Source organism: Plantactinospora sp. A48, assembly GCF_055793945.1.
On sequence record NZ_JBTIXF010000028.1, the window covers coordinates 1 to 57,060 of the forward strand.

Annotated in this window: 51 protein-coding genes and 1 pseudogene (1 of these 52 only partly in view); 25 read left to right on the forward strand and 27 right to left on the reverse strand. The window is 72.6% G+C overall.

Features of this window, described 5'->3' with window-relative positions:
* Positions 1-77: 77 nt before the first annotated feature.
* Entirely contained in the window at positions 78-455 is a 378-nt protein-coding gene (locus tag ACXN5W_RS16225) for a hypothetical protein (RefSeq protein WP_473159127.1), read from the reverse strand.
* An 18-nt stretch (positions 456-473) separates the two neighbouring features.
* Between ACXN5W_RS16225 and ACXN5W_RS16230 the strand changes: the two genes are divergently transcribed.
* The 3 genes from ACXN5W_RS16230 to ACXN5W_RS16240 all read left to right on the forward strand — a co-directional run bounded on the left by ACXN5W_RS16230 (position 474) and on the right by ACXN5W_RS16240 (position 3,310).
* Positions 474-1,880: a MalY/PatB family protein gene (locus ACXN5W_RS16230; RefSeq protein ID WP_473159128.1), complete on the forward strand. Its 1,407-nt coding sequence runs from the start codon at positions 474-476 to the stop codon at positions 1,878-1,880.
* Positions 1,881-2,045: 165 nt separating this feature from the next.
* Positions 2,046-2,795 (forward strand): hypothetical protein, encoded by a 750-nt coding sequence (locus tag ACXN5W_RS16235; protein ID WP_473159129.1) that lies wholly within the window; start codon positions 2,046-2,048, stop codon positions 2,793-2,795.
* A 125-nt stretch (positions 2,796-2,920) separates the two neighbouring features.
* On the forward strand, positions 2,921-3,310 hold the full coding sequence (locus ACXN5W_RS16240) for a hypothetical protein (protein WP_473159130.1): 390 nt from the start codon (positions 2,921-2,923) through the stop codon (positions 3,308-3,310).
* A 108-nt stretch (positions 3,311-3,418) separates the two neighbouring features.
* On the opposite strand, the gene ACXN5W_RS16245 is transcribed toward ACXN5W_RS16240, so the two are convergent.
* Both ACXN5W_RS16245 and ACXN5W_RS16250 read right to left on the reverse strand, forming a co-directional pair.
* Positions 3,419-3,907, reverse strand: a complete 489-nt coding sequence (locus ACXN5W_RS16245; protein ID WP_473159131.1) for a hypothetical protein — start codon at positions 3,905-3,907, stop codon at positions 3,419-3,421.
* 126 nt (positions 3,908-4,033) lie between these two features.
* A complete protein-coding gene (locus ACXN5W_RS16250) occupies positions 4,034-5,104 on the reverse strand; it encodes a trypsin-like serine peptidase (protein WP_473159132.1) in 1,071 nt (356 codons plus the stop codon).
* Between the two features lie 737 nt (positions 5,105-5,841).
* On the opposite strand from ACXN5W_RS16250, the gene ACXN5W_RS16255 reads away from it, so the two are divergent.
* Complete coding sequence (locus ACXN5W_RS16255) at positions 5,842-6,552, forward strand: hypothetical protein (RefSeq protein WP_473159133.1); 711 nt, start codon at positions 5,842-5,844, stop codon at positions 6,550-6,552.
* Here ACXN5W_RS16255 and ACXN5W_RS16260 read toward each other — a convergent pair.
* Positions 6,539-7,111, reverse strand: a complete 573-nt coding sequence (locus ACXN5W_RS16260) for a GNAT family N-acetyltransferase (RefSeq protein WP_473159134.1) — start codon at positions 7,109-7,111, stop codon at positions 6,539-6,541. The genes ACXN5W_RS16255 and ACXN5W_RS16260 overlap by 14 nt on opposite strands.
* A 66-nt stretch (positions 7,112-7,177) precedes the next feature.
* On the opposite strand from ACXN5W_RS16260, the pseudogene pulA reads away from it, so the two are divergent.
* Positions 7,178-10,474, forward strand: a pseudogene (gene pulA / locus ACXN5W_RS16265) (pullulanase-type alpha-1,6-glucosidase); the annotation flags it as partial.
* A 145-nt stretch (positions 10,475-10,619) separates the two neighbouring features.
* A complete protein-coding gene (locus ACXN5W_RS16270) occupies positions 10,620-11,465 on the forward strand; it encodes a PhzF family phenazine biosynthesis protein (RefSeq protein WP_473159135.1) in 846 nt (281 codons plus the stop codon).
* A gap of 300 nt (positions 11,466-11,765) precedes the next feature.
* On the opposite strand, the gene ACXN5W_RS16275 is transcribed toward ACXN5W_RS16270, so the two are convergent.
* From ACXN5W_RS16275 to ACXN5W_RS16285, 3 genes are all read right to left on the reverse strand, one after another.
* Positions 11,766-13,625, reverse strand: coding sequence for an ICP22 family protein (locus ACXN5W_RS16275; protein ID WP_473159136.1), 1,860 nt, complete (start codon positions 13,623-13,625; stop codon positions 11,766-11,768).
* Positions 13,626-13,831: 206 nt separating this feature from the next.
* Positions 13,832-14,314, reverse strand: coding sequence for a hypothetical protein (locus tag ACXN5W_RS16280; RefSeq protein WP_473159137.1), 483 nt, complete (start codon positions 14,312-14,314; stop codon positions 13,832-13,834).
* A gap of 17 nt (positions 14,315-14,331) precedes the next feature.
* Positions 14,332-16,092, reverse strand: coding sequence for an NAD-binding protein (locus tag ACXN5W_RS16285; RefSeq protein ID WP_473159138.1), 1,761 nt, complete (start codon positions 16,090-16,092; stop codon positions 14,332-14,334).
* 202 nt (positions 16,093-16,294) lie between these two features.
* Between ACXN5W_RS16285 and ACXN5W_RS16290 the strand changes: the two genes are divergently transcribed.
* The 8 genes from ACXN5W_RS16290 (at position 16,295) to ACXN5W_RS16325 (ending at position 27,259) form a co-directional block, all read left to right on the forward strand.
* The gene (locus ACXN5W_RS16290) at positions 16,295-17,602 is read left to right on the forward strand and encodes a low temperature requirement protein A (RefSeq protein WP_473159139.1); all 1,308 of its coding nucleotides are present in this window, start codon (positions 16,295-16,297) and stop codon (positions 17,600-17,602) included.
* A gap of 208 nt (positions 17,603-17,810) precedes the next feature.
* The gene (locus ACXN5W_RS16295) at positions 17,811-19,109 is read left to right on the forward strand and encodes a hypothetical protein (RefSeq protein WP_473159140.1); all 1,299 of its coding nucleotides are present in this window, start codon (positions 17,811-17,813) and stop codon (positions 19,107-19,109) included.
* Complete coding sequence (locus ACXN5W_RS16300; protein WP_473159141.1) at positions 19,106-20,089, forward strand: glutamate ABC transporter substrate-binding protein; 984 nt, start codon at positions 19,106-19,108, stop codon at positions 20,087-20,089. Before ACXN5W_RS16295 ends, ACXN5W_RS16300 begins: the two co-directional genes overlap by 4 nt.
* A 5-nt stretch (positions 20,090-20,094) precedes the next feature.
* A complete protein-coding gene (locus tag ACXN5W_RS16305) occupies positions 20,095-21,327 on the forward strand; it encodes a hypothetical protein (RefSeq protein ID WP_473159142.1) in 1,233 nt (410 codons plus the stop codon).
* Positions 21,328-21,483: 156 nt separating this feature from the next.
* Positions 21,484-23,829 (forward strand): serine/threonine-protein kinase, encoded by a 2,346-nt coding sequence (locus tag ACXN5W_RS16310; RefSeq protein ID WP_473159143.1) that lies wholly within the window; start codon positions 21,484-21,486, stop codon positions 23,827-23,829.
* Positions 23,826-25,004, forward strand: a complete 1,179-nt coding sequence (locus tag ACXN5W_RS16315) for a PP2C family protein-serine/threonine phosphatase (protein ID WP_473159144.1) — start codon at positions 23,826-23,828, stop codon at positions 25,002-25,004. The genes ACXN5W_RS16310 and ACXN5W_RS16315 overlap by 4 nt, the downstream gene beginning before the upstream one ends.
* Positions 25,001-26,287, forward strand: a complete 1,287-nt coding sequence (locus tag ACXN5W_RS16320) for a VWA domain-containing protein (protein ID WP_473159145.1) — start codon at positions 25,001-25,003, stop codon at positions 26,285-26,287. Before ACXN5W_RS16315 ends, ACXN5W_RS16320 begins: the two co-directional genes overlap by 4 nt.
* Before the next feature lie 12 nt (positions 26,288-26,299).
* Positions 26,300-27,259 carry an FHA domain-containing protein gene (locus ACXN5W_RS16325; RefSeq protein ID WP_473159146.1) on the forward strand — a complete coding sequence of 320 codons (960 nt, stop codon included), beginning with the start codon at positions 26,300-26,302 and terminating at the stop codon, positions 27,257-27,259.
* Positions 27,260-27,809: 550 nt separating this feature from the next.
* Here the strand turns inward: ACXN5W_RS16325 and ACXN5W_RS16330 are convergent.
* On the reverse strand, positions 27,810-28,823 hold the full coding sequence (locus ACXN5W_RS16330) for a methyltransferase (protein ID WP_473159147.1): 1,014 nt from the start codon (positions 28,821-28,823) through the stop codon (positions 27,810-27,812).
* 181 nt (positions 28,824-29,004) lie between these two features.
* Here ACXN5W_RS16330 and ACXN5W_RS16335 point away from each other — a divergent pair, with 181 nt between their 5' ends.
* Positions 29,005-29,643, forward strand: coding sequence for a helix-turn-helix transcriptional regulator (locus ACXN5W_RS16335; protein ID WP_473159148.1), 639 nt, complete (start codon positions 29,005-29,007; stop codon positions 29,641-29,643).
* 14 nt (positions 29,644-29,657) lie between these two features.
* Positions 29,658-30,128 (forward strand): DUF3291 domain-containing protein, encoded by a 471-nt coding sequence (locus tag ACXN5W_RS16340; protein WP_473159149.1) that lies wholly within the window; start codon positions 29,658-29,660, stop codon positions 30,126-30,128.
* A 112-nt stretch (positions 30,129-30,240) separates the two neighbouring features.
* On the opposite strand, the gene ACXN5W_RS16345 is transcribed toward ACXN5W_RS16340, so the two are convergent.
* On the reverse strand, positions 30,241-31,728 hold the full coding sequence (locus tag ACXN5W_RS16345) for an aminopeptidase P family protein (RefSeq protein WP_473159150.1): 1,488 nt from the start codon (positions 31,726-31,728) through the stop codon (positions 30,241-30,243).
* 114 nt (positions 31,729-31,842) lie between these two features.
* Between ACXN5W_RS16345 and asnB the strand changes: the two genes are divergently transcribed.
* A complete protein-coding gene (asnB, locus tag ACXN5W_RS16350) occupies positions 31,843-33,798 on the forward strand; it encodes an asparagine synthase (glutamine-hydrolyzing) (protein WP_473159151.1) in 1,956 nt (651 codons plus the stop codon).
* Positions 33,799-33,895: 97 nt separating this feature from the next.
* Here the strand turns inward: asnB and ACXN5W_RS16355 are convergent, their stop codons facing one another.
* The 7 genes from ACXN5W_RS16355 to ACXN5W_RS16385 all read right to left on the reverse strand — a co-directional run bounded on the left by ACXN5W_RS16355 (position 33,896) and on the right by ACXN5W_RS16385 (position 39,339).
* Positions 33,896-35,038: a lytic polysaccharide monooxygenase gene (locus ACXN5W_RS16355; protein ID WP_473159152.1), complete on the reverse strand. Its 1,143-nt coding sequence runs from the start codon at positions 35,036-35,038 to the stop codon at positions 33,896-33,898.
* A 470-nt stretch (positions 35,039-35,508) separates the two neighbouring features.
* Entirely contained in the window at positions 35,509-36,339 is an 831-nt protein-coding gene (locus ACXN5W_RS16360; protein WP_473159153.1) for an MBL fold metallo-hydrolase, read from the reverse strand.
* Positions 36,336-36,743 carry a thioesterase family protein gene (locus ACXN5W_RS16365; RefSeq protein WP_473159154.1) on the reverse strand — a complete coding sequence of 136 codons (408 nt, stop codon included), beginning with the start codon at positions 36,741-36,743 and terminating at the stop codon, positions 36,336-36,338. The genes ACXN5W_RS16360 and ACXN5W_RS16365 overlap by 4 nt, the downstream gene beginning before the upstream one ends.
* Before the next feature lie 10 nt (positions 36,744-36,753).
* The gene (locus ACXN5W_RS16370; RefSeq protein ID WP_473159155.1) at positions 36,754-38,439 is read right to left on the reverse strand and encodes a PH domain-containing protein; all 1,686 of its coding nucleotides are present in this window, start codon (positions 38,437-38,439) and stop codon (positions 36,754-36,756) included.
* Positions 38,436-38,588, reverse strand: coding sequence for a hypothetical protein (locus ACXN5W_RS16375; RefSeq protein ID WP_473159156.1), 153 nt, complete (start codon positions 38,586-38,588; stop codon positions 38,436-38,438). The genes ACXN5W_RS16370 and ACXN5W_RS16375 overlap by 4 nt, the downstream gene beginning before the upstream one ends.
* Entirely contained in the window at positions 38,585-39,100 is a 516-nt protein-coding gene (locus ACXN5W_RS16380; protein ID WP_473159157.1) for a PH domain-containing protein, read from the reverse strand. Before ACXN5W_RS16380 ends, ACXN5W_RS16375 begins: the two co-directional genes overlap by 4 nt.
* A complete protein-coding gene (locus ACXN5W_RS16385) occupies positions 39,097-39,339 on the reverse strand; it encodes a hypothetical protein (RefSeq protein ID WP_473159158.1) in 243 nt (80 codons plus the stop codon). The genes ACXN5W_RS16380 and ACXN5W_RS16385 overlap by 4 nt, the downstream gene beginning before the upstream one ends.
* Positions 39,340-39,713: 374 nt before the next feature.
* On the opposite strand from ACXN5W_RS16385, the gene ACXN5W_RS16390 reads away from it, so the two are divergent.
* The 3 genes from ACXN5W_RS16390 to ACXN5W_RS16400 all read left to right on the forward strand — a co-directional run bounded on the left by ACXN5W_RS16390 (position 39,714) and on the right by ACXN5W_RS16400 (position 43,023).
* Complete coding sequence (locus ACXN5W_RS16390) at positions 39,714-40,802, forward strand: AAA family ATPase (RefSeq protein WP_473159201.1); 1,089 nt, start codon at positions 39,714-39,716, stop codon at positions 40,800-40,802.
* 161 nt (positions 40,803-40,963) lie between these two features.
* Complete coding sequence (locus ACXN5W_RS16395; protein WP_473159202.1) at positions 40,964-42,076, forward strand: DUF58 domain-containing protein; 1,113 nt, start codon at positions 40,964-40,966, stop codon at positions 42,074-42,076.
* Positions 42,073-43,023 (forward strand): VWA domain-containing protein, encoded by a 951-nt coding sequence (locus tag ACXN5W_RS16400; RefSeq protein ID WP_473159159.1) that lies wholly within the window; start codon positions 42,073-42,075, stop codon positions 43,021-43,023. Before ACXN5W_RS16395 ends, ACXN5W_RS16400 begins: the two co-directional genes overlap by 4 nt.
* A gap of 597 nt (positions 43,024-43,620) precedes the next feature.
* On the opposite strand, the gene ACXN5W_RS16405 is transcribed toward ACXN5W_RS16400, so the two are convergent.
* The 4 genes from ACXN5W_RS16405 to ACXN5W_RS16420 form a co-directional block, all read right to left on the reverse strand.
* Positions 43,621-44,754 (reverse strand): acyltransferase family protein, encoded by a 1,134-nt coding sequence (locus tag ACXN5W_RS16405; RefSeq protein ID WP_473159203.1) that lies wholly within the window; start codon positions 44,752-44,754, stop codon positions 43,621-43,623.
* A complete protein-coding gene (locus ACXN5W_RS16410; RefSeq protein ID WP_473159160.1) occupies positions 44,751-45,644 on the reverse strand; it encodes an alpha/beta hydrolase in 894 nt (297 codons plus the stop codon). The genes ACXN5W_RS16405 and ACXN5W_RS16410 overlap by 4 nt, the downstream gene beginning before the upstream one ends.
* A gap of 94 nt (positions 45,645-45,738) precedes the next feature.
* Positions 45,739-46,398 (reverse strand): response regulator, encoded by a 660-nt coding sequence (locus ACXN5W_RS16415; protein ID WP_473159161.1) that lies wholly within the window; start codon positions 46,396-46,398, stop codon positions 45,739-45,741.
* Positions 46,395-47,684: a sensor histidine kinase gene (locus tag ACXN5W_RS16420; RefSeq protein WP_473159162.1), complete on the reverse strand. Its 1,290-nt coding sequence runs from the start codon at positions 47,682-47,684 to the stop codon at positions 46,395-46,397. The genes ACXN5W_RS16415 and ACXN5W_RS16420 overlap by 4 nt, the downstream gene beginning before the upstream one ends.
* A 155-nt stretch (positions 47,685-47,839) precedes the next feature.
* Between ACXN5W_RS16420 and fabG the strand changes: the two genes are divergently transcribed.
* From fabG to ACXN5W_RS16440, 4 genes are all read left to right on the forward strand, one after another.
* Positions 47,840-48,595 carry a 3-oxoacyl-ACP reductase FabG gene (gene fabG, locus ACXN5W_RS16425; RefSeq protein WP_473159163.1) on the forward strand — a complete coding sequence of 252 codons (756 nt, stop codon included), beginning with the start codon at positions 47,840-47,842 and terminating at the stop codon, positions 48,593-48,595.
* 114 nt (positions 48,596-48,709) lie between these two features.
* On the forward strand, positions 48,710-49,486 hold the full coding sequence (gene fabI, locus ACXN5W_RS16430; RefSeq protein WP_473159164.1) for an enoyl-ACP reductase FabI: 777 nt from the start codon (positions 48,710-48,712) through the stop codon (positions 49,484-49,486).
* A 186-nt stretch (positions 49,487-49,672) separates the two neighbouring features.
* On the forward strand, positions 49,673-50,707 hold the full coding sequence (locus tag ACXN5W_RS16435; RefSeq protein ID WP_473159165.1) for a ferrochelatase: 1,035 nt from the start codon (positions 49,673-49,675) through the stop codon (positions 50,705-50,707).
* Between the two features lie 87 nt (positions 50,708-50,794).
* On the forward strand, positions 50,795-51,574 hold the full coding sequence (locus ACXN5W_RS16440) for an HAD-IIA family hydrolase (protein WP_473159166.1): 780 nt from the start codon (positions 50,795-50,797) through the stop codon (positions 51,572-51,574).
* Here the strand turns inward: ACXN5W_RS16440 and ACXN5W_RS16445 are convergent.
* From ACXN5W_RS16445 to ACXN5W_RS16460, 4 genes are all read right to left on the reverse strand, one after another.
* Complete coding sequence (locus ACXN5W_RS16445; RefSeq protein ID WP_473159167.1) at positions 51,489-52,028, reverse strand: NUDIX domain-containing protein; 540 nt, start codon at positions 52,026-52,028, stop codon at positions 51,489-51,491. The genes ACXN5W_RS16440 and ACXN5W_RS16445 overlap by 86 nt on opposite strands.
* A 139-nt stretch (positions 52,029-52,167) precedes the next feature.
* A complete protein-coding gene (locus ACXN5W_RS16450) occupies positions 52,168-53,106 on the reverse strand; it encodes a MerR family transcriptional regulator (protein ID WP_473159168.1) in 939 nt (312 codons plus the stop codon).
* A 92-nt stretch (positions 53,107-53,198) separates the two neighbouring features.
* Positions 53,199-53,987: an SDR family NAD(P)-dependent oxidoreductase gene (locus ACXN5W_RS16455; protein ID WP_473159169.1), complete on the reverse strand. Its 789-nt coding sequence runs from the start codon at positions 53,985-53,987 to the stop codon at positions 53,199-53,201.
* Positions 53,988-54,130: 143 nt separating this feature from the next.
* Positions 54,131-54,541 carry a winged helix-turn-helix transcriptional regulator gene (locus tag ACXN5W_RS16460; protein ID WP_473159170.1) on the reverse strand — a complete coding sequence of 137 codons (411 nt, stop codon included), beginning with the start codon at positions 54,539-54,541 and terminating at the stop codon, positions 54,131-54,133.
* Positions 54,542-54,634: 93 nt separating this feature from the next.
* Between ACXN5W_RS16460 and ACXN5W_RS16465 the strand changes: the two genes are divergently transcribed.
* Positions 54,635-55,300, forward strand: coding sequence for an NADPH-dependent F420 reductase (locus ACXN5W_RS16465; protein WP_473159171.1), 666 nt, complete (start codon positions 54,635-54,637; stop codon positions 55,298-55,300).
* 74 nt (positions 55,301-55,374) lie between these two features.
* On the opposite strand, the gene ACXN5W_RS16470 is transcribed toward ACXN5W_RS16465, so the two are convergent.
* From ACXN5W_RS16470 to ACXN5W_RS16480, 3 genes are all read right to left on the reverse strand, one after another.
* Positions 55,375-55,938: a GNAT family N-acetyltransferase gene (locus ACXN5W_RS16470; protein WP_473159172.1), complete on the reverse strand. Its 564-nt coding sequence runs from the start codon at positions 55,936-55,938 to the stop codon at positions 55,375-55,377.
* 136 nt (positions 55,939-56,074) lie between these two features.
* Positions 56,075-56,929: a PHP domain-containing protein gene (locus tag ACXN5W_RS16475; protein ID WP_473159173.1), complete on the reverse strand. Its 855-nt coding sequence runs from the start codon at positions 56,927-56,929 to the stop codon at positions 56,075-56,077.
* A 29-nt stretch (positions 56,930-56,958) separates the two neighbouring features.
* Positions 56,959-57,060 carry the 3' end of a hypothetical protein gene (locus ACXN5W_RS16480; protein ID WP_473159174.1) on the reverse strand. It continues 690 nt past the right edge of the window, so the window shows 102 of its 792 coding nt (coding positions 691-792); the start codon falls outside the window, past its right edge — the gene reads right to left on this strand; its stop codon occupies positions 56,959-56,961.

A 57,060-nucleotide genomic window follows, 5' to 3' on the forward strand; every position in this document is an offset into this window, starting at 1 on the left:
TGGTGGGATTGTGGGTTTCTGTTTCCCCCCGGGGGACACAAAAACCCCACGATCCACAAGAAGGCCGTATCCGGCCGTCAGCCGGTAGCGCCCGACTCGGTGGGACCGGTGGGATCGGCCGTGCCGGTGCGACCGGGGGTTGCGCTGGTCGGGTCGGCGGGGTCGGTCGTATCGGTGTGACCGGGGGGTGCGCTGGTGGGGTCGGCCGTATCGGTGTGACCGGGGGGTGCGCTGGTGGGATCGGCCGCGCCGGTGTGATCGGGGGCCGTGCCGGTAGGGAGGGCCGTGCCGGCGAGATTGGTCGTGCTGGTGGCTTCGGCGTGCCGCTCGCGTAACCGGCCCCGGATCTCCTCCGGGGTGTAGGCCCGGCGCTTGCGTTCGGCGCGGGCCACCACCACGCCGGTGGCCGCGACGCCAGCGAGACCGGCCAGACCGAGGATCTTCCACCACCGCATCGGCATAGGCTAGCCGGCATGGTCGACGAAAGCATCGCGGCGGGCTCCGGCATGCCGGGCAGCCGCCGGGACCAGGATCAGGACCGCAGCCGGCCGCCGGCCCAGAGCCAGCTACCGGCCCAGAGCCAGCTACCGGCCCAGAGCCAGCTACCGACCCAGCGCCGAGCGCCGGACCAGTACCAGCTCCGGAGCCGAGCCCAGCCCCACGGGCCGGACCAGGACCAAGGGTCGGACCAGGACCAAGGGTCGGACCAGGACCAGGCGTCGCGGTCCGGCAACCCGTTGCGGGCGCTCAGCCTGGACCGGTTGCGCCAGCGGACGAGTATGAAATGGCGGCAGTTCCCGCCGGACGTACTCCCGCTCTGGGTCGCGGAGATGGACGTGCCGCTGGCCGAGCCGATCGCGCGGGCCCTGACCGACGCCATCGCCCTGGGTGACACGGGTTATCCGTACGGCCTCCGGTACGCCGAGGCGCTTGCCGGCTTCGCGGCCCGGCGGTGGGGTTGGACGATCGATCCTCGGCGTACGGCGATCGTGCCGGACGTCATGCTCGGCGTGGTCGAGATGTTGAAGCTGGCCACCGGCGACGGGGATGCCGTGGTGGTCAATCCGCCGGTGTATCCGCCGTTCTACCAGTTTGTCGCGCACTCGGGCCGGCGGGTGCTGGAGGCGCCGCTGGACCCGTCGGGCCGGCTTGACCTGGACGCTCTCGCCGTGGCGTTCCGGGCGGCGACCGCCGGGGGCCGGCGCGCGGCCTACCTGCTGTGCAGCCCGCACAACCCGACCGGCGCGGTACACACCCGGGACGAACTGTCCGCGGTGGCCGAACTGGCCGGACGGTACGGGGTACGGGTGATCGCCGACGAGATCCACGCGCCGCTGGTGCTGCCCGGGGCGGAGTTCGTGCCGTACCTGACGGTGCCCGGCGGTGCGGACGGGTTCGCGTTGCTGTCCGCGTCCAAGGCGTGGAATCTGGCCGGGCTCAAGGCGGCGCTGGCGGTGGCCGGTCCGGAGTCGGCGGCGGACCTGGCCCGGTTGCCCGAGGAGGTGAGCCACGGTCCCAGCCATCTCGGGATCGTCGCGCACAGCGCGGCCCTCACCGAGGGCGGCGCCTGGCTGGATGCCCTGCTGTCCGGATTGGACGGGAACCGGCGGCTGCTTGTCGACCTGCTCGCCGAGCGGCTGCCGGCGGTGCGGTACCGGCCGGGGGAGGGGACGTACCTGGCCTGGTTGGACTGCCGGGAGCTGGGTCTGGGCGACGATCCGGCCGCCGTGTTCCTGGACCGTGGCCGGGTGGCGGTCAACTCGGGGCTGGAGTTCGGTGCCGGCGGCGCGGGACATGTCCGGCTCAACCTGGCCACCGCGCCGGAGATCCTCGCCGAGGCCGTGGATCGGATGGCCGCCGCGGCAGCTCGTCGGAGCTGAGGCGAGCGCGGTCGGCACGGCGTCAGCGCGGTCGGCGCGGCGTCAGCGCGGTCGGCGCGGCGTCAGCGCGGTTGGCGCGGCGTTAAGCGGGGGCCCTTCCTATACCGGAAACGATAAGAAGGGGCCCTTCCTTGCCCCGCGGGCGGGGGCTTCTAGGGTGGGCGGGTGGCCGAGACGAGCATCAGCCTGGACGAGGCGGTCGAGCTGACCCGCACCGGGGACGTGTGGGTGTTCCGCGGGCGGAGCATGCCGGACCGGGCCATCCAGTTCACCACCAACAGTCCCGTCAACCATGTGGGCATGTCGGTGGTGCTGGAGGACCTGCCACCGTTGATGTGGCACGCCGAGCTGGGCCGGTCGCTGCCCGACCTGTGGTCCGGTACGCGGCAGCGCGGGGTGCAGCTGCACGACCTGCGGGACGCGGTCTGCGTCTGGGCCACCCGGTACGGCCAGCGGGCCTGGCTGCGCCAGCTGGAACCGTCGGCGAGCCGGGAGATGGAGGACGCGGTGTTGCGCACCGTCGCCCGGTTGGACGGCACGCCGTTCCCGTCCACCGCCCGGCTGGCCTGGCGCTGGTTGCACGGCCGGGCACCGGTGGTACGGCTGCCGAGGCCGGGCGGGCACCCGGGTGGCGGGGATCCCGGTGACCGCCGCCGGCCAGCCCGGGTCGGGGGCGGCGACACTCCGGTCGAGGCGCCGGGGGTACGCGGGCCGGCGTCGGTCCGGGACAGCGCGCTGGAGACGGCGTACTGCGCCGAGGTCGTCGCGGTGACGTACGAGGAGATGGGCCTGCTGCCGGGCGGACGGCGGCCGAACTGGTACGACCCCGGGCGGTTCTGGAGCGGCGACGACCTCGCGCTCACCGGTGGCGCGCGACTGGGCGCCGAGATCGCGGTCCGGATCCCGCCGCGCTGATCCGGCTCGGGACGGGCGCTGGCCCGGCTCCGGGTGGGCGCTGGCCCGGCTGCGGTGGCGCGGACCATAAAAAGGCCAGCGTCGATCCGGTTTGCCGCGCGCCCGGCGCGGATACTGCTACCTGCGTGAATACTTCGACCGACCTCGAGACGCTCACCGAGTTCTTCGATCGGTACGGCGCCGCGCTGGTGGCGGCCGACGTACCCGGCATCGCGGGCTGTTATGCCCTGCCGGGCATGGTGGTCGCGGACACCTACAGCTTCTCGTTCGCCACGCCGGCCGCGGTGGCGCTGTCCTTCGTCGGCGCCGCACCGGACTACCAGGACCGGGAGCTGGTGGCGGCGAACGCGCAGATCCGGGACGTACGGTCGGTCTCGGCGCTGCTCACCACGGTGGCTGTCGAGTGGGAGTACCTGGACAGCCGGGGCGGCGCGGTGCCGGGGGAGCGGTTCGAATACCTGCTGCGGATGACCGACGGCGGCCCGGCGATCTGCACGGTCATCCGCGCCGGTTGACCACGTCACCCGGCCGTCGACGCGACGGGCACCGTGCGGCACCGTCCGGCCGTGGACGCGACGGGCACCGTGCGGCACCGTCCGGCCGTGTAGGCGACGCCGGGCGGATCAGTTCCGCGAGCCGTCCCGGATGCTCCGGTGGCCCAGTGGCGCCTTCAGGCTGACCGTGGTCACCATGGGCGCCGCGAGCTGCGCCACCGCGCCGTCGCAGTCGGCGCCGGGCAGCCGGCCGACGAGCAGGGTGATCGTGACGGCGTCGGCGGCCTCGGCGATGTCCACCCGGCCCAGCGCCGCGCACTCCGGACGCCCGGTGGTGGTGAAGTGGACCCGTACCTGGTTGCCGGTCGCCGGGGCGATCCGGTCCCAGACGGCGGGCCGGAGATCGACGGCCCGGCTGTCCGGACGGGTCTCGTTCGGGCCCGGCTCCCGGGGCGCGCCGGAGACTGACGGGCCGGGCTGTGGTGGCGGCAGGGCGGTGGAGGTCACCTCTCGCCCCGGGTCACTGCCGCTTCCGGCCGGACTGCCGCCGGCCACCTGGGCGCAGGCCCCGGTGGCCAGCAGCATGGTCAGCGCCGTGCCGAGTCGAAGTGTTCGCATCATGTCTCCTTGGACCGGCAACGTGACGGCCTGGTTCCGCTCCGTACGATAGTGAACGTGCCGGGTGCCGGACCCGCGAACGCGGATCCGGCACCCGTTCCCATGCTGTCCGGTTGGCTGCTCCGGTCAGGCCGAGATGTACCGCACCTGGTTGTAGAGGCTGGAGACCTGGTTGCCGTAGTACGGCGAGTACATGTACTGGGGCTGGTTGTTGTACTTGAAGTCGTTGTGACCGTTGATGTTGCCCCAGTTGCCGTCGAAGTTGATCAGCCAGGGGCCACCGGACGATCCGCCGGTCATGTCGTTGACCATGTAGATGATGTTGGTGCCACCGCTGTAGGTGGTCCCCGTCGCCTCGGTGAGGCAGCATCCGTTGTAGGGGGACGCCTGCGGGTAGCCGAAGGCGTAGGCGTACTGGCCGACGGCGTAGTTCCAGGCGATCCCCTGCGCGCCGAGGTAGTCGGCGATGCGGTAGCCGGCGCTGTTGCGGTACATGATGGCGGCGCCGACGTCGTTGGCGAAGTCGTTGTTGTTACCGAACCAGGCGCTCGTGGTCCAGAGCGCGGACGCGGACCAGTTGCCGTAGGGGGCGGAGCCGCTGGCGTAGTTGGGCACGAAGACCCAGTTGTAGTTCCACTGGCCGCCGCTGGAGACGCAGTGGCCGGCGGTCCACACCGTGGACTTGCCCTCGGTGTTGACGATGGCTCCCGAACACACGTAGTTCAGGCCGGCGCTGGTGAAGAAGACCTTGCCGTTGGTCCTGGCGGCCGGGGAGCCGACCGGGAGGTTGGGGTAGAACGAGTCGGTGGACACGCCCGGTGCCGCGGCCTTCGGCTCGGCCACCGGTGGCGCCGCCGGGATCGAACCGGCGGGGCCCTGCGGGCGGGTCGCCTCGGTGCCGGAGGTGGTTCCGGTGCCGGCGGACGCGCTCGCCCGCTTCATCGAGGGCAGGTCGCTGTCCGGGTGGGCGTTCTTCATCCGGTCCGGCGTCCAGTAGGCGGTGAGTGCCTGCTGCTGGGCCTCGGCGCCGGAGCCCTGCATCGTGCGGGCGACGTCGGCGGTGACCTGAGCTGGCCCACTGGTCAGGCCGCTACCGGTGCTGGCTGCCTCGGCGGCGGTGACGACGCCGGTGGTCAGCGCGGTGCCGACCATGGCCGTGGCCACGGTCAACGCCGCGAGGCGCTTGGAGAGCTTCAACACGTCCTCCTTGAGAACCTATTGGTGGCTGCTGGGGATTGGGCAGCCGAGATAATTGTTATCGGCAATCGTTACATGTCAACTGATCAATGCCATGTCGACTTGCCAATCATGGCGGATTCAAAAATTCGCCGGGTGCGGACCGTGATTCCGTTCGTGCATTCCGTCGAGTCCGTCGAGTCCGACATATCTAGGCGCTCGACGGCTTTGTGCTTGCCTGTTGTCGGTGGCTGATCCGCCGAATCTGCCAAGGAATCACTGGACCGATCACCCTGGGTCACGCTGGCCAAAGTTGTCTATTAACAGCATGTTAAAGATTGATCATCCAAGCCCGCTGGAATCGCGTTGAGCTGAGCCGATCAATGATCCGATAAATTGCCGATTGGTGGCCCAGCCCGAGGTGGCGGTCGTTCGGGGAGTCTGTCTGCGAGATTACGAGATGGTTCTTAAAGAAAGATGCTGCCCGAGCGCGGAAACACGGAAAAACGCGAAAATAGTCCTCTCGCGGCTTCTGTCGGTTGTCGGGAATTACCCAGTGAGTATTAGCGACATGCCGGCGAGGTCCGACAATTCCGTCCCGCCCCGGCCACCACACTGGCACCCGTCCGACCCGCCGGATTCGAACCGATCGACATGGAGCGACACGATCTGACGTACCGCCTGGACGGCCCGCCCGTACCGTTCGGTGGTCAGCCCGCTAGTCTCGCCGGGTCAGCTATGAGTCGCTGGAGGGGCCGATGCCCGGCGCGGTGGAAATTGAGCGGCGCAGGCCGGGTCCGCTCGCCTGGGCACCATGGATCGTGGTGGTGGCGGGCGCCTGCGTGATGATGGTGCTGTTCGTCATCGCCGTGGCCGCCTATTCCGGCTATTCCGGCGGGGCCGGCCCGAACCGGTCCAGGGCCCTGACCCAGCCACGGTGGCAGTCAGCGGGCCCGCCGATCGCCGATTCCGGCTCGTCGGCCCCCGGAACGCCCTCGGCCGTCGCAACCACCGCAGCCGCTGTGGAAACGGCCGGGGCGCCGTCGGCCGCGCCGACGCCCGCCCACCGGCCGCGTCCGCCGTCGGCGTCGGCCGTGCCGGGCCGGGCGGCACCGAGCCGGTCCGCCGGCCCGCAATCCCCGGTGCTGACCACGAGTTACCGGGTACGCGACATCTGGGGCGGCTCGTTCATCGGTGAGTTGAGGATCGGCAACCCGTCCGGTGCGGCACGGTCGTGGACGGCATCGCTGAGCTTTCCGGCCGGCGTCGGTGACCTCCGGCTCTACCAGGTGGACGGCCGGTCCCAGCCGACCCTGCGCCGCACCGGCGACCGGTACGTGTTCACCGGCTCGGCAACGCTCGCCCCGGGAACGTCACTCCGGTTGCAGATGTGGTTCCACACCGCGACCGAGCCGCGCCCACTGGCCTGCTCGGTGAACGGCGCCGGCTGCGACCTCAGCGGTTCGTGACCGGTCGGCTGCGGGTGGCCGGGGGTACGGGCACCCAGAAGCGCAGCTTGGCACCCCGCTGATCCTCCAGCACCCCACCGTTGTGTTCGATCACCCGGCGGGACGCGACGTTGTCCACGTCGCAGGTCACCAGCGCGGACTCGATCCCGAGTTCCCGGGCGACCGGCAGAACCGCCCGGAGCATCGCCGTAGCGTGCCCGCGCCGCCGGGCCGACGGGCGTACGTCGTAACCGATGTGCCCGCCGAGGTCCCGCAGGCTCGGGGTGAGCCGGTGCCGGACCGCGATCCGGCCCAGGTACCGGTCGCCCTCGACCCACCACAGGGTGGTGGACGGGACGAACCCGGCCGGCCGTGGCGACTCGGGCAGCGCCTGCGCGCGTAGTTCGGCCACGAACCGCGCGAAACCCTCGGGTGAGGTCCAGGTGGTGGCGTGTTCCCGGATCTCGTGTCCGATCATCGTGTGGTCCTGCCGGTCACCCCGGCCCTCGGCGCGGAACTCGGCCATCGCGGCGAGGAAGGACTCGCGGACCCGGCTGGTCGGCTCGGTCAGGGTGGGCATGCCGGTAGTCAAGCGAGCCCGGCGGTCCCGCGCCAGCCAATTAGCCGCCACACCGGGCCGCCGGAGACCACCAGCCGGGACTGGGCGGTGGTCCACTACCAGCGCCCGGCCGGCGACTACGACGACTGGGGTCTGTACGCCTGGGGCGACATCGACCCGGCGTCCCAGACGGACTGGCCCAAGGGACAACCGTTCGCGGGCGAGGACTCGTACGGCCGGTTCGCCTGGGTACGGCTCAAACCGGGCGCCGGTTCCGTTGGCTTCCTCATGGTAGACAGGAACGGCACGAAGGATGTCGGGGCGGATCGCGGCATCGACGTCACCAGCACCGGGGAGGTCTGGATCAAGCAGGGCGACCCGACGGTCTACACCACCCGCCAGGCGGCCACCGGGGAACCGGATCCGCCCGTCGACCAGACCACGGCGGTGTTGCACTACCGCCGCACCGACGGCGACTACTCCGGATGGGGGCTGCACGTCTGGACCGGCGCGGCGGAGCCGACCGACTGGGGCAGCCCGCTGCGGCCGAGCGGCCAGGACGCCTACGGCGTGTACTGGAAGGTGCCCCTGGCGGCCGGGGCGAGTGACGTCAACTACATCATCCACAACGGCGACACCAAGGACCTGCCGGATGACCAGCGCCTCGACTTCGCCACCGCCGGACACCAGGCGTGGCTGCTGGCCGGTACGCCGGGCCGGCTGCTGCCGGTGACCGCCAGCGTGAGCCACGACCTCGACATCACCAGGCAACGGGCCCAGTGGATCGACGCCGGGACCGTGGCCTGGCAGACCGGGCCCACCGACGGCCGCCGGTACGACCTGGTCTCCGCCCCCGAGGGCGGCCTGGTCGTCATCGACGGCAAGCTGTCCGGGACGTACACCCGGGTGGAGTTACGGGCCCGGCGCGACAGCCTCACCGAGGCCCAGCGCGCGAAGTTCCCGCAGCTGTGGCAGTACCGAGCATTCGACCTGGACCAGCGCGATCTGGCCCGGGTACCGGACCTGCTGCGCGGCCAGGTCGTGGTGACCGAGAGCGACGACGCCGGCCACCTGCTGGCGGCGACCGGGGTGCAGCTGCCCGGGGTGCTCGACGACGTGTATGCGGCGGCCACCGGCGCGGACCTCGGGGTGAGCTTCGACGGCGGCCGGTCAACGCTGTCGGTGTGGGCCCCGACCGCCCGGTCGGTGGCGCTGCAACTGTTCGACGACCCGGCCGGCAGCCCCAGCGTCGTCGCCATGCGCCGGGACGACCGTACCGGCGTGTGGTCGGTACGCGGCGGCCGGAGCTGGACCGGACGCTACTACCGCTACCAGGTGCGGGCCTGGCAACCCGCCACCCAGCGGATGGTCACCGTGTCGGTCACCGACCCGTACTCGGTGGCGCTGTCGGCCGACTCCACGCACAGTCAGATCGTCGACCTGACCGACCCGAGGCTGGCGCCCGCCGGGTGGGACGCGCTGCGCAAGCCGACCGCGGTGGCCCCGGCCCGGGCGCAGATCCAGGAACTGTCGGTACGCGACTTCTCGATCGCCGACACCAGCGTGCCGGCCGGGCGGCGGGGCACGTTCGGCGCCTTCACCGACCCGACCAGCGCCGGGATGCGACATCTGAAGGCCCTCGGCGACGCCGGCGTGACCCACCTGCACCTGCTGCCGGTCTTCGACTTCGCCACCATCCCCGAGCGGCGGGCCGACCAGAAACAGCCGGCCTGCGACCTGGCCGCGCTGCCGCCGGACTCGGAGAAACAGCAGGAGTGCGTGGCGGCCGTCGCCGACACCGACGGCTACAACTGGGGGTACGACCCGCTGCACTACACCGTGCCCGAGGGCGGGTACGCGGTCGACCCGGACGGTGCCGCCCGGACGAGGGAGTTCCGGCAGCTGGTGGCCGGGGTCAACGGCGCCGGCCTGCGGGTGGTGCTGGACGTGGTCTACAACCACACCGCCGCGTCCGGCGCCGACCCGAAGTCGGTACTCGACCAGATCGTGCCCGGCTACTACCACCGGCTGCTCGACGACGGCACGGTCGCCGACTCCACCTGCTGCGCCAACACCGCACCCGAGCACGCGATGATGGGCAAACTGGTGGTCGACTCGATCGTCACCTGGGCCACGGCGTACAAGGTGGACGGTTTCCGGTTCGACCTGATGGGCCACCACCCGAAGGCGAACATCCTGGCCGTGCGGGCGGCGCTGGACCGGTTGACCCTGGCCCACGACGGGGTCGACGGGCGGTCGATCCTGCTCTACGGGGAGGGCTGGAACTTCGGCGAGGTCGCGGGCGACGCCCGGTTCGTGCAGGCCACCCAGGCCAACCTGGCCGGCACCGGCATCGGCACCTTCAACGACCGGCTCCGCGACGCAGTCCGGGGCGGCGGCCCGTTCGACGGCAACCCCCGGGTCCAGGGTTTCGCCTCGGGCCTGTTCACCGACCCGAACGGCGACCCGGTGAACGGCACGGCCGCCGAGCAGCGGGCCCGGCTGCTGCACTACCAGGATCTGCTCAAGGTGGGCCTGACCGGAAACCTGGCGGGCTACCGGTTCACCGACTCGTCCGGCGCCTCGGTCAGCGGGGCGCAGGTCGACTACAACGGATCGCCCGCCGGCTACACCGCCACGCCGGCGGAGGCCGTCACGTACGTCGACGCGCACGACAACGAGATCCTGTACGACGCGCTGGCGTACAAACTTCCCCAGGGCACCGGCGCGGCGGACCGGGCCCGGATGCAGGTGCTCGCGCTGGCCGCCACCGCGCTCGGCCAGGGCACCGGGTTCGCCGCCGCCGGCTCCGAGCGGTTGCGGTCCAAATCGCTGGACCGCAACTCGTTCAACTCCGGTGACTGGTTCAACCAGATCCGGTGGAACTGCGCCGACGGCAACGGGTTCGGCGCCGGACTGCCCCCGGCCCCGGACAACCGGGACAAGTGGCCGTACGCCCGGCCACTGCTGGCCGATCCGGCGCTGGTGCCGGACTGCGCGGCCATCGACCAGGCCAACGCCGGGTACGCCGAACTGCTCCGGATCCGCCGCTCGTCGCCGGTGTTCGGGCTGGCCAGTGCCGCCGAGGTGCAGCGGCGGGTGTCGTTCCCACTGTCCGGCACCGACGAGACCCCGGGCGTGCTGACCATGCGCCTGGACGGCCGGGGCCTGGACGGCCGCTGGTCGTCGCTGACGGTGGTGTTCAACGCGACCCCGCACGCCGCGGCGCAGACGGTCCCGCAGCTACGCGGCGCCGACGTGAGCCTGCACCCGGTACAGCGGGACTCGGCCGACCCGGTGTTGCGGACCGCGTCCTTCGACCCGGCCAGCGGCACGTTCAGCGTGCCCGCCCGGAGCGTCGCGGTCTTCGTCCAACGCGGCTGACCGGTAAGGAAGGGCCCCCTGTTATCGCTTTTCGTATAGCAGGGGCCCCTCTTAACGTTCTGACCAGCGCCGCCGGGGAGGCGGCGGGCCGCGGAGCCGGGATTGGCCACCGACGGTGCCGCCGGCTCGGGCTAACGTCGCCGTCATGGAGATCCTGCGGTACACGGCCTTCACCGACCTCCCGAACGGCGGCAACCCGGCCGGCGTGGTGCTCGACGCCCGGGGAACGGACGACGCCAGGATGCTCGCCATCGCCGCCGACCTCGGTTACTCCGAAACCGCCTTCCTGCTGCCCAAAGGCACCGATCGGGACTTCACGGTCCGGTACTTCAGCCCTCGGGCGGAGGTGCCGTTCTGCGGGCACGCCACCATCGCCTCGGCCGTGGCGTACGCCGACCGGCACGGACCGGGGACGCTTCGGTTCGACACCCGGGCCGGTCGGGTCGACGTGGTCACCACCGTCGCGTCCGGCGGCCCGCCCACCGCGACGCTGATCAGCGTTCCACCCCGTACCGTGGCGTTGGCCCAGGACGATCGCGCCGCGTTGCTCGCCGCGCTGCGCTGGCAGCCGGGAGACCTGGACGCCGACCTGCCGGCCCGGATCGGGTACGCCGGGGCCTGGCACCCGATCATGGCGGCCGGGACCCGTGCCCGCCTCGCCGACCTGGACTACGACTTTCCGGCGCTGGCCGCGCTGATGGCCGCGCGGGAATGGACCACTGTGGACCTCGTCTGGCGGGAGTCGCCGACCGTTTTCCACGCTCGTAACCCGTTCCCGCCCGGTGGGGTCGTGGAGGATCCCGCCACTGGCGCGGCGGCGGCCGCCCTCGGCGGTTACCTGCGGGAACTCGGTCTGGTCGACCCGCCCGCCACCCTCACCGTCCACCAGGGTGCGGATCTCGGACGACCCAGCCTGCTGACCGTGCGGGTCCCCGCCGCGGCGGCCTCGGGCATCGAGGTCAGCGGGACCGCCGTGCCGCTGCCGGACTGAACGTCCGGCCGGTCCCCGCGCGTCCCGGTCGGCTCCCGCCGTTCTCGTTCGTCCGGAGGCCGGCCCCCGCGCGCCCCGGCGGGTTCCGGCCGTTCTCGCTCGTCCAGGCTTGCCCCGCCGGCCCCGCCGGCCCCGCCGGCCCCGCCCGGTCCCGGCCAGTCCCGGCCGGTCCCGCTCGGTCCCGTCCTCCTCGACGGTTGCAGCGCTCCGCCCCCGTACCTGGAGAGGTACGGGGGCGCAGCGCTGGTGTCGCGGCCGTTCCGGCTGGCCGACCGTGGTCGCGCCGGTCCGGTCATCCCGTCAGAAGCAGCCCGGGACGTCGGTGAGGGCCAGCGCGCCGGTGAAGCAGTTGTCCGGCCGGTTCTCGAAGACGATGGTGTCCTCGTCGCCGGTGACCACGCCGAACGGCCCGTTGTTGGCGATGCCGCCACCGCCAACCCCGGCCGTGTTCTCCGTGATCTTGACCGCGGTCAGCGTGACCAGCCCGTGGTTGTTGATGCCACCGCCGCTCCTACCGGCCATGTTGCCGACCAGCAGGCTGCGGGTGATGTTCACCTGAGAACTGGCGTTGTTGATGCCGCCGCCGTCGCGGCCGGCGACGTTGCCGGCGATCAGGCTGTTGTAAATGGTGGTGGTGCCGGTGGACAGGGCTATGCCGCCACCATCCCGGCCTGCGGCGTTGTTGGCCACCGTGACCTGTCGCAGGGTGAACCGTCCCCCGGACCAGCCGAAGATGCCCCCGCCGTTCCGGGCGCTGGAGTTGTCCTTGATCAACGCCTTGTGCAGCGTGACGGTACCGCCGGCGTTCCAGATGCCGGCGCCGTCGTGGTGCGACCTGTTGCTGGCGACGACGGTCTTCTCCGCCAGGACGGTTCCGTCTTCGGAGTTGGCGATGCCACCACCGTTACGGCCCGCGGTGTTGTACGAGATGCGGGAGTCCTCGATCCGCAGCAGGCCGCTGTTCTCGATGCCACCGCCGTTGCCGGTGATGGCCTGGTTGCGCTCGACGTTGCTCTCCTTGAGCAGGAGCGTCCCGTCGTTCTCGATCGCGCCGCCGGCGTTGCTGCTCTGGTTCTTCACCAGCGTCGTCTTCTCCAGCTCGGCCGTGCCACCCTCCTCGACCCGGAGCGCGCCGCCCCCGCCGGAGTAGCCGCCCTTGATGGTGAGGCCACGCAGCCGCAACTGCCCGCCGAGACCCACGTTGAAGAAGCGGAACCGGTCGGACTGCGTCGCCGCCACCAGCACTGACTTGTCGCCCTCGATGCTCACCGCGCGGGTGATGGTCGGGAACGCGCTGCCGCTGTTGCTGGTGATGGTGTAGGTGCAGTCGTGCGCGAGCTTGATGGCGCCACCCCGGCCGGCGTTGGCCCGGATGACCGCGATCAGCAGCGACTCGGAGTCGCAGGGCACCTCGACGATCCGAGATTCACGCCCACCCGGTCCGCCCCAGTCGGAGCCCTCCGGTCCGCCCTTGCCGGCGGAGTCTGATCCGCCCCGGTCGGAGCCTTCCGGTCCGCCCTTGCCCGCGGAGTCGGGTCCGCCCTTGCCGGTGGAGCCGGGTCCGCCCTTGCCGGCGGCGTCCGCGTCGCTCTTGCCCCGGGTGTCCGGGTCGCCCTTGCCGGCGGCGTCCGGTCCGCCCTTGCCCGCGGAGTTCCCCTCGCTCCTGCCCCGGGTGTCGGGGTCGCCCTTGCTCGGCGCGCCGGACGCACCGCCGGGTGCGGCGCTCGGGGAACCCGGCGTGCCCTTCGAGGCATCGCCGCCGGGCGCACCGCCCGGGGTGACGCCGGCGGCGCCCTCCGGGCCGCCGCCTTCGAAGGCACCACCGGGAGCGCCGTCACCGCCGCCCCAGTCCTGCCCGTCCGGGTTCCAGCCCGGCCCGTCCTGCTCGTCGGACTCCCGGCCGCCGGGGACCTCCGGCCGGCCCGATTCGCCCGGCCCGCCATCCTGCTTCGGGGCGTCGGCCTGGTTGACGTGCTGGGCGGTGGGCTTTCCGGCGAGCCGGTTCAGCCCGGTCGCGCCGGCACTCGTGCTCAGCGAGGCGGCGACCAGGCTGACGCCGGCCAGCCCGGCGACCCCGGTGGTCAGCCACCAGCGCCGCCGGGTCGACGACGGCACATCGGATGTGCCCGGGCCGTCGTTCTCGTGAAGATAATTGGACATCTGACCTCTCAGCCCCTCTTCTCGTGGGACACGAAGGCACTCCACTACAAGGAGCACCTAGCGCCACAAAGTGCGTGTATGGCACTGAGAAGGAACGTATGAGAGCACTCTTCGTTTAGCGGCAGCTACCCGAAATAACCACACATAAGGGTATTTAGCGAAAAAACGGGCAAATCGCAAAGAAGGGTCCGGTAAGGGACACCTGGTCAGCGTCGGCAGGCACCGTCCGGCCACAACACCGTGACGGGGAGCCCCCGGGTCCTGGCCAGTCGTACCACGTCGGCCGTGTCGCCCACGTTCATCGACGGCCGGCCGTCCCACACCGCGAGCAACCGGTCGCAGCGGCGCAGGACCTCCTCGCTCGCCGCCAGGTAGGCGGCCCGGCCGGCGTGCGGAAACGACAGGTACGACACGGAGCGGGCCCCGGCGACCAGCTCGTCGAAGACCGCCCGGTTGGTCGGCTCCACGGCGGCGGTCCGGTAGTCCAACGCGGGGATGACCGCCTCGTAATCTCCACCCAGCGCCAGCACCGCCCGGGCGAACAGCTGATCGGCGCCGTCGGCCAGGCAGGTCACCCCGTGCAGGTCGGGACCCGCGTACGGCGCCAGGTGCGCGGCGAGGCATGCGTACACCAGCTCGGGCGTGCCGTCGGCCAGGCGCACGTGACCGGTGATTCCGATCCGTGGCATGGGTGTCCGTCCCCTGGTCAGTGTGGCCGCACCCGGACGATGCGGAAGCCCGCGTCGGCCAGGATCTCAGGCAACTCACGGATTCCGCTGTAGTTGCGTTCCCGCATGTCGCCGGAGAGAGTCTGCCAGTCGGTCACCGCCGGGTGCAGCCGCCGGTCGTCGTCGCGCCGTTTCCCGTAGGACCAGCCGGCCGCCGCCCGGGACGCCAGCCACCGCTCGTGTTCCAGTTCGGCCAGCAGCTCCACCTCCCGCTCGGCCAGCACGTACTCCTGGCTGGGGCCGACCCGGGGATAGAGCGCGCAGCCGATCCGGGCCAGCTTGCGACCGATGTCCCGGGCCTGCTCCCGGTTGGCCTCGCGGCCGGTGGCCGGCAACTCCTCCCAGGCCACCAGCATCGAGTTGGTCTCCGCGGTGTCGCCGTGCCGGCGCCGGTCCAGCACGTACGACTGGTGGATCGCCCGGCCCAACCGCTCCACCAGATCCTCGCCGATCAGCGCCGGGTCGCAGGCGGCCTGCACCACGCCGTACGGGCGGACCGCGCCGGACGCCCCGCCGAGCAGGTAGTCCGGCTCGGTGTCGAAGGCCTCGCGCAGGCTGGCCAGCCGCTCCAGGCGGACCACGATGGACCCCGGTCCCGGCTGCCAGATCTGCTCGGCGAGCAGCGCGGTCTTCAGCGCCCGCTCGTCGTCGTCGTAGCAGAGGTAGACCCGGTCCGGCGGCAGCGGGAAGGTGTCCTCGTCGAGCAGTTGGGGCAGGCCACCGTCGAACGGGGTGACCCGGCAGGACAGCGCCAGGAACGGGTAACGGTAGGCCAGGTCGGCCGCGACGGCGGTGGCCCGCTCGTCCACCAGGGCCACCCGCAGCGGCGCGTCGTCCCGCAGGCCGCTGCGACGCCACCGCCGGGCCAGTTCCACCAGTACCGCCTGACCGAAGTTCGACGCGCCGAGCAGCACGATCCGGGGCGGCCCGTGGGGCAGTGGCACCGGCGGCTGCTCGGCCAGCAGCCTGCGTGCCGCGAGATCGTCGATGTTGAAGAAGGTGAGCTGGGTGCCACCCGGGCGTACCGTGCCGAGGATCCGCGCCTGCAACGCCAGCCCGAACTCCGGGTCGTCGACGTGGGCGTACACGGCCAGCGGGGTCTGCCGGACGGCCCGGGCGGCGGCCAGCGCGATGGCGGTGTTGGTGGCGCTGTCGCTGGTGCAGGCGTACAGGACGCGGGCGTGCGCGATCCCGGCCGAGCGCAGCGCGTCCGGATCCCGCGCGGCTCCGCTCACGTGCGTGTCCGGTGAACCGGCCAGGGTGGTGGTCGACTCGACGGCGACCGCGTCGGAGGGGATCAGCACCACCCGCTCGCCGTCCGCGCGTAGCCGGCGGACCAGCGTCCCGGCCACCATGCCGTCGCCGCAGACGATGACATGGCCGCGCAGATGACGGGTACGCCAGCGGCGCAACTCGGTGGCGAACAGCGCCCGCGCGGCCTCCACCAGGGCGTACGCGGTCACTGCCGGAGCGGAGAACCGGGCCAGGTTGAGGGCGGTGTTGAACGGCCCGCCCTGATCCAGCGGGGGCGAGCCGAGCACGAACAGTTGCAGGTCGTAGTAGAGGACGTCGAGCGGCGCGCTGCTCAGGTCGGGGTGGTCGCGCAGGTAACCGGCGAGTCCCAGATATCCGGCCACCAGCGAGACGAGCCCGAGGGCCGCGAACGCGGCCCGCAGCAGTACGGCGGTCTGGGTGCGGGCCGGACCGCCGGAACCGGTGTCGGGCAGGCTGTCTGGCACGGCGGGCACCTGTCGGTCGCGGTGGTGACGCAGTGCAATCGTAGCGTCGCCGGCTCGCACCGCCCATCGGTCGATCCGCCGCCGGTATCCGAGCCATCACCGGCCCGGCGCGGCCACCCCCGGGGTAAGGTCCGCCCGTTGAACCCGGCACCGCGACGACGTGGACGCGGCTCCGGACCGGGACCGCCCCGATGGAGGTCAGATGGCTCAGGAGCCGGCCGTGCTGCACTCCCGGTTGAAGCACCACCTGCACCACCGGCTACGGCCGATGACCGGGCGCGATCCCGGCGAACAGGGCCGGTCCACCACTCCCATCGAGTTGCTGTACGACCTGACGTACGTGATCGCCTTCGGGGCCGCCGCGGATCAGCTCGCCCATCACATCAGCGCTGGCCAGCTGGGTGCGGCCCTCGGCGCGTACGCGTTCGCGATCTTCGCCGTCACCTGGGCGTGGATCAACTTCACCTGGTTCGCCTCCGCGTACGACAACGACGACGCGCTGTTCCGGGCCGCGACGCTCATCCAGATGCTCGGTGTCATCGTGCTGACCTTCGGACTGCCGGTCAGCTTCGAGGCGGCGGCGCACGGCCACAGCCCGAACAACATCGTCATGGTCATCGGGTACGTCATCATGCGGGTGCCGCTGATCGCGCTCTGGCTGCGCGCCTCCCGACAGGATCCGGCACACCGCAGGGTCAACGTCGGATACGCGCTGCTGATCGCCGTCGCGCAGCTCGGCTGGCTGCTGTCCGCGGTCCTTCCGCTGCCGCCCGTCGCGACCGTCGCCGTGCTCGTCCTGCTCGCGGTCGCCGAGATGACCGCGCCGGTTGTCCTGGAACGTCGGCTGGGAAGCCCGCCGTGGAATGCCGGCCATGTGGCCGAACGATTCAGCCTGCTCACCCTGATCACCCTCGGGGAGGTGGTCGCCGCCACGACCGGCGCGGTGACCGTCCTGGTCAGGGCGCAGGGCTGGACCACCGCCGCCGTCATCATCGTGGCGTCGGGGCTGGTGCTCACCGCGGCGCTCTGGTGGGCGTACTTCCTCATTCCCGCCCGACCCATCCTGGAGAAGTGGCCGTCCCGCACGTTCGCCTGGCGCTACGCGCATCTGCCGATCTTCGGTGCCATCGCCGCCGTCGGGGCCGGGCTGCGGGTCGCCACCACCGCCGTCGAGGAGAAGTCCCTGTCCGCGGTCCAGGTCGCCCTCGCCCTCGCGGTTCCGGTTGCGATTCTGATCACAATGATCTTCGTGACGTGGAGCGTCCTCATGCGCGCCTACGACCTGACCCACCTGCCCCTGCTGGCGCTCACGCTCGTTCCGCTCGTCGCCGCCGTCACCATCCCGCTGCTGCTGGGCTCCACCGGACCGATCGAGCCGGACGACCCGGCGAGCCTGGGGATACTCGCCACGGCCGTCGCGCTGGTCGCGCTGTCGGCGATCGTCGAGGTGGTCGGGCATGAACTGGTGGGCTTCAAGCACACCATGCGAGCCCTGAACAAGGCCCACTGAGCATCGGCGCCACCGCCATTTCCACGGGTTGCCTCCACTGAGTACGGTGACGGCCAGTCGACGGTGGTCGTCGGGGCGGGACGGTCAGGGAGCGGGGGTGGTAGTGGTGCCGACGACGCTGGCCCCCGCGCCGGGGACCATCGGGCCGCGACCGGCGGCGGGAGGTGGCGGACCGCGACCCGGGGCGGTAGCCGTCGGGTCCCGGTCCGTGGCGGTCGGCCGTCAGGGTTGGCCGCGTCGCGTCCTGCGGGACACCCCGCGCCGGCTCGTCGCCATCCTGGCCGGCCTGGTCACGCTGGGCCTGCTCACGGGTGTCGCGGGCTTCGTCGGGGTACGGCAGCGGGCCGACCTGATCGACGGTGTGACCGCGCGCAGCGGCGCGCTGGTGCTGGCCGCCCAGAATCTCTACCGGGCGCTGTCCGACGCGGACGCCACGGCCGCCAGCGCGTTTCTGTCCGGCGGGGTCGAGCAGGCGGCGCAGCGGGACCGGTACGAGCGCGGGCTCGCCCAGGCCGCGACGGCGCTGTCGGTGCTCACCGCCGGCCGCTCGGACGACGGGACCCGGGATTCCGCGATCGCCGTGATCAGCACCGAGCTGCCGGTCTACAGCGGGCTGGTGGAGACGGCGCGGTCGTACAACCGGCAGGGGCTGCCGGTCGGCGCGGCCTACCTGCGGGAAGCCTCGGGGCTGATGCGGCAACGGATGCTGCCGGCGGCCGAGCAGCTCTACCGGTCGGTCACCGATGAGTTGCGCCGGGCCCGCGCGGGCGGTGCCGGGCTTCCCTGGTTCGCGGTGCTGCTCGGGTTGTTGACCGTGGCGGCCCTGGTGGCCGCCCAACGGTGGCTCACCCGCCGGACGAACCGGTTGGTCAACATCGGACTGCTGGCCGCCACCGTCGCCGTGGTGGCGCTGATCGGCTGGTTGGGCAGCACGGCGGTGCTGGCCGCCGGGCGGCTGGTGGCCAGCGACCGGGAGGGGTCGGCGCAGGTGGACCGGCTGGCACAGGCTCGGATCGCCGCCCTGCGGGCCCGTGCCGACGAGTCGCTGACCCTGATCGCCCGGGGTGGCGGCGCCGAATTCGACCGGGACTACACCACGATGCTGGACCAGCTCATCGGGCCGGACGGGCAGGGCGGACTGCTGCGCACCACCGCCGACCAGGCGGCCGATCCGGCCACCCGGTCAGCGGCGCGGGACGCCGCCGACCTGGCCCGGGAGTGGCGGACCGCACACCAGGAACTACGTCGGTTGGACGACGGCGGCCAGTACACCGAGGCGGTGACCGCCGTACTGGGCACCGGCCCGGAGGCGACGACGAGCATCTTCACCGGTCTCGACAAGCTGCTCGCCGACGCCATCGCGCGGGACAGCGACCGGTTCGGCGCGCACGCCCGGTCCGCCGGGCGGGCGCTGACCGGGGCGGACCTCGCGGTGCTGGTCCTGACCGCGCTGATGGTGACGGGGACGTGCCTGGGCGGGTGGCGACGATTGGCGGAATACCGATGAGGCGGCGACTTCTCGCCCGGGTGGTGGCGGCGGGACTGCTGCTCGGCCTGGCCGGCTGCGGTGGCGCCGACGACTCACTGCCGTCCGGCGCCGGTGCCGGGGAGCCGGTCCGGCCGGTCGGGGTGCAGGACCCGGCCCAGATCCCGGCCTCCGGCGGCAGCCGACCGCCGTCCTGCGACCCACGGGCCAGTTTCCGGCCGCCGGCCAGCCTGCCCCGGCCGGGTGCCATGCCGGCCGGCTCGACGCTGAGCCGGATCGCCAGGCGCGGCCGGCTGATCGTCGGGGTCGACCAGAACAGCTACCGGTTCGGTTTCCGCGATCCGCTCACCGGCCAACTGACCGGCTTCGACGTGGACGTGGCCCGGGAGATCGCCGGGGCGATCTTCGGCGACCCCAGGAAGATCCAGTTCCGGGCCATCAACTCGGCGGCCCGGATCCCGTCCCTGCAGAACAGGTCCGTGGACCTGGTGGTCCAGACGATGACGATGAACTGCGAGCGGTGGCAGCAGGTCGCCTTCTCCACCGAGTACTTCACCGCCGGACAGCGCGTCCTGGTGCGCCGGGGTTCGCCGGTACGCGGCATCGCGGATCTCGGCGGGCAGCGGGTCTGCGCGGCGATCGGCAGCACCTCCATCCGGGCCGTGGCCGCCGCCCCGGCCAAGCCGCTGCCGGTGGCGGTGCCGGACTGGACCGACTGCCTGGTGATGCTCCAGCAGAATCAGGTCGTCGCGGTCTCCACCGACGACAGCATCCTGGCCGGTCTGGCCGCCCAGGACCCGAACGCGGTGGTGGTGGGCCCCCGGTTCAGCGATGAACCGTACGGGATCGCGGTCAACCGGGACGACGTCGACCTGGCCCGCTTCATCAACGGGGTGCTGGCCCGGATGCGGACGGACGGGACCTGGACCCGGCTGTACGTCCGGTGGTTGACGGCCCTCGGCCCGGCGCCGGCGCCGCCGGTCGCCCGTTACCGGGACTGACCAGCATGACGGGGATCGTCCCGCTGGGTCGCGACGAGGCGGACACCGCCATCGTCGCGCTGGTGGCCGCGCACGACCGGATCTCGGCCGCCATGTGGGGGGTGGACAACCACCCCGGCGCGGCGCTGCTGCGGAACACCGGGCTGACCGGGGTGACCGAGCGGTACGTCGCGGATCTGCGCGACCGGGTCCGGGCCCTGTGGTCCCAGTTCAGCACGCTCGGCGCCCAGCTCGACCGGGTGCGGGCGGTCCGCGCCCGACGGGGTCGGCCGGGCGAGGACGAGCTACGCGAACTGACCGTGCTGCTGCGGACGCCGGTGGTTCCACTCGGATCCGATGGCCTGGTGCCGGACGACCCGGGCCAACCGGCCGCCTACCGGCTGTCGTTGATGGAACTGGCGCGGCAACTGGAGTCGACCGGCGCCGGCGTGCTGGCCCGGCTGGCCGAACTGGAGGCCGCCCGCTCCGGGGTGACCGACCGGTTCGCCTCGCCGTTCGAGGCGGTGGACCGGCTCCGGGCGGCGGCGGCGGAACTCGGCCCCGAGGCGGTGCCGCCCGACCGCCTCGACCGGGTCGACGCCCGGCTCGCCGAGGCGTTCCGGCAGGCGTCCACCGACCCGCTGGGGGCCCGCCCCGACGCTCCGACCGCGACCGAGCTGGACGGCCGGCTCCGCGAGCTGACCACCGAACTGGCCACCCTGCGGTCCGCCGCGGATGTGCTGGTCGAGCTGTGGGACACCTACCCGGGCCGGGCGGCCCGGCTGCGGGCCGTGCTGGTCGACCTGGATGTGGCGCGACGGGCCGCCAGCCTGGCCCGGGAGGCCGCCACCGAGAAGATCGCCGACAGCGGGCTGCCCGCCGTGCCGGATCCGGGGTCGGGCTTGCGAGCCCAACTGGGCCAGCTCGACCAGATGTACCGGGAGCGGCGGTGGACCCGGCTCGCCGCCGAGTTGGCGGTGGCCGAGCGGGCCGCCGAGGTGGCCGTCGACCAGCTGACGGGGCTGCGGTCGGCGGCGGACGGGCTGCTGGAGCGCCGGGACGAGCTGCGGGGCCGGTTGGAGGCGTACCGGGCCCGCGCCGCCCGGCTGGGCTTCGCCGAGCACGGTGGACTGACCACTCTCCGGCGGCGGGCCGAGGAGCTGCTCTGGGCGGCGCCGTGCGACCTGCCCGCCGCCACCCGGGCGGTGGTCGCGTACCAGCGCGAACTCAACAACCTGAGCGAGCGGGGAACTCCATGAGCGAACGTAGTGAGCGAATCGGCAGGCTCAGGGCGGTTGAGCCTCGTGGCGGGTCCGAGCGTAGCGAGGAGCCGGCATGAGCGAACGTGGTGAGCGAATCGGCAGGCTCAGGGCGGTTGAGCCTCGTGGCGGGTCCGAGCGTAGCGAGGAGCCGGCATGAGCGCGCGGTGTGTACGCCCGGGTTGTACCGGCCAGTACGGTCCGGAGGGCTACTGCGACGAGTGTGGCCGCCGGGCGCCGGCATCAGCGGCCCTGCCGGACGGTGGCCCGACCGGGTCGACGGGTTCGGCCGCCGGTGGTCTGACCGGGTCGACGGATTCGGCCGCCGGTGGTCCGGGGGGTTCGGTGGTCGGTGCCCCGGTCGGCTCGGTGGTCAGTCGCGCGGGCTCGGTGGCCAGCCGGGCCGGTTCGGTGGCCACCCGGTCCCGGGCGTCGGGCCGTAGTCGGGGTGCCAGCCGGGGCGGACTCGGCGCTGGGCTGCTGGAACTGCCCCGGGTGCCGCTGCGCGATCCGGCCAGCGCGGTGCTGGCCGATCCGACCGTGGCCGAGCCCCGGCGATACTGCGCGAGCTGCGACCAGTCGGTGGGCCGGGGCCGGGACGGCCAACCGGGTCGGGTCGAGGGGTTCTGCCCGCACTGCGGCGCGCCGTTCTCGTTCGTGCCCCGGCTGGGTCCCGGTGATCTGGTCAACGCGCGGTACGAGGTGCTCGGTGCGCTCGCGTACGGCGGACTGGGCTGGATCTACCTGGCCCGGGACCGCAACGTCAGCGACACCGTGAGCGACCGGTGGGTGGTCCTCAAGGGACTGATCAACACCGCCGATCCGGACGCGGTGGCGGCGGCGGTCACCGAACGGCGCTACCTGGTGGAGATCGATCACCCGAACATCGTCAAGATTCACGACTTCGTGCAGCATCCGGATCCCAGGACCGGAGTTCCGGTCGGGTACATCGTGATGGAGTACGTCGGCGGCCGGTCGCTGCGGGACATGCTGGTCAGCCGGCGGGAGACCACGGGCGACCGAGCCCTGCCGCTGCCCGAGGTCATCGCGTACGGGGTGGAGATCCTGCCGGCCCTCGGCTATCTGCACGACCGGGACCTGCTGTTCTGCGACTTCAAACCGGACAACGTGATCCACGCCGAGGAACAGCTCAAGCTGATCGACCTGGGCGCCGTGCGGCACGTCGACGACGACGTCAGCGCGGTCTACGGCACCCCCGGCTACCAGGCGCCCGAGGTCGCCGAGGCGGGTCCGTCGGTGTCGGCCGACCTCTACACGGTGGGCCGGACACTGGCCGTGCTGAGCTTCGACTTCCGGGGCTTCACCAGCACGTACGCGCAGCGGCTGCCGGACGCCGCCGAGGTGCCGTTGTTCGGCCGGGAGGAGTCGTACCACCGGTTCCTGCGCCGGGCCACCCACCGCGACCCGGACCGGCGTTTCCAGACGGCGGCCGAGATGTCCGAGCAGCTGCTCGGGGTGCTCCGCGAGGTGCTGTCCGCGGCCGACGGGGTGCCCCGGCCGGCGGCCTCGCGGCAGTTCACACCGGAGCGCCGGGCGTTCGGGACGGCCGCCGGTGAGGTGGGCCTGGCCGCCGTGGCCCACCGTCCCGACCCGGCCGCGGTGGCCGGGGCGCTGCCGCTGCCGCAGGTGGACATCCTCGACCCGGGCGCCGGGTTCCTGGCGACCCTGGCCACCACCGACCCGCGGGAGCTGGTCGCCCAGCTGGTGGCCGCGCCGGCCCGGAGCGTCGAGGTGGCGTTCCGGCTGGTCCGGGCGCGGATCGATGTCGGTGACCAGGCGGGCGCCGCGGCGGACCTGGACCGGCTGGCCGAGGCGGACCCGTACGACTGGCGGGTCGAGTGGTACCGCGGGCTCGCGGCGTTGGTCGGCGGGCGGGGCGCGGACGCCCGGCGGGCCTTCGACGCCGTCTACGACGAGCTGCCCGGTGAGTCGGCGGCCCGGCTCGCCCTGGCCGCGGCGGCCGAGTGCGACGGCGACCCGGGGCTGGCCGAGCGGCTGTACGAACGGGTCTGGCGGGTCGACCACGGCTACATCAGCGCGGCCTTCGGGCTGGCCCGGCTACGGCTGGCCCGGGGGGACCGGGCGGCGGCGCTGGAGGTGCTGGACCAGGTGCCGGACAGCTCAAGCCAGCACGTCGCCGCGCAGGTGGCGGCCGTCCGGGCCAACCTGCCGACGGCCGGCTTCCCGGGCGGGCTCGGTGAGCTGCTGGCCGCCTCCGTCCGGCTGGAACGGCTCAGCCTGGACGCCGAGCGTCAGGCCCGGCTGGCCGTGGAGCTGCTCGAGGCGGCGCTGGCCTGGGTCACCGCCGGTGGCGTTCTGCCGGCCGAGGCCCGGGTGCTCGGCCACCCGCCCACCGAACGCGGACTGCGGTTCGGGCTGGAACGTACGTACCGCACCCTGGCCCAACTGGCCAGCTCGCCGGCCGCCCGGTTCGCGCTCGTCGACCGCGCCAACACGGTCCGACCGAGGACCCTCACGTGACGGCGGAATGTCCGGAGCACGGCCCGCCGGCCGACCCCGGGGACCGGTTCTGCGAGGTGTGCGGGCGCAACCTGCGTACCGGGGAACTGCCGACCCCCGCTGCCTGGTCGCGACCGGCCGACCGCCCGGGTCCCGAGGCCACTCCGTCGGCGGTGACCGGCGCTGGACCGGCGGCGGCGGGCGGGGTTGCTCCGCAGGCGGCGCCCCGGGCTGGGCTGGCGGCGGCGCGCGGGGCTGCTCCCGGCGGTGGTTCCGGACCGTGGCTGTCCTCCCGGGCCGGCGTGGGGGCCTGCGCCGGGTGCGGCGAGCAGGTCTCGGCCGGTGACTACTGCGACCGGTGCGGTCGCCGCCGCGCCGTCGGCCTGGACCGGGCCGAGTTGGAGCTGGCCGGGTTGGCCGCGATGACCGACCGGGCCAACCGGGCCCGCAACGAGGACGCGGTGGCGATCGACCGCACCGCCGGCGCCGCCATCGCGGTGGTCTGCGACGGCGTCTCCACCTCGGCCCGGGCCGACGTGGCGGCCACGGCCGCCGTCGAGGCGGCGATCGGCGAACTTCGCGCCGCGCTGACCGAGGGGACGGATCCCGCCGAGGCGAGCCGACGCGGTGCGCGGGCGGCGACCGTGGCCGTCCGTGCGACCGGCGGACCGGCCGATCGGGACGCGCCGCCGAGCTGCACGTACGTGTCGGTGGTCGGTACGACCGAGTCGGTGACCGTGGCCTGGATCGGTGACAGCCGGGCCTACTGGTTGGCCGCCGAGGGGTCGGCACTGCTGACCCTCGACGACTCGGTCCGGGCGCGGCTGGCCGCCGGCCGGTCGTTACCGGCCGGGCTGGCCGAGGTGGACCCGGACTCCACCGCACTGATCCGCTGGCTCGGCGCGGACGGCGACGGGGAGGACCCGCAGCTGGCCACCATCCGGCCCAGCGGGCCGGGCCGGGTACTCGTCTGCACCGACGGCCTGCACCGCTACCTGCCGGAACCCGATCAGCTCGCCGCCGCGGCGGCCGATCAGCTCGGCGCCGGGGCTGGGCCCACCCCGTTGGCCGTGGCGCGTGGGCTGACCCGGCTGGCGCTGGACGCGGGTGGTCAGGACAACATCGCGGTCGCCGTGCTGTCGCTGCCGCTGACCGGGACGGACGAACCCATCGACAGGACAGGAGCAGCAGGATGAGCGGGCAACCGCAGTTCGTGGCGGAGGTCGACCAGAACGAGTATCTGCCGGCCGGGAGACGGATCGTGGACGCGATCGTCAGCGTCACCGCCAGCGGCGCGGACCTGCGGGAGACCGGTCCGGTCAGCGCCGCCGAGATCATCATGATCGACACGTCCGGCTCCATGTCCGTACAGGGAAAGATCCAGCAGGCCAAGCGGGCGACCGCCGTGGCGATCGACACGCTGCGCGACGGCGTCGCCTTCGCGGTGATCGCCGGCAACGCGAACGCGGTCCTGGTGTATCCGCCCGGACCCGGCATGGCGCCGGCCAACGCGCAGACCCGGGAGCAGGCCAAGGCGGCGGTCGGCCGGTTGCGCGCCGACGGCGGTACGGCGATCGGACGCTGGTTGCACCTGGCCAACCAGTTGTTCGCCGGGCAGCCGGCCGAGGTCAAGCACGCCATCCTGCTCACCGACGGGCAGAACCAGCACGAGACACCGGAGGTGCTGCACCAGGTGCTGGGCCTCTGCGAGGGGCAGTTCGTCTGTGACAGTCGGGGGGTGGGCGCCGACTGGGTCGCCGACGAGCTGCGCAAGGTGGCCTCCACCCTGCTCGGCACCGCGGACGGGTTGGAGGACCCGGCCGAGTTGCCGGCCGCGTTCCGGGCGATGACCGAGTCGGCGATGGGCAAGTCGGTGGCCGACGTGGCGCTGCGGGTGTGGACTCCGGCGGGCGCCCGGATTCGCTTCGTCAAGCAGATGTTTCCGCAGGTCGAGGACCTCACCGGTCGGCGTACCGAGGTGAGCGCCCGGATCGGCGACTACCCGACCGGCGCGTGGGGCGCGGAGAGCCGGGACTACCACATCTCGATCGAGTTGGATGCGCAGCCGGTGGGGGAGGAACTGCTCGCCGCCCGGGTCAGCCTGGTCGGCGCCGGCCAGGTGCTCACCGAGCGGCTGGTGCTGGCCCGGTGGACCGACGACGAGGAGCTGTCCACCAGAATCAACAAGCAGGTGGCGCACTACACCGGGCAGGCGGAGTTGGCCGCCGCCATCCAGGACGGCCTGAAGGCCAGGGACGCGGGCGACGTCGAGACGGCCACCGCGAAACTCGGCCGGGCCGTGCGGCTGGCCACCGAATCGGGGCACACCGATACGGCGAAACTGCTGGCCAGGGTGGTTGACGTGGTCGACGCGCCGACCGGTACCGTCCGGCTCAAGAAGAAGGTCGCCGGGGTCGACGCCGAGCTGACCAACGTGCGCTCGGTGAAGACCGTCCGGGTGAAGAAGACGCAGGACTGACGGAGGACGACGGTGGCCACCTGCCCCAAGGGACACGAGTCGGCGACCACCGACTACTGCGATCAGTGCGGCACGCCGATGACCGGGTCCGGTCCGGCATCGTCGGCCGGTTCGGGCTCGGATCCCTCCGCCCGCCCCGCCGCCGGTCCCGGGCCGGCGGGCGGCGCCGGCCCAGGTTGGGAGTCGGCCGGGTCCGCGGCGGGTTCGGGATCCGGGGCGGGTTGGGGGTCCGCATCGGGTTCGGGGTCCGGGTCCGCGGCGGGTTGGGGGTCCGCGGCGGGTTCGGGTCCGACCGCCGGTTCGGGCTCCGCCGGAGAGACCTGCCCGATCTGCGGTACGCCGCGCAGCGGCCGGTTCTGCGAGGAGGACGGGTACGACTTCCTGCTCGCTCCGCCGGTCACGCCCCTCGACGGTGGTCTGGGCGGGGCGGTGGCGGCCGGTGGTTCGGGTGGGGCGGTGGCGGCCGGTGGTCTGGGCGGGGCGGTGCAGGCCGGTCCGTCGGGTCCGGCCGGTGGCCCCGGTACGGCTCCGGTGGGCGGCGTGGTGGCGCCCGATGACGGGGCCGGGGATCTCGTGGTGACGATCGACGCCGACCGGCGGTACTTCGACGTCATGGTGGGGATGGGCGGCGAGGACGCCGGGGTGTTGACCTTCCCGAGGTTCATGGCCGAGCGACACTTTCCGCTGACCGGCCAGCAACTGCTGATCGGGCGGGCCAGCCGGTCCCGGGGCATCCAGCCGGACATCGACCTCGCCGTCTCGCCCGAGGACCCGGGCGTCTCGCACGCGCACGCGCTGCTGGTCCCTCAGCCGGACGGGTGGGCGGTGGTCGATCTGAACTCGGCCAACGGGACGTACCTGAATGATGTCCGTTCGGCGCCGATCCCGGCCGAGACCCCGGTGGCCGTGCGGGCCGGGGATCGGATCTACGTCGGGGCCTGGACCTGCCTGTCCATCCGCCCGGCGGAGTAAGAGAAAGATCAACACGAGGTCGGCGGAGTCGGGGTGTCCGGGCGGGGCGTACCCCCCGAGTTCGCCGACCTTGTGTTGATCTGAGCGGCGGCGGACGGGGTTCGGCGCCCGTCCCACCCCCACCTGGTCCGGCCTCGCGCCGGAACCGGTTGGTGCGGTGTCCACCCGCCTTCGTCGGGTCAGCGACCCGTCATCCGGAAGTGCCCGCTCACCGAGAGTGAACGCCGGTCATCGTCCGCCCAGGTGCCCTCACCCGCCTTTGCAATGCTTCCCTCCAGGCGACAGGCACACCGCGTAATCGGCGGTCTGACCCCGGAGAAACCCGGCAACGAGCATCATCCCAGCTCAACGTCGGTGTCGCCGGGAGGGAAGCATTGCAAAGCGAGGAGCAGGGCGACAGGTGGAGTCCCCCGGGGGACTACCGAGTGTTAGGGGCGTGATGTTCGCCGGCATCGTCACTCACGGTGTCGCCAACGAACTACCGGTGCCGCCCACCGACCCGGCAAACCATCCTGGACAGCGCACGGGCTGAGCCGGGCCGGCGTACGGATCATGCGGATCGGCAGTCGATGATGACCAGGCCGGCCGGGATCGTCCGGACCTCGGTCCTGGCCAGTCCCGCCGCTGCCGCGAGCGCCTGGTAGTCCTCGACGCCGCGCTCCCGTCCGCCAGCGATCACCAGCATCCGGAGGCTCATCTCGGCGAACATCGCCGGATCGTCGCCGGCGGTGCCGTGCGACTCGACGATCGCCACTCGGCCGGTGTCACCGGCGGCCTCGGCACACCGCCGCAGGATCGCGGTGGCCCGCTCGTCATCCCAGTCGTGGATCACGGCGCTGAGCAGGTAGACGTCCCCGCCCGGGGGAAGGGGGTCGAAGAAGCTCTGTCCGACGAACTCGCACCGCCCGTCCAATCCGCGCTCGGCCAGGAACCGGCGACCCCGGGCCACGGTGTCCGGCAGGTCGACCAAAGTGCCCCGGATACCGGTGTTGGCCGCCAACACCTCGGCGAGCAACGCGCCGGTGCCGCCGCCGACATCGACCACGTGCCGAACGCCCGACCAGTCGTACGCGCTGGCCGCCGCGCTCCGGGTCGAACCCGCCATCGTCGCGTCGAACGAGGCCGCCAAGTCGGGGTCGGTGCTGAGATGGTCCCAGAACGGCGCGCCGAAGACCGTTTCCCAGGCGGGTTGACCGGTCCGGACGGTGTGCATCAGCCCGGTGAACGCGAGGTCCATCCGACCGCCGAACCCGTCCAGATCGAACATCTTCCGCATTCCGGCCGGGTGATCGGAACGCAGCAGGTCGCTGATCGCGTTGCTGGTGAAGCGGCCCGGCGAGGGCTCGACGAACACGCCGTGGCAGACGAGGTGTCGCAGCATCCGGCCCAGCGCGTCGGCGTCGGCGCCGGTCCGTTCGGCCAACTCGTCGACCCGCTCGACACCCTCGACCATCAGGTCGGGCAGGCGCAGCGTGGCGGCCACCCGGATCGCCATCGGCGTCACCAGATCCGTGAGCGGAGTCAGCAGTTGCCAGGCCGAAGGCTGATCTTCATCTGATGTCATCGCCTCACGTTAGTTGGCGGCGTGCCGCCGTGCCGGCGACCATGCCGCTGAGCGGGTTTCCCGATGCCGGCCCGCCGAGCCGGAGGTCCGGCCCGGGTCCGTCCGTGCCCGCCCCGGTTCGGCCGTCGCGCGGCCGGTCCTCGTCGCGATCCGTGGCGCGGACACGCCCTAGGCTCGTTGGATGACAGTCGACGCGATTGCCGCGCTGCGTGAGCCGGTCCGACGGGCCGTGTACGACTACGTTGCCGCCGCTGCCGGTCCGGTCGATCGCAACGAGGTGGCCGGGGCGGTGGCCATCGGGCGTACCCTGGCCGCCCATCACCTGGACAAGCTGGTGGAGGTGGGTCTGATCGAGACCTTCTCCGCCAGGCTGACCGGGCGGAGCGGCCCGGGAGCGGGCCGGCCGGCGAAACTGTATCGGCGGGCCGCCGGTGAGGTCAGCGCCACGGTGCCACCCCGGGACTACCGCCTGCTCGCCGAGGTTCTGACCGAGGCCGCGGAGCGGGCGGGTATCGAGCCTGCCATCTACGAGGCGGCCAGCCGCCGGGGCGAGCGGGAGGCCCGGGCCGGTGAGGATCCCGAGGCCGCCGCCCGGCGGCTCGGGTACCACCCGTACCGCGACGGTGACCTGGTCCGGCTGCGCAACTGTCCGTTCGAACGGGTCAGCCGCGACCACCCGGGCCTGGTCTGCGGCCTGAACCTCGCCTTCGTGGCCGCGGCGGTCTGCGGTGCGGCCCGGCTGGATCCCCGCCCCGACGGCTGCTGCGTGGTCTTCCCGGCAACCCCATCGATCCGACCTTCTAAAAACAACGACGATTGACATATCCTCTCGGCATGACTGGCTCCGGATGGCACATCGCTCAGCTCAACATCGGCCGGCTTGTCGGACCCGAGGGTGACCCTCGGGTCGCCGACTTCTTCGACAGCCTGGACCGCATCAACGCGCTCGCGGACACCGCGCCCGGATTCGTCTGGCGGCTCGTCGACGCCGACGGGCAGGACGCCACCGGGCTGCGCCCGTTCGACGACGAGACCCTGGTCAACCTGTCGGTCTGGACCACCGTGGAGGACCTGTACGCCTTCACGTACCGCAGCGCGCATCTCGATCTGCTTCGCCGGCGCCGCGAGTGGTTCCAGCCCGCGGCCGACGCGCACGCCGTCCTCTGGTGGATCCCCGCCGGAACGCTGCCGACGCTCGACGAGGCCGGCGCCCGCCTGGCCACGCTGCGCACCCACGGCCCGACGGCCGAGGCGTTCACCCTGCGGGCCCCTTTCCCGCACCCGGTCGTCGCGCCGCTCGGGTGACCGGCCGGGGAGCGGCAAAACCCGCCGAGGGGCGTTGAATCGGTCGGCGAGCGTTAAAAAGGGCCCCCTGCTATACCAAAAGCGATAACAAGGGGCCCTTCCTTACCGCTGGTCAGCCGGGGAGGCGGGGGCCGGCCTCGCGCTGCTCGGCGAGCCAGGTCTCCACGTCGTCGGCGGTCCGGGGCAGGCCGGCGGACAGGTTCACCGCACCGGTCGCGGTCACCACCACGTCGTCCTCGATGCGTACGCCGATGCCGCGCAGCTCCTCGGGAACGAGTTCGTCCTCGGGCTGGAAGTACAGGCCCGGCTCGACGGTGAGCACGTAACCCTCGCCGAGGGTGCCGTCCCGGTACATCTCCTTGCGGGCGTTCGCGCAGTCGTGTACGTCGATGCCGAGCATGTGGCTGGTGCCGTGCAGCGTCCACCGGCGGTAGATGGTGGACTTCTCGTCGAGCGCCTCCTCGACGCTGACCGGCAGCAGACCGAGGTCGGCCAGCGCCTGGGCGAGCACCCGCATCGAGGCCCGGTGGACCTCCTTGAACGGCAGCCCCGGCTTGATCACGTCGATGCCGGCCTGCTGTGCCTCGTACACGGCCTGGTAGACCTGTCGCTGCAACGGGCTGAACCGGCCGTTCACCGGCAGCACCCGGGTGACATCGGCGGTGTAGAGGTTGCGGTTCTCCACACCCATGTCCATCAGCAGCAGGTCACCGGGACGGGTCCGGCCGGTGTTGCGGACCCAGTGCAGGATCGTCGCGTGCTCGCTGGCGCCCACGATCGAGCCGTACCCGACGTCGTTGCCGTCGTGCCGGGCCCGCAGCGCGAAGACGCCCTCCAGCAGCCGCTCGCTGACCGGCCGGTCGCCGGGCAGCACCCGGGCCACGTCCTCGAAGCCGCGTACGGTGGCGTCGACCGCCTCCTGGAGCTGGGCCAGCTCCCACTCGTCCTTGACCAGCTTGTGTTCGGCGATCGTCCGAGCCAGCTCGCGGTCCCGGGGTGGGGTGTCCGCGTCCCGGCCCGGCTCGTCGTACGGCCGTACCGCCGCGTCGACGGCGGCGTCGAACCCGCGCAGGACCCGGGTACGGCGCGGTGCGAGGTCGGCCAGCGCGCCCGCCAGGTCGGTCAGGTCGGCGGTCTCCACGCCCAGCTCGGTCGACTTCTCGGCCAGCGCGTGCCGGCGGCCCACCCACAGCTCGCCGTGGCGGCTGCGGAAGAACTCGTCGCTGTCCCGGCCGGTCCGGGGCCGCAGGTACAGCGTGGCGTCATGCCCCGAGCCGGTCGGCCGCAGCACCAGCACGCTGTCCGGCTCGTGGTCGCCGGTCAGGTACGCGAAGTCGCTGCCCGGCCGGAACGGGTGGTCGGTGTCGTTGGCCCGGACCTTCTCGGTGCCGGTGGGGATCACCAGGGTCTCGCCGGGGAAGGCGGCCGAGAGCGCGGCCCGGCGCTTGGCGTAGTTCGGCACCTCGGGGCGCGGGCCGACGGGCAGGTCGGTGTCCCGCCAACCGGTGCGCATGAAGGTCAGGAACTTCTCGGGAAAGTCCGGATCGTGCGATTCGGTACCTTCCGGCGTCACCGGCTGTTCCGGTCGCTCCTCGGTCATGATCACTCCTTGCCGCGCGTGCTGCCCCCGGCTGCGACCGTACCTCGCGATGGCGCCCGGGCGGAGCCCCCGGTGCCGGCACGGGCGTCCGCCGCGCGTGGAAAGATGGCCGCCATGTGCGGACTCCTGGCCTTCTTCAGCGCGCACGGCGACGCCGGTGCGCACCGCGACGCGATCGCCGGAGCGTTGGAATGCCTCCACCACCGTGGCCCGGACGAAACCGGCGTGGAGGTGATCTCCGAGGGCGGATACGCCGACGCGATCTTCGCGCACAAGCGGCTGGCGATCATCGACGTCGCCTCCAGCCACGAGCCCCTGCCGTACGCCGGTGGTCGCTACCTGCTGACCTTCAACGGCGAGATCTACAACTACATCGAGCTGCGGGACGAACTGGTCCGCAGCTACGGCGCCCGGTTCGCCACCGCCGGTGACGGCGAGGTGATCGTCGCCGGCTACCACTACTGGGGCGAGCAGGTGCTCAACCGGTTGCGCGGCATGTTCGCCTTCGTGATCTGGGACCGGCAGGAGCGCCGTGCCTTCGGCGCCCGCGACTACTTCGGGATCAAGCCGCTGCACTACCTGGAGACCCAGCACGGGTTCTACCTGGCCTCGGAGAAGAAGGCCCTGCTGCCGTTCGCCCCGTCGGCGCACGCCGGGGACGCCGGGGTCGACACCGCCAACCTGTCGCACTACCTGACCCTGCAGTACGTCCCCGAGCCGGGCACCCTGCACCAGGGCATCAGCCGGATCGGCTCGGGGGAGTACCTCACCTGGAGCCCCGGCACCCGCGCCCAGGTCCGCCGCTGGTACCGCCCGGTGTTCCGGCCCGCGCCCGTGGACGACGAGCAGCGGCTGTACGCCCAGATCCGCGAGACGCTGCGGGAGAGCGTCCGGATGCACATGCGCTCCGACGTACCCGTCGGGTCGTTCCTGTCCAGCGGCATCGACTCGACCGCCGTGGTCGCGCTGGCCCGGGAGTTCAACCCGAACATCCTGACCTTCACCGTCGGCTACGACGTGCCGGGATACTCCGAGATCGAGGTGGCCCAGGACTCGGCCCGGCACCTGGACGTCACCACCATCCCGACCAAGATCGGGCCGCAGGACATGATGGACGCCCTGCCGAAGATCGTCTGGCACCTCGACGACCCGGTGGCCGACCCGGCCCTGGTGCCGCTGTACTTCGTGGCCCGCAAGGCGGCCGAGCACGTCACAGTGGTGCTGTCCGGCGAGGGCGCCGACGAGTTCTTCGGCGGCTACACGATCTACCGCGAGCCGCTGTCGCTGGGTGCCGTCAACGGCCTGCCCACCGGCGTCCAGAAGGGACTGCGGGCGGTCTCCAAGGCGATCCCGCAGGGTGTCAAGGGCAAGAGCTTCCTGGAGCGCGGCACCACCCCCATCGAGGAGCGGTACTACGGCAACGCGCGGATGTTCACCGAGGAGGAGAAGCGGCACCTGATGCGCCGGTACGACCCGTCGGTGCGGTACACCGACGTGACGGCGCCGATCTACGCCGAGGCCACCGAGCTGGACGACGTGACCAAGATGCAGTACGTCGACCTCTACACCTGGCTGCGTGGTGACATCCTGGTGAAGGCCGACCGGATCAGCATGGCGCACTCGCTGGAGGTGCGGGTGCCGTTCCTGGACCGGGAGGTGTTCGACGTCGCCGCCACCATCCCGGTCGAGTTGAAGCTGCCGCCCCGCTCCGACGCCACCAAGTACGCCATGCGCCAGGCGCTCAACGGCGTCGTACCGCCGGCCATCGTCAACCGGCGCAAGCTGGGCTTCCCGACTCCCACCCGGGTGTGGCTGCGCGGCGAGATGTACGAGTGGGCCCGCTACGTCATCGCGAACTCCGGCGCGGGGGAGCTGCTGGACCTGCCGTACGCGCTGCGGCTGCTCGACGAGCACAAGCGGGAGGAGGCCGACCACTCCCGCAAGGTGTGGACGGTGCTGGTCTTCTGCATCTGGCACGCGATCTTCGTGGCCAAGACCCTCAACCCGGGCATCCAGCGCAACCAGTCGGCGCTGCTCACCAAGCCCGTGGTCGGCTCAATGGTCCGCTGACGCTGAAAGGAAGGGCCCCTTGTTATCGCTTTTTGTATAACAAGGGGCCCTTCTTAACGTACTGACCGGTGCAGCACCGGCGCCGATCCGGGGAGCGTCAGCGTCCCGTGCAGGTGACCGTCGGCGCGGTGTTGTTGTTGGAGTTGGCGGTGAAGCCGAACGTCGTACTGCCGCCCGGCGCCACCGAACCGTTCCAGGCTGCGTTGGTCACCGTGACCGACGCGCCCGACCCGGAGTAGGTACCGCTCCACACGCTGTTGATGGTCTGACCGCTCGGCCAGGTCCAGTTCGCCGTCCAACCGCCGAACGTCTTCGAACCGTGGTTCATGATCTGAACCTCACCCTGGAAACCACCGGACCAGGAGCTGACCACCTTGTAGACCGCCATGCACTCACCGGTCGGCGGCGGCGTGCTGGTCGGCGGGGCGCTGGTGGGCGGGTTGCTGGTGGGCGGAGCACTCGTGGGCGGGGCGCTGGTGGGCGGGGTGCTGGTGGGCGGAGCGCTTGTCGGCGGGTCGGTCGGATAGTTGCCGGGGCCGACCCCGGTGACCTCACCGTTGCCGCCGTCGAAGGTCACGTCGGAGCAGCCGAAGAAGTTCTCCTGGCTGTCCGAGCGGACCCAGCGGGAGTAGATGATGTGCCGACCGCTCTTGTTCGACGGCAGGGTGCCGGTGAAGTAGTAGTGCCCGGTGGCGTTACCCGGACCGCCGCTCGCCGGCGGGTTGGTGACGGTGAGGAACGGCTGCGACTCCAGGTCGCTCCAGGCCAGCGGCCGGGTCGGGCTCCAGGTGTCCTTGGTGACGTAGTAGTAGAACGTCCCCGGGTGGTTGGCCCAGTTGTTGTAGTCGAACTCCATCGTCCGGCCGGCCGTCAGGTGGGTGAGCGGCCAGTCGTTGCGGGCCAGGTCGTACCCGCTGAAACCGGGGTTGCCGCCACTGCACAGCGAGCCGTCCGGGATGTAGCCGGTGGTGCGACCGCCGGCGTCGGAGCGGAGCACGCCGAACCAGTTGTACAGCGAGTTGCTGCCGCTGATCCCGACGGCGGCGGCGCAGGCCGGGTTGTTGGGCCTGATCTCACCGCTTGAGGTGAGCCCGTCCTTCCAGCACAGGTAGGTGCGGGCGCCGGGGGTCATGGCGGCGCCGTGTGCCAGGGCGGCCTGCGGGGTCAGCAACGCCACCGCCGCGGCGGCGCCGGTGGCGGCCACGACGGCGAGCGCCGAGAGCCTGCGTACACGATTCATTTGGGTTTTCTCCCTGCCGGGCTTAGGCCACCAGCGAACGGTGGCATGGGGGATCGGGCGTCCTCGGACCTCCGGCGATGCCCAGGCCGCGTGCGTCGCGGCCGACCGGCTGGGTCCAGAACGCGGATCGTGCGTGACCCGGCTGGGTTGTGCGGGTGGCGCACTTGGCCCCTGCGCCGACCCGATACGGGCATTGCAGCATGAATCTCTCGACGAAGCAATAGAGACATGCCGATTCTCTGGGCCCCGCCGGTGGCCCCGTCGGCCCTGCGGCCGGTCGGTTGCGACCATCGGCGTCGCCGCCCGGCCCGCGTCACCTGGTCCGTGTCGAACGCGGTCCGTGCTGACCAGCCACGCCGGTCGTCCGTGTCGGCTGCGGTCGGCAGCCGGACCGGTGACCGCGGCGCGGCCGCGTTAAGCGGGTGCCCTTGCTATCCGAAAAGCGATAACAAGGGCACCTTCCTTTCCGCTCAGCCGGTCAGTTCGGCGTATCCGCGGCGGACGGCCACCAGCGCGGTGTCGGGGCCGAACGGTGCCTGCTTGGCCACCGCCTCGGCGGGCTGCCGGTCGGCGTGCCCGCTGCGGATCAGCCAGGACAACGCGGCCAGGTCGGCATGCTGGGCGCGAGCCTCGACCAGCCCGAGCGGCGGGCCGTGCCCGGGCACGATCGTCGTGGTCCGGGTCGCTCGACGCAGCATCGACTCCACGGTCTCCGGCCAGGCCAGCGGGAACCCGTCGCCGAAGTCCGGCGGACCGGACGACTCCAGCAGGTCACCGGCGACCAGCACGTCGGCGTCCGGTATCTCGACCGTCAGGTCGCCGGTGGTGTGCCCCCGGCCGTGATGGCGCAACGTGACCGCCCGGCCGCCGAGGTCCACGGTGGATTCGAGGTGGACGGTGTGGGTGGGCGCCAGGATCGGGGTGGCGACGATCTCGGCGGCCAGCTGCGAGTCGACGGCCACCGCCTCGTCGTACGCCTCCTGCCGGACCCGCTCGGGACGTTCCCGCAGCAGCAGCGCCGCCTCCTCGTGTGCCCACACCGGACGGACCGGGTCACCGGCCAGGGTGGCGTTGCCGAAGCAGTGGTCGAAGTGGTGGTGGGTGTTGACGATGGTCAGCGGATGCGGGGTGATCCGACGTACCGCCACGCCGAGCGCCTCGGCCTGGCCGGTCGTGGAGAGGGTGTCGACCAGCAGGGCGGTCGTGTCACCGGCCACCAGGGTGACGTTGACGTCGAACGCCGGGTGCCGCAGCAGGTAGACCCGGTCGCCGATCTCGGTGAAGTCCGATCCGTCGGTCATGCCGGCCCCGCGGCCCGTTCGACGAACCGGTGCCGATCCAGCATCGCCCGCTCCACCCGGCCCTGCGCCACCGTCTCGTCGCCGTCGGTGACCGTCACCTCGAAGGTCAGCCGCCGGCCGGTCACCGTCGACAGCCGGGCCTGCGCCACCACGGTCCGCCCGACCGGCGTCGGCAACAGGTGTTCCAGCTCGACCCGTACGCCGACGGTGGTCATGCCCGGCGGCAGGCGGGTGGCGGTGGCCGCCACGGTCGCGGCCTCGGCGAGGGCCAGCACCCGGGGCGTGCCGAGCACCGGTACATCGCCCGAGCCGAGTGCCTGGGCGGTGTCGGAGTCGGTGACGGTCAGCTCGACGCGGGCGCCGAGCCCGGGCGGGAAGACGTCGTCCGCCTGCTGCTGCTCCATGCGACCCAGCCTAGGCGCTGTCCCGGGCCGCTCGGGCCCGGGCGGCGAGGTCCGCGGCCAGCGCCCAGGCCTCGGTCACGTCCCGGTGCAGCGCGACCGCGCCCCGGCCGCCGGCCGTGTCCGCGTGGACGGTGGCCAACGACAGCAGGCGCTGCACCGGACCCTGGACCACCCGGACGCTCTGGATCCGGGCGACCGGCACGACCACCAGCTCCCGGGTGAGCAGCCCGTGCCGTACCGCGAACACCCGGTCGGTCAGGCCCGCTCCCAGCGCCCGCCGGCTCAACGGCCGCAGCCAGCGGACCCGCTCGGGTGGTGGCGCCAGCGGCAGGGCGGCCAGATCCACCTCGGGCAGCACCTGGGCGGTGATCAGGCGGGCGGTCTCCAGATCGCCCACCGGGAGCAGCCGGTCCGACAGGTTACGGTCGTCGGCGTCGGCGACGGCGTACCCGGCCACGTCGAGGCGCAGCCGCAGCCAGTCGGTGAACCGCCACAGCAGCGGCCAGGTGACTCCGATGGCCTGGACCCGGTCCAGCGGCACGGTCTGGGAGCGGGTCTCCAGCAGACCGTGCCGGACCCGGAGCGAGGTGTTCTCCCGGCCCAGCCGGAAGTTCCAGTCGTCGAGCACCCGACGGACCGGGCGCAGCAGCACACCGGCCATCGCGGTCACGGTGCTGGCCACCGCGACGAACGACCAGGAATCCTCGGACAGGAACTGGATGATGACGAATGCCACGCCGAACGGCAGCAGGAAGGCCTGCGGGGTGAGTAGCTGGCTGATCAGCAGGTCCCGGTTGGCCACCGCGTGCAGCGGGCGGGCCAGCGCGGGCCCGCCACGGGCGGACGCGGCGTACCCGATGGGCTGGCCGATCCCGGCGGGTTGGGCGCCGCCGGCGGGTTGGGGGACACCAGCGGCTTGGGGGACACCAGCGGGACCGGGCCACGACTGCGGGACTGCCCCGCCGGGCCACGACTGCGGGACGGTCCCGCCGGGCCACGATTGCGGGACGGTCCCGCCGGGCCACGATTGCGGGACGGCGTCGCCCGGCGCCGGCTCCGCGTCCGGGGAGCCGGCGCCCGGCGCGGGCGGTGTGCCCGGTGGCACGGCGTCCGTCGCCTCCCCCGTCGGGCTTCCGGGCGGTCCGCCGGCCGACGCGAGGTCGGTGGTCACCGGTGGTCCGCCGATGGGTGCGCCACCGGCGACCGACGGGGGTACCCCGGGCGGCGTGCCTCCGGCGGCCGGCCGGGTCCGTCCGGCGAGGTCCAACAGCCGGTCGCGCAGCGCACCGGCCTCGGCCACCGACAGGTACGCCAGCGGCGCCTCGGTCTTGCCGCCGCCCACCACCTCCAGGCGCAGTTCGGCGAGCCCGGTGAGCTGCGCCAGCAGCGGGCGGACCACCTCCACGGCCTGCAGCCGTTCCAGCGGGATGGCCCGGGTACGTCGCCACAGCAGGCCCTCGTGGACCCGCAGCTCGCGGCCGACCACCTGGTAACCGGTGTTGTACCAGCTGACCGCCGACAGGGCGAGGGCGCCGAGGGCCAGCACGGCGACCATCAGGCTGAACCACCCGAGGCCGACGCGGGACAGCGTCGACCAGGACAGGCCGGCGACCACCACGACAAGCGTCTTGGCGCCCTGCAACAGCGGACTGAGCGGATGCAGGCGTTGCCTCGGCTCGGCGGCTGGCTGGCTCACCGGCATGACCCGTCCGGCACCGCCGGGTACGCCCGGCCGTCCGGCACTGCCGGGTACGCCCGGCCGTCCGGCACTGCCGGGTAAGTCCGGCCGGTCGGCACCGCCGGGTACGCCCGGCCGGCCGTCGTCGCGTCCGTCCGGCTGGTCACAGCCCTTCCACCCGGTCCTCGCCGAGCGCGGTGAGCCGGTCCCGCAGCCGGGCGGCCTCGGCCGGCCGGAGCCCCGGTATCCGCGCGTCGCTCGCGGCGGCGGCGGTGTGCAGTTGCACGGTGGCCAGCCCGAAGGCCCGCTCCAGCGGGCCGGCGCTGACGTCGACGAACTGCATCCGGGCGTACGGGACGATCGACAGCCGCCGGACCAGCAGGCCGTGCCGGACCAGCAAATCGTTGTCCCGCTCGGCGTAGCCCCACGCGCGCACCGCCCGGACGATGACCGTCACCCGCCAGACACCGATCAGCAGCACCAGCAGGATCGCGAGGCCGAACGACCAGTGCCCGGACAGCACCCAGCCGATGGCGAGCCCGACGATCAGCACCACCAGGACGGCGGCGAGCCGGAGCAGTTCCACCCGGATCAGGGCGGTGGAGACCGGCCGCCAGTTGACCGTCCGGGGCCACGGTTCGAGCGGGTCGGCCCGCTGGGCGTGCTCTCGATCGCTCACGGTTCGAGACTAGGCGACGCGGCCAACGGCTCAACCACACGCAGGAACCCCCGCGCGTCGAGGAAATCGCCAAGCGAGCCGCGATGATCGGGGCAGGCCAACCAGGTCTTGCGGCGGTCCGCGGTGTGCAGGCGAGGGTTGTTCCACCGCAGCGCCCAGACCGCCGGCGCCCGGCAGCCGCGCGCCGAGCAGATCGGCGGCTCCGGCTGGTCCGGTGCGATGCGGGGAAGGTCGACCACCCGGTCAGTCTACGGGCGGGGGAGAAATCCACCATCGCCGGAAAGATCCACGGACGCTGGAGGGATTGAGCGCCGGGCGGCCACGGGGGAAGCCGCCCGGCGACGGCTGAATGGTACACACCAACAACCCCCTTCTGTCCAGCCTGCATGCCGTGGCGGACCCGCCACGCCGGGAACCGGGGTTTCCGCCGGGCGGTCCCGCGGCCGGACGTGCGAGGCTTGGTGCGGTGGCACCGCGCCGACGGCCGCCGCCGACATCGTCAGCGTGACTGCGAAGTTGTGGAGGACCGGTGGCCCAGCCGACCACACCCGACGTACCGAATCCGTCCCCCACGGGCGATCCGTCCTCGCCGAGCGTGCCCGCGGCGCCCGGCGTGCCCACGGCCCCGGGCGGGGACGCGCGGACAGCCGGCACCCCGCACGCGACCCCCGGCAGCACCCCGGCGCAGGACGCCACGCTCCTGGAGCGGGCCCTGTTCGAGGTCAAGAAGGTGATCGTGGGCCAGGACCGGATGGTGGAGCGGATGTTCGTGGCGCTGCTGGCGCGTGGACACTGCCTGCTGGAGGGGGTGCCCGGGGTGGCCAAGACCCTCGCCGTGGAGACCCTGGCCACGGTGGTGGGTGGCACGTTCGCCCGGGTGCAGTTCACCCCCGACCTGGTCCCGGCGGACATCATGGGCACCCGGATCTACCGCCAGTCGAGTGAGAAGTTCGATGTCGAGCTCGGGCCGATCTTCGTGAACTTCCTGCTGGCCGACGAGATCAACCGGGCGCCGGCCAAGGTGCAGTCGGCCCTGCTCGAGGTGATGAGCGAGCGGCAGGTCTCGATCGGCGGGCAGACCCACCGGGTGCCCGAACCGTTCCTGGTGATGGCCACGCAGAACCCGATCGAGCAGGAGGGCGTGTACCCGCTGCCCGAGGCGCAGCGGGACCGGTTCCTGATGAAGATCCTCGTGGGCTACCCCACGGACGCCGAGGAGCGGGAGATCGTCTACCGCATGGGCGTCGCGCCGCCCGAGCCGTCGCCGGTGTTCTCCCCGTCCGACCTGCTGGCGTTGCAGCGCAAGGCCGACCAGGTGTTCGTACACAACGCGCTGGTCGACTACACCGTACGGCTGGTGCTGGCCACCCGGACCCCGGCCGAGCACGGCATGCCCGACGTCGCCCAGTTGATCCAGTACGGCGCCAGCCCGCGCGCCTCGCTCGGCATCGTCCGGGCCACCCGGGCACTGGCCCTGCTGCGCGGCCGGGACTACGCGCTGCCGCAGGACATCCAGGACGTCGCCCCGGACATCCTCCGGCACCGGTTGGTGCTCAGTTACGACGCGCTGGCCGACGACGTACCGGCCGACCACATCGTGGGGCGGGTGCTCTCGACGATCCCGCTGCCCACCGTCGCGCCGCGCCAGCAGGCCGTCCCCGCGGCCACCTCCGGCGCGGGCTGGCCCGGGCAGCTCCCGTGACCGGTCCGGCCACCGGACCCGGGGTTCCCGACGAGCCGGGTCCGGCCACCGTGCCCGGGCCCCCCGGTACGCCGCCGGGAGGACCGGGTGCGCCACCGGCCGGATCGGGCTGGCCGCCGGGGGGCTCGGCCGGGCCGCCGGTCCCGGGCGGCACCGCCCGGGTGCCGAGGGCCGGGTACGCCGACCCGGCCGGCGCCACCGCGGGCCGGGCCGAGGCGGTGCTGTCCCGACTCCAACTGCTGGTGACCCGCCGGCTGGACGGTCTGTTGCAGGGCGACTACCTGGGTCTGCTGCCGGGACCGGGCAGCGAGGCCGGCGAGTCGCGGGAGTACCGGCCCGGTGACGACGTACGCCGGATGGACTGGCCGGTGACCGCCCGGACCACGGTGGCGCACGTGCGGCAGACCGTGGCCGACCGGGAGCTGGAGACGTGGCTCGCCGTCGACCTGTCGGCCAGCCTGGACTTCGGCACCGGCCGGTGGCTCAAGCGGGACCTCGTGGTCGCCGCGGTGGCCGCGGTGGCGCACCTGAACGCCCGGGGTGGCAACCGGGTCGGCGCGGTCGTCGGCACCGGTCCGGACCGGCCGGCCCCGGCCGCGTCCCCGGCCGGCCGCCGTTGGTGGCCGGTCGGCGGTCGCGGCGCCGGTGCTGCCCCCGGTACGCCGCCCGGCCCGGCCGGCCCCGGACATCCACCCGGCACCGCCGGCTCGGCCGCCGCCGGTGTCACCGGGTCGTCCGGTGCCGGCGGTTCGCCCGGCGCCGTCCGGCGGCTGCCGGCGCGGCCCGGCCGCAAGGAGGCCCAGGGCCTGGTACGGGCCATCGCCACCACCCCGATCCGACCCGGCCGGACCGACCTTGGTGCGCTGGTCAACATGCTGAACTCGCCGCCGCGCCGGCGCGGCATGGCGGTGGTGATCTCCGACTTCCTGGCTCCGCCCGCGCAGTGGGGTCGAGCGGTCCGCAAACTCGGCGTCCGGCACGATGTGCTGGCGGTCGAGGTGGTCGATCCGCGTGAGCTGGAACTACCCGACGTCGGCGTGCTGGAATTGGTGGACCCGGAGACCGGGCAGTCGCACGAGGTGCAGACCGCCGACCCGGAGCTGCGCCGCCGGTACGCGGACGCGGCCTCGGCCCAGCGGTCGGCCATCGCCGCCGAACTGCGCGCCGCCGGCGCCGCGCATCTGAGACTACGTACCGATTCCGATTGGCTTCTGGACATGGTGCGCTTCGTCGCGGCACAGCGGCACGCGCGTACCAGGGGGACCACACGATGATCCGTTTCCTGCAACCGTGGTGGCTACTGGCTGTGCTGCCGGTCCTCGCCCTGGCCGGCGTGTACGTGTGGCGGCAGTTGCACCGCCGCACGTACGCGATGCGGTTCACCAACGTCGACCTGCTGCGTACCCTCGCGCCCAGGGGGATCGGCTGGCGGCGGCACGCCGCGTCCGGTGCCTTCCTGCTCAGCCTGCTGGTGCTGGCCACCGGCATGGCCCGGCCCTCGGTCGACGTCAAGGAGCCGCTGGAACGGGCCACCATCATGCTCGCCATCGACGTGTCGCTGTCGATGCAGGCCGACGACGTGGCGCCGAACCGGCTTCAGGCCGCGCAGGAGGCGGCGAAGCAGTTCGTGCAGGAGCTGCCGCCCACCTTCAACCTGGGACTCGTCTCGTTCGCCAAGTCGGCGAACGTGCTGGTGCCGCCGGGCAAGGACCGGGCCGCGGTGGTGGAGGCCATCGACGGGTTGTCGCTGGCGGAGGCGACCGCGACGGGCGAGGCGGTCTTCACCTGCCTGGACGCCATCCGCTCGGTACCGGCGGACGGCGCGCAGGGGCCACCCCCGGCTCGGATCGTGCTGCTCTCGGACGGCTACCGGACCTCGGGCCGGTCGGTGGAGGAGGCGGCGTCCGCGGCGCAGTCGGCGAACGTACCGGTGTCGACGATCGCCTTCGGCACCGACGACGGCGCGGTGGACATCGCCGGTCAGCAGCAGCGGGTGCCGGTGGACCGGATGTCGCTGGCCCAGCTCGCCGAGACCACCCAGGGGTTCTTCTACGAGGCCGCGTCGGTGAGTGAGCTGAAGAAGGTGTACCAGGACATGGGCAGTTCGATCGGGTTCCGGACCGAGCCACGCGAGGTGACCCAGTGGTACGTCGGGGTTGCGCTGCTGCTGGCCCTGGCCGCGGCGGCGGCGAGCCTGCTCTGGACATCCCGGCTGCTCTAGGTTGACGGCGCGGTGGCCGGACGACCGGTCGCCGGACGAGGCGGTGGCTGGGCGAGGCGGGGGCCAGCCGGCCTCGTGACGGTGAGTCGGCCGGCCGGTCCGGCTCAGTGCGTGGCGCCGACCAGCACGAAGAGGTAGACGACCCAGACGGCGGCGAGGGTGAAACCGAGCGGGGCGGCGTAGCGGTTCATGGCGATTCTCCGATGGCGACAGACACGCGGAACGGGGGCTGGTGCGGAGAGAATCGCGACCGGGTGGACCGCCGACGGGACGCGCCCGGGTTGTCCCGGCGGTAGCCGGAACCCGGGCGGGTGCGTGGCGGTGCGACTTGGTCGGCTCAGGCTGGCAGAGGCTCAGCGGAGCGGACCGAAGGCCCGGCCACGACTAGGAGGATCGCTATCTCGCACAGCGATCACCTCCACAGGTCGGCCGGGCGGAAAAGATCCGTTGCGAATGTTACACCCAGGCCGCCGCACCGCCGCGCCCACCCGGCCCACCGGTCCCACCCGGCCTCGCGCCGGGTTGATCATGGGTCTCATCAGGGATTCTTGCGCTGGAGCCTGCGGTGAAACCCATGATCAACCAGGTGGATGGAGGTCAGCCTGGACGACGGCGGCCGGCCAGCAGGGCCAGCAGCAGTACCAGTGCGGCGGCGAAGACCGGTAGCCAGGCCAGCCGGGCGACCACCCAACCGGCGGTCGGTGCCGTGTGCAGCCCCGGTACGGCCCGGCCACCGGCCAGCCACAGCCCGGCCACGGTGACCCCGATGAGCGCGCTCTGGTGGGTGAGGAAGACCGGCAGCGCGACCCGGTTGACCGCCCGCACCGGTCGCCACCAGCGCGGCTCGGTGAGCAACCGGTCCAGCGCCGGCCGGAGCAGCAGGGCCAGCCCGACCTGGGCCAGCGCCAGGGCCAGGGTGGCCAGCGACGGCGGGTCCAGATTGGAGCGTCCCGCCCCCGGCACCCCCACCGCGCTGGCCGGATATCCCGCCAGCAGCACCAGCCCGACCAGGCCCGCCGTGCCGCCGACGGTGAGCGCCCACCCGGTGCCACGGAACGGTCGTAGGCCGCCGCTCGCCGGGTCCGCCGGCCAGCCGGCGAGCCGGCCCGGGTGCCGGTCCGTCGCGACCGCCACGCCCAGCAGGTACGGCACCGCCCAGCCGGCCAGCAGGGTGGACAGCCGTGCGCCGTGGCCGAGGTCCGCGGCGGTCACCAGGGCGATCGGGGGCACCACGGCCAGCATCCCGAACCGGCCGACGTACCGGTCCAGGACCGGGGTCAGGGCGGTCAACACCAGCAGCGGTACGAGGAACCACAGCGGGCTGACCACCAGCCGGGCCACCGTCTCGACGGTGCCGTCCGGTGCGCCGGCGGCCAGGCCGACCAGCAGGGCACACGCCCATGCGGCGGTGAAGCCGACCACCGGGACGGCCAACCTGCGCAACCGGACGCCCAGCCAGCACCGGTACCGGATGTCCCGCGCCGCCCGCCGGGCCCGGGTGGCGGCGAAACCGGCGACGAAGAAGAACAGGCCGAGGGTCTGCGGCAGCCAGCTCAGCGGCGCCAGGGCCGGTAGCGTCCGCAGTGGACTGTCCTGGAACAGCGTGCCGTCCGGGGCCAGCACCGGCGCGGTGACCAGCCAGTGCCCGAGGACGACACCGATGATCGCCACCACCCGCAGTCCGTCGACCGCCCGATCCCGGCCGGTCGCGGTCGTGCCGGAGCCGCTCAGCGGTCCGCCTGCCCGAGGACGACGGCAGCCAGGGCCCGGACGGTGCCGGTGCCCGCGACCAGGTAACCATCGTGGCCGTGGACCCCGTCGGTGGGTAGCCGGCGGGCGCCGAACCGGGCGGTCGCCGGCCGGGCCCCGTGTCCCAGGTCGCCGAGCCGCAGTTGTGGCACCCGGTCGATCCAGTCGTCCGGGGCCTCGGCCGCCCACACCCGGGCCGAGGTGCCCAACCCGGTCACCCGGTCGGTGCCCATGCCGATCCCGCCGAGGGTGACCAGCTCGGTCACCTGAGCGGGTAACCGGGCCGCGGCCAGACCGATCACCAGCGCCCCGTAACTGTGCCCGACCAGGGTGACGGTGACCGACGACCGCTGCCGCACGAGGTCGGTGAGGAACGCCACCAGGGCCGTGGCGCCGGTCCGGGCCCGCGTCGAACGGGCCGCCGCCAGGCCGAGCCCGTCCGGCGGGTCGTAGCCGAGCCAGGCCAGCACGGCGACCCGGGCCGCCGGATCGGTGGCACGCAGGGTGTCGTACACCGTGCGGGCCTGCCGGGCCGGCGCCCGGTCCGGTACGCCACCCAGGCCACGGTCGAAGTCCCGCAGCGTGGTGGCCACGCCGGGGACCAGCACCACGATCCGGTCCGCGCGGGTCAGGTCACCGACCACCTCGACGGCCCGGCCGTCGCCGGCCGGATCGAACTCCAGGAACTGCCGGCCGACCCAGCCCGCGTACGGGGTACCGGCGGCCCGCATCGCGGCGTCGCTGCGCGCGTACGCCATCGTGGTCGGCGCCAGCGGCGAAGCCACCGGCCCGGCGCTCGCCGGTGCCGGGGCGACCAGCCCGATGCCGAGCAGCGCGGTCAGCGCGGTGCCGGAGACAAGCTGACGGATCATGTCGTACCCCCTCGGTCGGTTGACCGGAAGGGTGCGACGGCGACCGGCGGTCGCGGATCAACCCGGGGAGCGGTCCGCCGGTGGTACCCCGGGGTTACTCGCCGGCGGCGACCAGGCCCGACTCGTACGCCAGGACGACGGCCTGAGCCCGGTCCCGCAGGTGCAGCTTGCCCAGCACCCGGCCGACGTGGGTCTTGACGGTCTGCTCGGCCACCACCAGCTCGGCGGCGATCTCCGCGTTCGATCGTCCCCGGGCGATCAGCCGCAGCACCTCGGTCTCCCGGGCGGTGAGCGCGGCCAGCGAGACCGGTCGGGGTCGGTCCGGGCGCGGGCGGGCGGCGAACTCGGCGATCAGCCGGCGGGTCACCGTGGGCGCCAGCAGCGCGTCACCGGCGGCCACCACCCGGACCGCGTGGACCAGGTCGGCGGCCGGCGCGTCCTTGAGCAGGAACCCGCTGGCCCCGGCGCGCAGCGCGGCGTAGACGTAGTCGTCGAGGTCGAAGGTGGTCAGGATGAGCACCCGGGGTCGGTCCCGGTTGTCGCCCGTGAGTTGCCGGGTCGCGGCCAGGCCGTCCAGGACCGGCATCCGGACGTCCATCAGGACGACGTCCGGGTCGAGCCGGCGGGCCGCCGCGACCGCCTCGGCGCCGTTGGCGGCATCGCCGACCACCAGCAGGTCCGGCTGGGCGGCCAGCAGCGCGCCGAAACCCTGCCGCACCATCGCCTGGTCGTCGGCGATCAGCACCTTGATCATTCGTCGCCGTCCTCGGGCCGGTGGTCGTCAGCGGGCTGGTAGGGCAGCCGGGCCGCCACGGTGAAGGCGCCGTCGCGCTGCTCGGCGCTGAGGGTGCCACCGAGCAGCGCGGCCCGTTCACGCAGCCCGGTGAGGCCGTGCCCGTCCGCACCCTGCCGTGGTGGCCCGCCCGGACCCTGTCGTGGCGGCCCGTCAGCACCCTGCCGTGGTGGCCGGGCCGGTACGTCGTTGTCGACCCGCAGCGCCAGCTCATCCCCGGTGGCCAGCACCGACAGCCGGACGGCGGCACCCGGCGCGTGTCGCCCGGCGTTGGCCAGCGCCTCCTGCACGATCCGGTAGCCGGCCAGCTGGACGGTTTCCGGCGGCGCACCCGGGTACGGCGGTTCGGGCAGCGGATCGACCAGCTCGATCCGCATTCCGGCGCGGCGTGCCCCGACCAGCAGGTCGGGCAGCTCGGCGAGGCCGGGCTGGGGCGCGGTCTCCGGCTCGGTGCCGTGCTCGCTGCGCAGCACGCCGAGCAGCCGGCGCAGGTCGGTCAGCGCCGTGCGCGCCGACCCGGCGATCGCCTGGAACTCCTCCTGGGCCGGGTCCGGCACCCCGGTCAACCGGTACGGCGCGGTCTCGGCCCGGACGGCGATCATCGACATGTGGTGCGCCACCACGTCGTGCATCTCCCGGGCGATCCGGGTGCGTTCCTCCAGCACGGCCCGCCGGGCCTTCTCCAGCTCACTCAGCTCGGTCTGCTCGGCCAGCGCCGCGCCGGACTGCCGGGTCCGCCGGATCATCCCGCCGACCACCAGCAGCACGATCACCAGCACCATGACCCCGACGACGTTGTTGGCGTCGACAAGCGCCAGGACGGGCACCAGGGTGCCGACGCCGATCCAGGGCAGCAGCGGCCAGTCCGCCCGCAGGGCCACCACGGCGAGCACCAGCAGCCCGGTGAGCACCAGCACCGGGTTCCACGGCCACGACGCGCGGGGCGGCGAGTTGAAGGTGCAGACCGCGAGCGCCAGCACCAGCAGCCGCCAGGCCAGCAGGGGGCGCCGGGGCAGCGCCGCCAGCGGCGCCACGGTCATCGCGGCGAACAGGATCGCGACGATCATGGGCAGCGCCCGGTTGTGTTCCTCGGTGAGGGTGATCGCGAACAGGCCGGTCAGGGCCAACCCACCGGCCGGGCCCGCGTACCGGCGGATGGCCGGCGGGCCGGGCAGTGCCCGGGTCGGGGGGTAGTCGGGACCGAGCAGCGTGCGGCGCAGCGCGGCGGCCCAGGAACGGAGGCTCACCGTCCGGAGCGTACGGCCGCGCCGGGGGCCCGGCCGTCCCACCAGAGGGTGATCTTCGCCGTCATACTCCCGGGGTACGCCCTGGTTAGCGCCTACCCATCGGTAGCGCCTAGGGTCTGCAACGCGAGCTGTCCGTACGATCTTCAGGAGCAACCGTGGCCCGAACTGTGCTGGTGACCGGGGGTAACCGGGGAATCGGACTGGCCATCGCGACCGCCTTCGCCAAGCAGGGTGACCGGGTGGCCGTCACGCACCGCGGCCGGGGAACGTCGGACACCGGTGCCGGCGAGCCGGGGTCGGACGCGGTCGGCGGCTACCTGGACAACGGGCTGTTCGGGGTGCGCTGCGACATCACCGACGCCGCCGCCGTGGACGCCGCGTTCGCCGCGGTCGAGGCCGAGCTGGGCCCGGTGGAGGTGCTGGTGGCCAACGCCGGGATCACGGCCGACACGCTGCTGATGCGGATGTCCGAGGAGCAGTTCAGCTCGGTGGTGGACACCAACCTGACCGGCGCGTTCCGCTGCGCCAAGCGGGCCGCCACGAAGATGGTCCGGGCCCGCTGGGGCCGGATGATCTTCATCTCGTCGGTGGTCGGTCTCACCGGCTCGGCCGGCCAGGTCAACTACGCGGCCAGCAAGGCGGGCCTGGTCGGGGTGGCCCGGTCGATCACCCGGGAGCTGGGCAGCCGGAAGATCACCGCCAACGTGGTCGCGCCGGGGTTCATCGAGACGGACATGACCGCCGAGCTGCCCGAGCAGCTCCGGGCGGACTACCTGAAGTCCATCCCGGCCGCCCGGTTCGCCGAGCCGGAGGAGGTCGCCGGCGTGGTGACCTGGCTCGCCAGCGACGCGGCGGGCTACATTTCCGGCGCCGTCATCCCGGTCGACGGCGGCCTCGGCATGGGCCACTGAGCGCGCCGCGCCGCGCCGCCAACCCGCCCCGACCGCGCCCGCTCGACCACGCCCGACCCGCCCTCGGCGGAGCCCGACAACCCGCGCGACAACCGACGACGAAAGGGCCTGTACGTGTCTGGACTGCTTGCCGGTAAGCGGCTGCTCGTCACCGGCGTTCTCACCGACGCCTCGATCGCCTTCTCGGTGGCGAAACTCGCCCAGGAGAACGGCGCGAAGATCGTACTCACCGGTTTCGGCCGGTTGTCGCTGGTCGAGCGGATCGCCAAGCGGCTGCCCGAGCCGCCGCCGGTGATCGAACTGGACGTGACCAACCCCGAGCAGTTGGCCGGCCTGGCCGACCAGGTACGCGAGCACCTGGACGGGCTCGACGGGGTGGTCCACTCGATCGGCAACGCGCCGCAGAGCTGCCTCGGCGGCGGGTTCCTGGACGCGCCGTGGGAGGACGTGGCGAAGGCGCTGCACGTCTCGACGTACTCGTACCAGTCCCTGGCCATGGCGGCGCTGCCGCTGATGGGTCCCGGCGGCTCGGTGGTGGGCCTCACCTTCGACGCCACCAAGGCGTGGCCGGTGTACGACTGGATGGGCGTGGCCAAGGCCGGACTGGAGTCCGCCTCCCGCTACCTGGCGCTGCACCTGGGCAAGCGGGGCATCCGCAGCAACCTCGTCTCGGCCGGTCCGCTGCGCACCATGGCCGCCCGGTCGATCCCCGGCTTCGAGCAGTTCGAGAACGCCTGGGCCGAGCGGGCGCCGCTGGGCTGGAGCCTCACCGACGCCGAGCCGGCCGCCCGGGCGGTGCTGGCGTTGCTGTCCGACTGGTTCCCGGCCACCACGGGCGAGATCGTGCACGTCGACGGCGGCTACCACGCCCTCGGCGCCCCCGAGCGGTAGGGACGAGCGGTAAGGAAGGGCCCCTTCTTGTCGCTTTCTGTAGTACAGGGGCCCCCTCCTAACCATCAGCCGGCGGCCGGACGCGCCTGAGCATCCGGTCAGCACCGGCTGGAGACGCACCCGGGTAAGCGAGCTAACAGCGGCCCGGCGGGCCGTCCGGGTCGACGGCCGGGAAGAATGGGCGGCATGGGGTACGACGCAGTGCTGCTGCTCTCGTTCGGCGGCCCGGAACGGCCGGAGGACGTACTGCCGTTCCTGATGAACGTGACCAGGGGGCGAGGGGTGCCCCCCGAACGGCTGGCCGAGGTCGCCGAGCACTACCAGCACTTCGGCGGGGTCTCACCGATCAACCAGCAGAATCGTGACCTGCTGGCCGCGCTGCGTGTCGAGTTCGACGAGCACGGCATCGACCTGCCGATCTACTGGGGCAACCGGAACTGGAACCCGATGCTCGCCGACACCGTCGCGCGGATGCGGGACGACGGCGTCCGGTCCGCGCTGGCCTTCGTCACCAGCGCGTACGGCGGCTACTCGTCCTGCCGGCAGTATCAGGAGGATCTCGCGGTCGCCCGCGCCGCAAGCGGGCCCGCGGCCCCGGCGATCGACAAGCTGCGCCAGTTCTGGGACCACCCGGGGTTCGTCCAGCCGCACGCCGACGCCGTCCGGGACGCCCTCGCCACCTTGGACCCGGCCCGCCGGGGCGGCACCCGGCTGGTCTTCACGGCCCACTCCATCCCCACCTCGATGGCCGCGACCGCCGGCCCCGAGGGCGGCCGGTACGAGGCCCAGCTGCGGGAGACCGCCGAGCTGGTCGTCTCGGCGGCCGGCGTGGACCTGCCGTACGACCTGGTCTGGCAGAGCCGGTCGGGCCCGCCCCAGGTGCCGTGGCTGGAACCGGACATCAACGACCATCTCACCGCACTCGCGGCCGACGGGGTCACCGCCGTGGTGGTCAGCCCGATCGGTTTCGTCTCCGACCATCTGGAGGTGGTGTGGGATCTCGACACCGAGGCCGCCGACACCGCCAAGCGGCTCGGCCTGGAGTACGTCCGGGCGGCCACCCCGGGCACCGACCCCCGGTTCGTCGCCATGGTCCGTGAGCTGGTGGTCGAGCGGCTGGAAGGCGCGGACGGGGTGCCCGTCGAACGCTGCCGGTTGGGTACGCTGCCGGCCTGGGACACCTGCCCGGCCGGCTGCTGCGTGCCGCCCCGGCGCCGCTGACCCAGGTCAGCGGGCACCGCACCGACGCCGGCTGGGACACCCCACGGACCGACCCACTGAGAAACCCCGGACGGCGAGGACATCACGATGAGGGACCGCAAGCCCGTCGAGAGCTGGCTGACCGACATGGACGGGGTGCTCGTGCACGAGGGGCAGCCCGTGCCGGGCGCCCCGGAGTTCATCAGCCGGTTGCGCACGTCCGGCAAGCGGTTCCTGGTGCTCACCAACAACTCGATCTACACGCCGCGGGATCTCCAGGCCCGGCTGACCCGGATGGGCTTCGACGTACCCGAGGAATCGATCTGGACGGCGGCGCTGGCCACCGCCCAGTTCCTGGCCGACCAGCGGCCCGGCGGCACCGCGTACGTGATCGGCGAGGCGGGTCTGACCACGGCCATGCACGCGGTGGGATACATCCTGTCCGACTTCGCACCCGACTACGTGGTGCTGGGGGAGACCCGTACGTACAGCTTCGAGGCGATCACCAAGGCAGTCCGGTTGATCGACGCGGGCGCCCGGTTCATCTGCACCAACCCGGACCCCACCGGGCCGTCAGCCGAGGGCGCGCTGCCGGCGGCCGGTTCGGTAGCGGCGATGATCTCCAAGGCCACCGGGGTCGAGCCGTACTTCGTGGGCAAGCCGAATCCGATGATGATGCGTTCGGCGCTGAACACCATCGAGGCGCACTCCGAGACCACGGCGATGATCGGCGACCGGATGGACACCGACATCCTGTGCGGCCTGGAGGCCGGCCTGGAGACGGTGCTCGTACTCACCGGGATCAGCACCCGCGCCGAGGCGGAACGCTACCCGTACCGGCCGTCCCGGATCGTGGCGTCGGTGGCCGACCTGACCGACGAACTCTGACGTCACCTGGCGGGCGGTCCGACCGACGGTCGTCCGGACGACGGACCAGCCGGTCAGGCTCGGGCAGGGAACGAAGCAGCGCCGGCAGGGCGCCGAACACGAGGGGAAGGGCGCTCAGCTCGTCGATCCCGACCCAGGCGATGTCGTCATGCTCCTCCGGCGCACGGTTGGTGGGGGAGCCGACCCAGTCTCCGACCTGCCAGACGCCCACGTGGACGGCGTCCTCGCCGCTGCCGGCACGCAGGTCGCCGAACCGTGACGAGGACTCCGCCACAATGTGAACCCCCAGCTCCTCGTGCATCTCCCGCGCGAGGGCCTGTAGTTCGGACTCACCCGGCTCGACGTGCCCGCCGGGCAGATCCCAGAGGTCCGGGTAGGCCCGTCGGGTCGGGCTGCGGTGTACCAGCAGGACCGCATCGTTCTCCAGGAGTGCGCCGCAGACGATGACATGCATGCCGGGATTGGAGCACAGGGCTGGGACAGGTTCGCTCCGACCGGTGCCCTCCGGGGCATGGCAGCGGCTCGTGGCCCGCCGGGATCAGTGCGGCCGGTATGGCGCTGCGCGTGCGGTGTGGATGGTGAGGCGTGGCTCGTCAGGGCTTCCGGTGGTGCTGGAGTGCCTGGATGAACCAGTCGAAGACCGGTGCGAGCGAGGGCGCGGCCGGCCACCCGTTGATGGTGGAGATGAGGTGCCAGTACCGCTCGACCCGTGGGTCGTTGGCGACCTCCAGCCGGGTCAGCAGCTTCGCGCGGTACTCGGGGGAGTCGGTATCGCCGAACGTACGGGCGTAGTGGGCGACGAGTTCGGTGACGATGGCGGCGGCCGCTGCCGACGGTGGTTGCACCTCGGCGGCGATGGCGGCCGTCACACGGTCGCGGACGTGGCTGGTCAGTTCGTGGTGCAGTCCCGTCCGGTCGCCGTCGGCGCGTTCGGCTGCCTGGTGCTCGGCCATCCGCCGGATGCTGGCCCTGAAATCGGTGTCCTGGACGAGTTTGGCGAGTTCGATCCAGCATTCGACCTGCGCGGCGGTCGGTTCGTCGGGCAGGTTCGGCATGGTGGAGCGGAGGAGGTCGACCAGGTCGGGGTTGGCGTCGACGGCGCCGAACGTGCTGTCGATGAAGTCGTGGATGAGCCGGTGACGTTCAGCCTCGGACAGCTGCACGATGCGGTGCATGAGTTCCATCTCCTTCATGGTGGAGTCCCGCTTCGCCACCAGACGCAGCACCGCTCGGCGTACCCGTAGCACCTGGATCTGCACGTCGAGCGCGTCGGCATGGATGGCGGCGGCCTGCGACATGGTGATGTCGTCGGCGAGCACCCGGCGGACGGTGACCAGGTCGAGGCCGATGTCACGCAACGTGCGGATCAGTTCCAGCCGAGTGATCGCGGTCAGGTCGTATCGCCGATGGTTCGCGGGACTGCGGTCGGTGGGCGGCAGGACACCGGCGTCGGAGTAGAACCGGATGGTGCGCACCGGCAGGCCGGTGCGCCGAGCCAGGTCTCCGATCGAGTACAGCGTCCCCTCGTCCACACCGATCAGCCTCCTACCTCCACCAACTGGAGATGCAAGACTCCGGTGGTGCCGCTACCACCGAAGGGCAGCCGGTCCGGTCACGGCGACTGTCACGCGAGCAGCAGGGCCTCGGTGCGCTCCCGCAGCCGGGCGCGGAACGCCGGGTCGTAGGCCTGGTCGAGCGCCCGCGCGGGCTGCGTGCCGTTGAAGTACCGGCCCGTCACGCCGTCCAGGTCGGGGTCGACGACCAGCCGCAGCGTCGCGTGCAGCCCCTGCTCCAACGAGTCGATGGTGCCGTAGCGGGACTCGCGCACCATCGCGGTCGGCATCAAGGAGGCGGGGTGCAGGCAGTTTGCCGTGACGCCGGTCCCGGACAGTTCGTCGGCGAGGTCGAAGGTGTGCGCGATCAGCGCCAGCTTGGACCGCCGGTACGCCTCGATCCCGGCGTACTCCCGTTCCATCATCAGGTCATCGAGGTCGACCGGACGCTGCCCGGCCGATGCGACGTTGACGACCCGCGCGGAACCGGACCGGCGCAGTGCCGGCAGCAGCAGCCTGGTCAGCAGGTACGGCGCCAGGTAGTTGACCGCGAGGCGCAACTCGTACCCGTCGCGGGACAGTTCCCGACCGGCACCCGGCGCGCCGAACCCCACGCCGGCGTTGTTGACCAGCACGTCGAGCCGGCCGGCGTGGTCGTCGACCTGGGCCGCGAGCCCGCGTACCTCGTCGAGGGACGACAGGTCCGCGCGGATCGCCACCGCACCGGTCTCCCGGGCGATGCCGGCCAACCGCCCGGCGTCGCGGCCGTGGACGATGAGGTGGTGCCCGGCGCCGGCCAGTTCGCCCGCCAGCGCCCGTCCAAGCCCGTCGGAGGCGCCGGTGATCAGGATGTTCGCCACGGTGCCAGTCTGCCGTGCCCGGGACGGGCACGCACTCGCGACCGGCACGTGCCAGCGCCGGTTGACCGCGAGACGAGGTTCTGCTGCTCAATGTCGGCTGAGGCTCGCTCACCGAACCGCACTCGTTCGCTGCGATCCGAGCGCTACTCGGCACGCCGAGCGGAACCGGGCCGGGTGGACGTCTTACGCGTCTCGAACCGCTCCTGAGCGTCGAGAACCGCATCGGCGTACCGGGTGGCCCAGGCACCCATCGCCCGCATCGGTTCCAGCAGCGCGCCGCCCGCTTCCGTGAGCGCGTAGTCCACGCGGGGTGGCACCTGCGGGTACGGCCGGCGCTCCACCAGGCCGTTGTACTCCAGCCGGCGCAACGCGTCGTTGAGCACCTTGGGGCTGATCCCGCCGATCCGGGTGAGGAGCACCGCCGGCCGCATCGGACCGTACGCGGCGATCGTGAAGACCACGACGCTGTCCCAGCGGTTGGCGAGCACCTCGAACGCCACCCGGGCCCGGCAGTCGGAGGTGTAACCGTCGAGCTGGACAGCAGGATCACCCATGCGCCCATCCTGCCCGACCTGTCACACACCGTTCGGTGTGCATCGAGCTGCCTATCGTCCTGCACGGCGGTCCGTACCGAACCGCCGCAGAGCGTGAAACGGAGCAGAAAGATGAAAATCGGCATCCTCGGCACGGGCGACATGGCGGCGGCACTCGGCGGCGCATGGACTGCGGCCGGGCACGACGTGCTGATCGGCGGCCGGAATCAGGGGCGGGCGGAGCAGACCGCCCGACGGGTCGGCGCCGCCGGGCACGGCCGCCTCGCGGACGCGGCGGACCACGGCGACGCCATCCTCGTCGCGGTCCCGGCGGCACAGGCGCCGCAACTGGTGGGCGGCCTCGCCCGGCGCCTCGCCGCTCGGACGGTCATCGACTGCACCAACCCCGTCGTACCGACCAGCGACGGACTGATGCTCGACACCGGTGGCACCACGTCTGTGGCGCGGCAACTGGCAGCCGCCGCGCCCGACGCGTACGCGGTCAAGGCGTTCAACCTCTGCCACGTGAGCATCTGGACACTGCGCCCACCAACCTTCGAGGGCATACCACTGACCGTGCCCTACTGTGCCGACCACGCCGAGGCAGCCGCGGCGACGGAGCTGCTCATCAGCTCGATCGGCTGCACGCCTGCGCCGTGCGGCGGGCTGACCCGGGCCGGATACCTGGAGGCGACCGCGGCGCTTGCGATCGGGCTGTGGTGGGCAGGGCAGCAGCCGCGCAGCGCGTTCCCCTCCCCGGCGGAGGCACCCCGGCGCTGAGCTCGACGAGCACGGTGGATCCGGGCGGTCGTGCCGGAGGGCGACCCGTGCATCCAGCGCGTTCGGCGTCGAGGCTACTGCTGCTCCCACTGCTCCTTGGTGATCTCGTACCGTACGCCCCCCTGCTCGGAGCCCTCGATCATCTCCATGTCGGAGGGAGTGGGAATGGTGTCCGCGAGCGTCATTCCGAGCTTCTCCATGATGTTGCGCGAACCGTGGTTCACGGACATCGTCTCGGCCCAGACCATGCGCACACCGAGCTGTGTGAACGCCTTGCCCAGCAAGGCCCGCGAGCCCTCGGTGGCATAACCGTTGCCCCATGCCGCCTGCCGCAGGCGGTAGCCGAGCTCGACCTCGTCCAGCGGGCCCTCCCGCTCGGGACGCAGGATGAACCAGCCGATGAACGCGCCGCCGTCCTTCTCGTGCGCGGCGAACAGTCCGAGCTGGCCGTCCCACCTCTCGTAGCCGGCGAGGATGTTCGGGAGGTGACGCTCGCGGACGAGCTCCGGCGCGGTCGGACTGCCGCCGGTCAGGAAGCGCATCACCGCCGGGTCGCTGTCCAGCTCGATCAGCAGGTCCGCGTCATCGGCAGTGAAACGGCGCAGGGCCAGGCGTTCGGTCTCCAGGTAGGTGTCCACGAGTCGATCATGTCGGAAACCGCTTCACCCGTCAGCGGGAGCCACTCCGCCGATCTCGACACCCACGGGTGCGCTGACCGCGGACATGAGTACGGGATCGTCGGGCACGGCGGCTCTGACCACGACCGCCTCGTCCTCAACAGCGACGACCTGACCGGACCCAGAGGTCGTACGGGGTCGGGCCGGGGCGGAACCCGTGGGCCTCGGCCAGCTGTGCCGCCTCCCGGAACCAGTGGGCGACGGCGGTGGGCAGGTGGGCGTCGCTGCCGAAGGTCACCGCCTCGCCGCCCTCCTCGTGCCACCAGCCCAGGATGGTGGGGTGCAGCGGCAACCGGGTGTTGATCTCCAGCGCCCGTCCCGACCGGGCGGTCGCCCGCAGGGCGTGCCGGAACTCCTCCTCGAACATCTTCGGCTCGAAGGGGCCGTCCCGCTCCGTCGGCCAGGACCGCAGCGGGTAGTCGACGTGGGCCAGCACGGTGAACAGGTCGCTGCCGGCGACCAGCCGGGGGATCTCGGCCAGGTACGCGCGGACGACCTCGGCCGCGGGCCGGTGCGGATAGATCCCGAACGGCTCCGCGAACCCGTCCCCGTCCGGCAGGCAGTGCAGGGAACCGAGCACCCGGTCGAATCGCCCGGTGCCGAGCACCGCCGCACAGGCTGGCGCGTGCCAGTGCGGTTCGCCCAGCTCCAGGCCGGTGAGGATGCGTAGCTCGGGGAACCGGTCCCGGCAGCGCTGGACCGCTTCCAGGTAGCCGGCCGCGTCGAAGGGCGGCGGGGTCAGCAGCCCGTCCGGCGACGCCACGGCGGTGAGATGTCCGTCCGCGTACGGGCCGTCGAGGGCGACCCGCCAGGTGGTGTGGTCGAGGTGTTCGGTGAAGGCGATCGCCGGCAGCCCGAGCCGAACCGCCTGGGCGCAGGAGCGTTCCATCGAGGCGAGCGGGGCGTCCCAGGACCACTCGCTGTGTACGTGGTTGTCCGCGGGCAGCGTCATGCGACGCTAGGGGCGCACGTCATGCGACGCTAGGGGCGCAGCGGGGCGTTGCAGGCGGCGACCAGCGCCCGACGGCAGGCGGCGGTGAGCGGTCGCAGCGCGGCGTCGCGCTGCTGTGCCTCGTACCCGTT

Excerpts from the sequence above, each read along its gene's own strand:
- ACXN5W_RS16280 (WP_473159137.1), bottom strand. The coding sequence starts at position 14,314 with ATGCCACGGATCGGAATCACCGGTCACGTGCGCCTGGCCGACGGCACG.
- ACXN5W_RS16360 (WP_473159153.1), bottom strand. The coding sequence starts at position 36,339 with ATGACCGACGGATCGGACTTCACCGAGATCGGCGACCGGGTCTACCTG.
- ACXN5W_RS16415 (WP_473159161.1), bottom strand. The coding sequence starts at position 46,398 with ATGATCAAGGTGCTGATCGCCGACGACCAGGCGATGGTGCGGCAGGGT.
- ACXN5W_RS16230 (WP_473159128.1), top strand. The coding sequence starts at position 474 with ATGGTCGACGAAAGCATCGCGGCGGGCTCCGGCATGCCGGGCAGCCGC.
- ACXN5W_RS16345 (WP_473159150.1), bottom strand. The coding sequence starts at position 31,728 with ATGACCGAGGAGCGACCGGAACAGCCGGTGACGCCGGAAGGTACCGAA.
- ACXN5W_RS16355 (WP_473159152.1), bottom strand. The coding sequence starts at position 35,038 with ATGAATCGTGTACGCAGGCTCTCGGCGCTCGCCGTCGTGGCCGCCACC.
- ACXN5W_RS16400 (WP_473159159.1), top strand. The coding sequence starts at position 42,073 with ATGATCCGTTTCCTGCAACCGTGGTGGCTACTGGCTGTGCTGCCGGTC.
- ACXN5W_RS16305 (WP_473159142.1), top strand. The coding sequence starts at position 20,095 with ATGACGGGGATCGTCCCGCTGGGTCGCGACGAGGCGGACACCGCCATC.
- ACXN5W_RS16330 (WP_473159147.1), bottom strand. The coding sequence starts at position 28,823 with ATGACATCAGATGAAGATCAGCCTTCGGCCTGGCAACTGCTGACTCCG.
- ACXN5W_RS16290 (WP_473159139.1), top strand. The coding sequence starts at position 16,295 with ATGGCTCAGGAGCCGGCCGTGCTGCACTCCCGGTTGAAGCACCACCTG.
- ACXN5W_RS16225 (WP_473159127.1), bottom strand. The coding sequence starts at position 455 with ATGCGGTGGTGGAAGATCCTCGGTCTGGCCGGTCTCGCTGGCGTCGCG.
- ACXN5W_RS16270 (WP_473159135.1), top strand. The coding sequence starts at position 10,620 with ATGGAGATCCTGCGGTACACGGCCTTCACCGACCTCCCGAACGGCGGC.
- ACXN5W_RS16460 (WP_473159170.1), bottom strand. The coding sequence starts at position 54,541 with ATGGGTGATCCTGCTGTCCAGCTCGACGGTTACACCTCCGACTGCCGG.
- ACXN5W_RS16320 (WP_473159145.1), top strand. The coding sequence starts at position 25,001 with ATGAGCGGGCAACCGCAGTTCGTGGCGGAGGTCGACCAGAACGAGTAT.
- ACXN5W_RS16435 (WP_473159165.1), top strand. The coding sequence starts at position 49,673 with ATGGGGTACGACGCAGTGCTGCTGCTCTCGTTCGGCGGCCCGGAACGG.
- ACXN5W_RS16245 (WP_473159131.1), bottom strand. The coding sequence starts at position 3,907 with ATGCGAACACTTCGACTCGGCACGGCGCTGACCATGCTGCTGGCCACC.
- ACXN5W_RS16445 (WP_473159167.1), bottom strand. The coding sequence starts at position 52,028 with ATGCATGTCATCGTCTGCGGCGCACTCCTGGAGAACGATGCGGTCCTG.
- ACXN5W_RS16340 (WP_473159149.1), top strand. The coding sequence starts at position 29,658 with ATGACTGGCTCCGGATGGCACATCGCTCAGCTCAACATCGGCCGGCTT.
- ACXN5W_RS16255 (WP_473159133.1), top strand. The coding sequence starts at position 5,842 with ATGCCCGGCGCGGTGGAAATTGAGCGGCGCAGGCCGGGTCCGCTCGCC.
- ACXN5W_RS16475 (WP_473159173.1), bottom strand. The coding sequence starts at position 56,929 with ATGACGCTGCCCGCGGACAACCACGTACACAGCGAGTGGTCCTGGGAC.
- ACXN5W_RS16440 (WP_473159166.1), top strand. The coding sequence starts at position 50,795 with ATGAGGGACCGCAAGCCCGTCGAGAGCTGGCTGACCGACATGGACGGG.
- ACXN5W_RS16335 (WP_473159148.1), top strand. The coding sequence starts at position 29,005 with ATGACAGTCGACGCGATTGCCGCGCTGCGTGAGCCGGTCCGACGGGCC.
- ACXN5W_RS16365 (WP_473159154.1), bottom strand. The coding sequence starts at position 36,743 with ATGGAGCAGCAGCAGGCGGACGACGTCTTCCCGCCCGGGCTCGGCGCC.
- ACXN5W_RS16410 (WP_473159160.1), bottom strand. The coding sequence starts at position 45,644 with ATGATCCGTCAGCTTGTCTCCGGCACCGCGCTGACCGCGCTGCTCGGC.
- ACXN5W_RS16275 (WP_473159136.1), bottom strand. The coding sequence starts at position 13,625 with ATGTCCAATTATCTTCACGAGAACGACGGCCCGGGCACATCCGATGTG.
- asnB (WP_473159151.1), top strand. The coding sequence starts at position 31,843 with ATGTGCGGACTCCTGGCCTTCTTCAGCGCGCACGGCGACGCCGGTGCG.
- ACXN5W_RS16300 (WP_473159141.1), top strand. The coding sequence starts at position 19,106 with ATGAGGCGGCGACTTCTCGCCCGGGTGGTGGCGGCGGGACTGCTGCTC.
- ACXN5W_RS16260 (WP_473159134.1), bottom strand. The coding sequence starts at position 7,111 with ATGCCCACCCTGACCGAGCCGACCAGCCGGGTCCGCGAGTCCTTCCTC.
- ACXN5W_RS16310 (WP_473159143.1), top strand. The coding sequence starts at position 21,484 with ATGAGCGCGCGGTGTGTACGCCCGGGTTGTACCGGCCAGTACGGTCCG.